Annotated in this window: 48 protein-coding genes and 1 tRNA gene (1 of these 49 running past the window's edge); 25 read left to right on the forward strand and 24 right to left on the reverse strand. The window is 40.2% G+C overall.

Annotated elements, in window-relative coordinates:
• The first annotated feature begins 76 nt into the window (after window positions 1-76).
• Both FNW02_RS18560 and ggt read left to right on the forward strand, forming a co-directional pair.
• Complete coding sequence (locus FNW02_RS18560) at window positions 77-2146, forward strand: bluetail domain-containing putative surface protein (protein WP_191758990.1); 2070 nt, start codon at window positions 77-79, stop codon at window positions 2144-2146.
• Between the two features lie 203 nt (window positions 2147-2349).
• Window positions 2350-3969, forward strand: coding sequence for a gamma-glutamyltransferase (gene ggt, locus FNW02_RS18565; protein ID WP_225225762.1), 1620 nt, complete (start codon window positions 2350-2352; stop codon window positions 3967-3969).
• 119 nt (window positions 3970-4088) lie between these two features.
• Here the strand turns inward: ggt and FNW02_RS18570 are convergent, their stop codons facing one another.
• Both FNW02_RS18570 and FNW02_RS18575 read right to left on the reverse strand, forming a co-directional pair.
• Window positions 4089-4349, reverse strand: coding sequence for a hypothetical protein (locus tag FNW02_RS18570; RefSeq protein ID WP_191758991.1), 261 nt, complete (start codon window positions 4347-4349; stop codon window positions 4089-4091).
• Window positions 4350-4721: 372 nt separating this feature from the next.
• Window positions 4722-5312 (reverse strand): DUF1802 family protein, encoded by a 591-nt coding sequence (locus FNW02_RS18575; RefSeq protein WP_191758992.1) that lies wholly within the window; start codon window positions 5310-5312, stop codon window positions 4722-4724.
• 469 nt (window positions 5313-5781) lie between these two features.
• On the opposite strand from FNW02_RS18575, the gene FNW02_RS18580 reads away from it, so the two are divergent.
• The 3 genes from FNW02_RS18580 (at window position 5782) to FNW02_RS18590 (ending at window position 8619) form a co-directional block, all read left to right on the forward strand.
• Window positions 5782-6348, forward strand: coding sequence for a L,D-transpeptidase (locus tag FNW02_RS18580; protein WP_225225755.1), 567 nt, complete (start codon window positions 5782-5784; stop codon window positions 6346-6348).
• A 79-nt stretch (window positions 6349-6427) separates the two neighbouring features.
• Window positions 6428-7411, forward strand: a complete 984-nt coding sequence (locus tag FNW02_RS18585; protein WP_191759083.1) for an aldo/keto reductase — start codon at window positions 6428-6430, stop codon at window positions 7409-7411.
• A 494-nt stretch (window positions 7412-7905) separates the two neighbouring features.
• Window positions 7906-8619, forward strand: a complete 714-nt coding sequence (locus tag FNW02_RS18590; RefSeq protein WP_191758993.1) for a hypothetical protein — start codon at window positions 7906-7908, stop codon at window positions 8617-8619.
• Window positions 8620-8737: 118 nt separating this feature from the next.
• On the opposite strand, the gene FNW02_RS18595 is transcribed toward FNW02_RS18590, so the two are convergent.
• Window positions 8738-8887, reverse strand: a complete 150-nt coding sequence (locus FNW02_RS18595; protein ID WP_191758994.1) for a hypothetical protein — start codon at window positions 8885-8887, stop codon at window positions 8738-8740.
• A gap of 313 nt (window positions 8888-9200) precedes the next feature.
• Between FNW02_RS18595 and FNW02_RS18600 the strand changes: the two genes are divergently transcribed.
• From FNW02_RS18600 to FNW02_RS18640, 9 genes are all read left to right on the forward strand, one after another.
• Window positions 9201-10466 carry a DUF4912 domain-containing protein gene (locus FNW02_RS18600; RefSeq protein ID WP_191758995.1) on the forward strand — a complete coding sequence of 422 codons (1266 nt, stop codon included), beginning with the start codon at window positions 9201-9203 and terminating at the stop codon, window positions 10464-10466.
• 77 nt (window positions 10467-10543) lie between these two features.
• Window positions 10544-11476: a phosphodiester glycosidase family protein gene (locus FNW02_RS18605; RefSeq protein ID WP_191758996.1), complete on the forward strand. Its 933-nt coding sequence runs from the start codon at window positions 10544-10546 to the stop codon at window positions 11474-11476.
• A gap of 99 nt (window positions 11477-11575) precedes the next feature.
• Window positions 11576-12139 (forward strand): hypothetical protein, encoded by a 564-nt coding sequence (locus tag FNW02_RS18610; protein ID WP_191758997.1) that lies wholly within the window; start codon window positions 11576-11578, stop codon window positions 12137-12139.
• Window positions 12140-12359: 220 nt separating this feature from the next.
• On the forward strand, window positions 12360-12749 hold the full coding sequence (locus FNW02_RS18615; RefSeq protein WP_191758998.1) for a DUF2358 domain-containing protein: 390 nt from the start codon (window positions 12360-12362) through the stop codon (window positions 12747-12749).
• Between the two features lie 49 nt (window positions 12750-12798).
• The gene (locus FNW02_RS18620; RefSeq protein ID WP_191758999.1) at window positions 12799-13986 is read left to right on the forward strand and encodes a TRC40/GET3/ArsA family transport-energizing ATPase; all 1188 of its coding nucleotides are present in this window, start codon (window positions 12799-12801) and stop codon (window positions 13984-13986) included.
• 710 nt (window positions 13987-14696) lie between these two features.
• On the forward strand, window positions 14697-18557 hold the full coding sequence (locus FNW02_RS18625; RefSeq protein ID WP_191759000.1) for a GAF domain-containing protein: 3861 nt from the start codon (window positions 14697-14699) through the stop codon (window positions 18555-18557).
• A gap of 208 nt (window positions 18558-18765) precedes the next feature.
• Window positions 18766-19674 (forward strand): helix-turn-helix domain-containing protein, encoded by a 909-nt coding sequence (locus FNW02_RS18630; RefSeq protein WP_191759001.1) that lies wholly within the window; start codon window positions 18766-18768, stop codon window positions 19672-19674.
• Between the two features lie 76 nt (window positions 19675-19750).
• On the forward strand, window positions 19751-20515 hold the full coding sequence (locus FNW02_RS18635) for an enoyl-CoA hydratase/isomerase family protein (protein WP_191759002.1): 765 nt from the start codon (window positions 19751-19753) through the stop codon (window positions 20513-20515).
• 10 nt (window positions 20516-20525) lie between these two features.
• On the forward strand, window positions 20526-21011 hold the full coding sequence (locus FNW02_RS18640) for a VOC family protein (protein WP_191759003.1): 486 nt from the start codon (window positions 20526-20528) through the stop codon (window positions 21009-21011).
• A 25-nt stretch (window positions 21012-21036) separates the two neighbouring features.
• Here FNW02_RS18640 and dnaN read toward each other — a convergent pair whose 3' ends face one another.
• From dnaN to ruvB, 7 genes are all read right to left on the reverse strand, one after another.
• Window positions 21037-22197 (reverse strand): DNA polymerase III subunit beta, encoded by a 1161-nt coding sequence (dnaN, locus tag FNW02_RS18645; RefSeq protein WP_191759004.1) that lies wholly within the window; start codon window positions 22195-22197, stop codon window positions 21037-21039.
• 371 nt (window positions 22198-22568) lie between these two features.
• Window positions 22569-23447 (reverse strand): NAD(P)-dependent oxidoreductase, encoded by an 879-nt coding sequence (locus FNW02_RS18650; protein WP_191759005.1) that lies wholly within the window; start codon window positions 23445-23447, stop codon window positions 22569-22571.
• 346 nt (window positions 23448-23793) lie between these two features.
• Entirely contained in the window at window positions 23794-24999 is a 1206-nt protein-coding gene (locus FNW02_RS18655) for a class I SAM-dependent methyltransferase (protein WP_191759006.1), read from the reverse strand.
• Window positions 25000-25195: 196 nt separating this feature from the next.
• Entirely contained in the window at window positions 25196-25585 is a 390-nt protein-coding gene (locus FNW02_RS18660; protein WP_191759007.1) for a VOC family protein, read from the reverse strand.
• A gap of 213 nt (window positions 25586-25798) precedes the next feature.
• On the reverse strand, window positions 25799-26338 hold the full coding sequence (locus tag FNW02_RS18665) for a GAF domain-containing protein (RefSeq protein ID WP_191759008.1): 540 nt from the start codon (window positions 26336-26338) through the stop codon (window positions 25799-25801).
• Window positions 26339-26754: 416 nt separating this feature from the next.
• A complete protein-coding gene (locus FNW02_RS18670) occupies window positions 26755-27561 on the reverse strand; it encodes a tetratricopeptide repeat protein (protein ID WP_191759009.1) in 807 nt (268 codons plus the stop codon).
• Window positions 27562-27740: 179 nt separating this feature from the next.
• Window positions 27741-28841, reverse strand: coding sequence for a Holliday junction branch migration DNA helicase RuvB (gene ruvB, locus FNW02_RS18675; RefSeq protein ID WP_191759010.1), 1101 nt, complete (start codon window positions 28839-28841; stop codon window positions 27741-27743).
• A 155-nt stretch (window positions 28842-28996) separates the two neighbouring features.
• On the opposite strand from ruvB, the gene hisF reads away from it, so the two are divergent.
• From hisF to FNW02_RS18690, 3 genes are all read left to right on the forward strand, one after another.
• Window positions 28997-29770: an imidazole glycerol phosphate synthase subunit HisF gene (hisF, locus tag FNW02_RS18680; RefSeq protein ID WP_191759011.1), complete on the forward strand. Its 774-nt coding sequence runs from the start codon at window positions 28997-28999 to the stop codon at window positions 29768-29770.
• Window positions 29771-29869: 99 nt separating this feature from the next.
• Window positions 29870-30061, forward strand: a complete 192-nt coding sequence (locus tag FNW02_RS18685) for a hypothetical protein (RefSeq protein ID WP_162394079.1) — start codon at window positions 29870-29872, stop codon at window positions 30059-30061.
• Between the two features lie 98 nt (window positions 30062-30159).
• Window positions 30160-30232 (forward strand) — tRNA-Ala (locus tag FNW02_RS18690).
• A 41-nt stretch (window positions 30233-30273) separates the two neighbouring features.
• On the opposite strand, the gene FNW02_RS18695 is transcribed toward FNW02_RS18690, so the two are convergent.
• The 4 genes from FNW02_RS18695 to FNW02_RS18710 form a co-directional block, all read right to left on the reverse strand.
• Window positions 30274-31464: a hybrid sensor histidine kinase/response regulator gene (locus FNW02_RS18695; protein ID WP_191759012.1), complete on the reverse strand. Its 1191-nt coding sequence runs from the start codon at window positions 31462-31464 to the stop codon at window positions 30274-30276.
• 100 nt (window positions 31465-31564) lie between these two features.
• Window positions 31565-32011, reverse strand: coding sequence for a response regulator (locus FNW02_RS18700; protein ID WP_191759013.1), 447 nt, complete (start codon window positions 32009-32011; stop codon window positions 31565-31567).
• A 28-nt stretch (window positions 32012-32039) separates the two neighbouring features.
• Window positions 32040-34292, reverse strand: coding sequence for a CHASE3 domain-containing protein (locus FNW02_RS18705; RefSeq protein ID WP_191759014.1), 2253 nt, complete (start codon window positions 34290-34292; stop codon window positions 32040-32042).
• Window positions 34293-34755: 463 nt separating this feature from the next.
• Window positions 34756-34950, reverse strand: coding sequence for a hypothetical protein (locus tag FNW02_RS18710; protein WP_191759015.1), 195 nt, complete (start codon window positions 34948-34950; stop codon window positions 34756-34758).
• 402 nt (window positions 34951-35352) lie between these two features.
• Between FNW02_RS18710 and FNW02_RS18715 the strand changes: the two genes are divergently transcribed.
• The 6 genes from FNW02_RS18715 to arsS all read left to right on the forward strand — a co-directional run bounded on the left by FNW02_RS18715 (window position 35353) and on the right by arsS (window position 40338).
• Entirely contained in the window at window positions 35353-35820 is a 468-nt protein-coding gene (locus tag FNW02_RS18715; RefSeq protein WP_191759016.1) for a GNAT family N-acetyltransferase, read from the forward strand.
• Window positions 35821-36017: 197 nt separating this feature from the next.
• On the forward strand, window positions 36018-36305 hold the full coding sequence (locus FNW02_RS18720) for a Mo-dependent nitrogenase C-terminal domain-containing protein (protein ID WP_191759017.1): 288 nt from the start codon (window positions 36018-36020) through the stop codon (window positions 36303-36305).
• A gap of 190 nt (window positions 36306-36495) precedes the next feature.
• Entirely contained in the window at window positions 36496-37170 is a 675-nt protein-coding gene (locus tag FNW02_RS18725) for a response regulator transcription factor (protein ID WP_191759018.1), read from the forward strand.
• A gap of 183 nt (window positions 37171-37353) precedes the next feature.
• Window positions 37354-38322: an arsenosugar biosynthesis arsenite methyltransferase ArsM gene (arsM, locus tag FNW02_RS18730; RefSeq protein WP_191759019.1), complete on the forward strand. Its 969-nt coding sequence runs from the start codon at window positions 37354-37356 to the stop codon at window positions 38320-38322.
• Window positions 38323-38337: 15 nt separating this feature from the next.
• The gene (locus tag FNW02_RS18735) at window positions 38338-39303 is read left to right on the forward strand and encodes an inorganic phosphate transporter (protein WP_191759020.1); all 966 of its coding nucleotides are present in this window, start codon (window positions 38338-38340) and stop codon (window positions 39301-39303) included.
• Window positions 39304-39330: 27 nt separating this feature from the next.
• Entirely contained in the window at window positions 39331-40338 is a 1008-nt protein-coding gene (arsS, locus tag FNW02_RS18740; protein WP_191759021.1) for an arsenosugar biosynthesis radical SAM (seleno)protein ArsS, read from the forward strand.
• Window positions 40339-41068: 730 nt separating this feature from the next.
• On the opposite strand, the gene FNW02_RS18745 is transcribed toward arsS, so the two are convergent.
• The 9 genes from FNW02_RS18745 to FNW02_RS18785 all read right to left on the reverse strand — a co-directional run bounded on the left by FNW02_RS18745 (window position 41069) and on the right by FNW02_RS18785 (window position 53540).
• Window positions 41069-42061, reverse strand: coding sequence for a sucrase ferredoxin (locus FNW02_RS18745; RefSeq protein ID WP_191759022.1), 993 nt, complete (start codon window positions 42059-42061; stop codon window positions 41069-41071).
• 8 nt (window positions 42062-42069) lie between these two features.
• Entirely contained in the window at window positions 42070-42996 is a 927-nt protein-coding gene (locus FNW02_RS18750; RefSeq protein WP_225225757.1) for an iron-siderophore ABC transporter substrate-binding protein, read from the reverse strand.
• A gap of 79 nt (window positions 42997-43075) precedes the next feature.
• On the reverse strand, window positions 43076-45700 hold the full coding sequence (locus tag FNW02_RS18755; protein ID WP_191759023.1) for a TonB-dependent receptor domain-containing protein: 2625 nt from the start codon (window positions 45698-45700) through the stop codon (window positions 43076-43078).
• A 206-nt stretch (window positions 45701-45906) separates the two neighbouring features.
• Window positions 45907-46908, reverse strand: a complete 1002-nt coding sequence (locus FNW02_RS18760) for a helix-turn-helix transcriptional regulator (protein WP_191759024.1) — start codon at window positions 46906-46908, stop codon at window positions 45907-45909.
• Between the two features lie 64 nt (window positions 46909-46972).
• A complete protein-coding gene (locus FNW02_RS18765; protein ID WP_191759025.1) occupies window positions 46973-47377 on the reverse strand; it encodes a DUF1636 domain-containing protein in 405 nt (134 codons plus the stop codon).
• A 79-nt stretch (window positions 47378-47456) separates the two neighbouring features.
• Complete coding sequence (locus FNW02_RS18770) at window positions 47457-48458, reverse strand: iron-siderophore ABC transporter substrate-binding protein (RefSeq protein WP_191759026.1); 1002 nt, start codon at window positions 48456-48458, stop codon at window positions 47457-47459.
• A gap of 64 nt (window positions 48459-48522) precedes the next feature.
• On the reverse strand, window positions 48523-49503 hold the full coding sequence (locus FNW02_RS18775) for an iron-siderophore ABC transporter substrate-binding protein (protein ID WP_348535418.1): 981 nt from the start codon (window positions 49501-49503) through the stop codon (window positions 48523-48525).
• A 93-nt stretch (window positions 49504-49596) separates the two neighbouring features.
• Window positions 49597-52176 (reverse strand): TonB-dependent siderophore receptor, encoded by a 2580-nt coding sequence (locus FNW02_RS18780; RefSeq protein WP_191759027.1) that lies wholly within the window; start codon window positions 52174-52176, stop codon window positions 49597-49599.
• 320 nt (window positions 52177-52496) lie between these two features.
• A complete protein-coding gene (locus FNW02_RS18785; RefSeq protein ID WP_191759028.1) occupies window positions 52497-53540 on the reverse strand; it encodes a helix-turn-helix transcriptional regulator in 1044 nt (347 codons plus the stop codon).
• A gap of 269 nt (window positions 53541-53809) precedes the next feature.
• Between FNW02_RS18785 and FNW02_RS18790 the strand changes: the two genes are divergently transcribed.
• Both FNW02_RS18790 and FNW02_RS18795 read left to right on the forward strand, forming a co-directional pair.
• A complete protein-coding gene (locus FNW02_RS18790) occupies window positions 53810-55567 on the forward strand; it encodes an ABC transporter ATP-binding protein (protein ID WP_191759029.1) in 1758 nt (585 codons plus the stop codon).
• Between the two features lie 144 nt (window positions 55568-55711).
• Complete coding sequence (locus FNW02_RS18795) at window positions 55712-57544, forward strand: ATP-binding cassette domain-containing protein (RefSeq protein WP_191759030.1); 1833 nt, start codon at window positions 55712-55714, stop codon at window positions 57542-57544.
• A 116-nt stretch (window positions 57545-57660) separates the two neighbouring features.
• On the opposite strand, the gene FNW02_RS18800 is transcribed toward FNW02_RS18795, so the two are convergent.
• A protein-coding gene (locus FNW02_RS18800) for an RNA-guided endonuclease InsQ/TnpB family protein (protein ID WP_225225758.1) crosses the window boundary here: on the reverse strand, window positions 57661-57671 show its 3' end. It continues 1225 nt past the right edge of the window; 11 of the gene's 1236 nt are visible here — the last part of the coding sequence; its start codon lies off the right edge, out of view; its stop codon occupies window positions 57661-57663.

The following is a 57671-nucleotide window of genomic DNA, read 5'->3' on the forward strand; positions in this document are numbered from 1 at the left end:
ATTTCACAGCACCTATATTCACGACACCTACAAAAAATCGCGATCGCTGCTACTCCTTGACTCATTAATCGCATAAATGCCTGTAATCATTATGGAGCATAGCTTAGAGCTTTTCTTAGTGCCATTCGTAACTGACTATACTTACGATGCTAACAGTCGACTACTCAATGGCTCTAACTCTCTTTTTTCCCCTATTACCTATACCTACGATGCTAACGGTAGTCTAACATCTAACTCCTTTTTTGACGGTGTGTTTTATGCTTTCATCTATACCTACGATGGTAACGGCAGACTGGCAACTGTAAGAACCGAAGAAACTTACAGATATGGCTTCCAAGTAACTGTGTCTACCTATAACTATGATCCCGAAGGTAATCTAACATCTATCAACTCCACAGTCGATGTAGACAATGGCAGCTTCACAGCTGAGACCGTCTCTAGTTATAGTTATGATGCTGACGGTAATTTGATATATCAAAGCAGTGAAGATGTTCCACTTGACTCCTTTGCTATTTCTAAAAGTGTTACAACCTACACCTATGATGCAGAAGGCAACCGCACATCTGTAAGCTCTGGGCCAGACGATGATGGTGACGGCAAAGCTGACTATACCTCCTATACTACTACCTACGATGCTAACGGCAATGTCACATCAGAAATCTCTGACAACAATGGCGACGGTAAATTTGAGTCTGTAAACACCTATACTTATGATGCCAATGGCAACCTGATATCCAGAAGCTATGACGGAGATGGTTCCTTTATAGCTGATTCTGCATTTAAATATACTTACGATGCCAACGGCAACCGATTATCCGAAAGCTATGACAATAATGGTGACGGCAAATTTGACTTTGTAAGCACCTATACTTACGATGCTAACGGTAATCTCACATCCGACAGTAGAGACGAAAATGGTGATGGCAAAATTGACTACATTGTTACCACTATCTACGATCGCATAACTACAACTGAAGACACTGACGGTGATGGTAAGCCTGATGCAGTCACTACCTACAATTACAACACCAGCAGCAAGCTAATATCTGAGCAGACTGACAACAATCAAGATGGGATAATTGATGCAGTCACTACCTACAGCTACGATACTAGCGACAAACTGGCAACCAAGAACTTTGACGCAGGTAATGACGGCATCATTGACGCACTTACTATATATAGCTACGATGCCAGTGGCAAGCTGATATCTGAGGAGTTCGACAGTAGAATTGATGGACTCAGTGACACCCTCACCACTTACAGCTACAATGCCTTGGGTAATCTGACAACTAAGACTGTTGATGCTGGAATTGTAGATGGTATTCTTGTCTCAGTTACTAGCTACAACTATGATGCAAGCGGCAAGCTGATATCTGAGCAGATTGATGACAACAATGATGGTGTCACTGACCAGCGTATCAGTTACATCTATGGTGATAAGGGTAAACTCGTATCCAAGACCATTAATGATGATCCAGTACAGAATTTAACCCTCAACGGTGGCAATGGTGACGATGAGTTAATTGGTGATGCTGGCAATGACACAATTTATGGTAACGACGGGAACGATGAACTGTTGGGGTTAGCTGGCAATGACACAGTTTATGGTGGCGACGGTAACGATGATTTAGTGGGATTTGATGGCTATGATCAACTCTTCGGTGGTAAAGGTAATGATCAACTATCAGGATTTGACGGCAATGACCAACTTAATGGTGGTTACGGTAGTGATACACTCATTGGTGGTGCTGGTGGAGATATCCTAACTGGCGGTAATCGTAGTGATATCTTTGTGTTTGGGTCTTTGAGTGATTCGTTGCTGTCTAATTTTGATGTGATTAAAGATCTGAAGATTGGTGTAGATATCATTGATGCACCTCGTGCCGTGAATGCCTTAAATGTTGGCCAATTTGGTGCTATTAGTAGCCTGACCGAGGCTAGAATCCAGGACTTATTGGACACAACTGCTTTTGTAGCAAATCAAGCGGCTACGTTTAGTCTAGGTCTGGCTACAAATGTAGTAGATGGTAATGTGCGGACGTTCTTAGCTATTAATGATTCTACTAATGGATTTGACGCCAAAACTGATAGCATCATTGAAATTACTGGTTACAGCGGTAATTTAGGTGCGCTGTCGATTGTTTAACTAAGTGAGTTAAGTTTGGCTGAAGGTAATTGGACTTGTCTAAAAATTTTACATCCGCTCAAATTAAACGTTTACACCCATTTGCGATCGCCTTAGTTACTAACTCCATACAAGGGGCTATCGCTTTTTTTTCTTTTAGCGTTCTCCTTTACAGTCAAGTCGCATCAGCAGGCTTGACTTTACCCCTACGCACCAAAAAGGGAATGGTGGTTTCGGCTCATCCCTTAGCTAGTGAAGCAGGAATTTTGATGTTACGCAAGGGTGGTAATGCAGTTGATGCAGCCGTAGCCACAACATTTGCTATTTCTGTAGTCGAACCTTTTTCAGCGGGAATCGGCGGCGGCGGCTTTTTGTTGATGCATTCAGAGAAAACTGGGGAGATAAAAGCGTTAGATTTCCGCGAACGCGCACCCCTCAAAGCTACAAGAAATATGTATTTGGATGCACAACGGAAGGTGCGTCCGAATGTAAGTGTAAACGGTTATTTAGCGGTGGCGACACCGGGAACCGTAGCCGGACTTTATGAAGTTCATCGTCGCTATGGTAAGCTGTCTTGGCAAGAGGTAGTGAAACCTGCGATCGCTCTTGCTAAAGATGGCTTTGTTTTAAGTCCTCAAGTTACTTGGCGTTCGATCCCAGAGTACAAAAACCGCAAGCAAGCAATTCTCGACAATCCGGCGGCGCGGGAAATTTTCATTCGTAACGGCGAACTGTATCAACCAAGAGAAAAGCTGGTGCAGCGTGATTTAGGACGCACATTAGCAGCAATTGCCCAGAATCCCCAAAGTTTTTACACCGGAAATATTGCCCAGGCGATCGCTTCCGATATGGTAAAAAACGGTGGTTTAATTACTCTAGAAGACCTTAAAGCCTACAAACCAATTTGGCGGACTCCCGTGTGTGGAAATTTTCGCAAAGCTAAAATTTGCTCAATGCCACCACCTTCATCAGGAGGCATTCACCTATTGCAGATATTAAATATTATTGGTGACACTGATTTAAAATCTTTAGGTTGGCATCATCCCGATGCTTTACATTTGATGGTAGAGGCGATGAAGATTGCTTATAGCGATCGCTCGCAATATTTAGGCGATCCAGATTTTGTCAAAGTTCCTTCACAAGAACTGCTCAGCCCAGCATACGCCAAAAAACGCCGTCAAGAAATTAATATGAAGATGGCTCGACCCTCAACCGAGATCAAGCCAGGACTCAATACAATTCCCAATTCAAAATCTTCTGAATCCACTCAAACCAGTCATCTTACTGTTGTGGACGAACAACGTAATGCCGTGAGTTTGACTTTCACGATTAACTTAGGGTTTGGTGCTGGTGTGGTGACACCAGGAACCGGGATTGTTCTCAACAACGAGATGGATGATTTTGCAGCTGCGCCAGGAGTGCCTAATGCTTTTGGTTTGATTGGCAACGATGCCAATAGCATTGCACCTCGCAAAACTCCTTTATCCAGCATGACTCCCACAATTGTTACAGAAAATGGACGCCTCCGCATGGCAGTGGGTACACCTGGAGGTAGCACCATCATCACCCAAGTATTGCAAGTTATCCTGAATGTGCTGGAATACAACATGGATGTCGGTGCGGCGATTTCTGTTCCACGCATACATCATCAATGGCTTCCAGATGAGTTACGCTCAGAAGCCTGGAGTTTGGATGCTCTCACTCTGCGAGACTTACGCCGTCGAGGACACAATATCAAGGAAGCGACTCCTTGGGGTAATGCTAATGCGATCGCCGTCACAAAGGATGGAACTTTAGAAGGAGCGGCCGATCCCCGTGGTGAAGGCTCCCCTAGAGGGTGGTGAGGGGGAGTGGGGGAGTGAGAGCAGGGGGAGCAGAGGGGCGGAGGAGCAGAGGGAGAATAATAACTCTTGACCCTTGACTCTTGACTCTTGACCCTTGACTCTTGACCCTTAACTCCTAACTACTGATTTTGAATTGTTGACTCTGCGAAACTGCTACCAAATTCATTTGCCCGTGCGCTATGTACTAATGTCCAGCCAGCTTTGAGAAGTTTTTGGTAAGTTGCCCAGCCTTTAGAACCGCCTGGTATTTGATAATCTGGTACTGCAAATTGCCCAAAAGCTGTGTAGGGACGCCAAGGTTGATTGGGTGCTATCTGCAAATGCAAGATTTTCTCTCCATCGCTGCCAAACTTAGATAACCAGCACATTTGTCGATGCATTGCAAACTCCTTTGCTTTTCTCTGATAAAGCATAATGGCAGACTTTTGTCAAGGCTAACCTCACCCTTGTGGGGGACTTTTTTACCTAACGGGTTAGGTAAGCAAGATTAAGCACTATCTAATCAAGGATAATTACTTAACATTTCAACCCCATAAGGGCAGTTGATAGTAGGACACAAAGATAAACAGCCTTTACCTTTACCCTAGGTCAAGATTCCTCTAATGTTATCCGCGCTTTTTGCAATTGTATGTATCAACAACTACTATTTAAGCTGAGGTTTGCAATCAAACTATTTGTTGTTCTGGTTACATTAGTGCAGATTTTAGAAGTTATTTATGCAGTTGCGTCAAATCCAAAATCTGCACTTGGCGTTAGAGGGATGGAGCATACAACTTGTCGCCGACAATCCCGCGAATTGTCTCTACTAACTGGGTGTATGCAAAGTCAGACAAAACAGGTTTTGCATCTTCTATCTGAATCGATTGCTCTAAATCAATCCACGATTTGCAGCCACCGTACTCCGAGCGATAAGGAATTTCTTGCTCTTGGGGTAGTTTGTAAGTCCGCAGGAGGAGAATATATAGAGGTTGACGTGGTTTCCATTTGAGGCGATCGCTAATAAAATGCTCGTTCCAAATATGGAAAGGGAGTAAGGCGTCAACAATAGACTCGTTACTTACTGGCAAAATATCAGTAATTTCAGCCCAACTGCCGATGCGAATTGTTTCTGGATGCCAACCTGATGTTACTGGATAGACATGATTGGCATACTCAGCTTTGAGCATGAAAGCTTGTTGATGTTCATAAGTAGGGTAAAGCAAAATCTGCTCATGAGCAACTTGGAAACGTCCACTCCGTTCATGGATACCACCTTTACGGAGCAACATAATTGTTTTGCCACTTTCTAGGGCATTTATGGCAACTGCCCATTCTTTGAGAGCGTGGATAGTGGTTGCTTGCATAGGTATTCACTTAGCAGTGTTTTAATCATAGGTTAACACCTGGTGTGTTGAGCATTGCCCACACTATTGCTACTTAATGATAAGAAATTAGCAATATTCTTAGTTTAATTATATCTAGAAACAATTCTGCTAATTCTCTATTCTTTAATCAAAACCAAAATGATTAAATTCCTACTATAGCAATTTGATTTAAAAATATGTAAGTAGTTTAAAAAATAAATTTCTTCTAAATAATTGCTGTATTAAAAATTACCAATTATTGAAATTAACTATACTATAGACAGACGAAATGAGAAATTAACAAAGTTAAATTTTAAAATAAATGCCTACATGCAAGTTGTAAACTTCTGATTTACATCGTTAATTGTATTCAGAAGTAAACAAGAGTTGTGCTTACAGTAAATTGCTTATCAATTTAAAAGTCTTTTAGCTTTTAACTCAGGAAATATCGATGAGGAGAAACTCACAAATGTTTCTACCACTGAAATACAGCCATATCCAAATGTTAAAGCAATCATTCAAATTAGTTATTTTAACTTGTACATTTGTATTAAACTCTGCTCCAGCGATACCATTAGCTTCTGAGCTATCAGTTACTTCTCACACTTCATCCCAAAATTTAGTTGTTAATAATTCAAATAATTTACCTCTTCATCTCAAGATAAGTCTTAGCGATCGCCAAGTAACTCTCTATCGAGGAAAAACCCAAATTAAAAGTTATCCAATAGCAGTAGGACGCCAAGGTTGGGAAACTCCAATAGGCAATTTTCAAGTACTTAATATGTTGAAAAAACCTGCTTGGATAAACCCTTTCACCGAAAAAGCCATACCTGGAGGACATGCTGCAAACCCTCTTGGTAACTACTGGATTGGATTTTGGACAGACGGTAACAATTGGGTTGGCTTTCATGGTACTCCTAATCCTGATTCAGTGGGCAAAGCTGTCTCACATGGTTGTATTCGGATGTACAACCAGGATATTCAGGAATTATTCCATCAGGTGGATTTAGGAACACCCGTGACTGTAGAACCATAGCTGAGGTAGTGTCTTCATTTACAGCTGTCTACTTCAGCTGCGTAAGATGAAGAAGGAATTATCAACTCAGAATTTAAGCATGGAAAAGCGATCGCTAGGTAAATCGGATGTGCAAATCACACCCATTCTGATGGGAACTTGGCAAGCTGGTAAAAAAATGTGGGTGGGAATTGAGGATGCTGACTCAATTAAAACTATCCGAGCAGCATTTGAGGCTGGGATCACCACAATTGATACTGCTGAAGTTTATGGTGAAGGGCATTCTGAGCGCATTGTAGCCGAAGCTCTATCTGATGTGCGCGATCGCGTAGAATATGCCACAAAAGTTTTCGCTAACCATCTAAAGCATGATCAAGTAATTGAAGCTTGTGAGCGTTCCCTAACAAACCTCAAAACCGATTACATCGACCTTTATCAAATTCATTGGCCATCCGGTGCTTTCAGTAGTGAAATAGTGCCAATTGAGGAAACTATGAACGCTCTGACTTCACTCAAAGAGCAAGGTAAAATTCGAGCAATCGGTGTTTCCAATTTTTCTCGCGTTCAATTGGCAGAAGCCTCAAAGTATGGACGTATTGATAGTTTACAACCACCCTATTCTTTGTTTTGGAGACAGATAGAAAAGGATGCAGTGCCTTATTGTGTAGAAAACAATATTTCTATCCTGGCTTATTCGCCTTTAGCACAGGGATTGTTGACAGGTAAATTTAAGCCTGGTCACAAATTTGACCCAGCAGACAACCGTGCGAAGAATAAGCTATTTCAAGGCGAAAACTTTGAACGTGCCCAACAAGCTTTAGAAAAACTGCGTCCCATAGCTGACCGTCATAATTGTACCTTGGCACAGTTGGCTTTAGCGTGGTTAATTGCCCAACCCCAAACAAATGCGTTCACCAAAGGTGTTGGCAACGCCATCGCTGGAGCTCGTTATCCCGAACAAGCAGCAGCAAACGCACTAGCTGCTGAGGTTAAACTTTCTGCTGCTGAACTGACAGAAATTGATGCCATTGGACGCATCGTTACAGACCATTTTGATGATAGTCCAATCATGTGGAATTGGTAAATTGACTTGTGGTTTTGCACAGTAGCTAACATCTATATTGCAAAATCCAACAAAACATCAACTTTAGTAAACTCAGGGTTGCAACTCAATAACTAAGTGATAACTTAAATAGTAGGACACCAAATAAGGAAAAACCAAACTAAATGGGTAAATGACCTGGTGTCTCCTGTCAGTAACCCAAGCAAATCTCAGCATATCAATAATATGTAAGTGGCCAAAAGCCTGATTTCAAAGGCAAAGCCAAATCCCAAAGCGGAAAAACGCAAGAATGCTGGATTTGTTAGTTTTATGTCCACCTTAGTTGTTAACTCTCGATTGCTTACAAAGTTTAATCACTTGAAAATCCTAAATCCGAGAAAACCTGGTCAATCCTGACTAGGTTTTTGGATTTTTAGGGTGTTTTTTATTATCAAACTAATAAAATTATTTATTCGCGGGTAATTTTCCAGCAGGGAATACAATAGGACAGCAACATTTCCTGGTGGGAGAGTTAAATGAAAATTTATAGCTTTTTCAAGAATATTACTACAGCCACTATCATAGCTAGCCTTTCTTTTGCCTGTGAACCAACTGTTAGCACAAAAACAGAGCCAGCAAAGACCACTGAAAAATCTAAATCACAACCAAATATTGTCTATGGCGAATTAATTATTAAAGAACAATCAGATTATTTGATGATTCCAGTTAGTCGAAAAGATATAAATAAAGAAAGGGATAATTATTTAAACTCTTCAGGTTACTCTGGAAGAAATAGCAATTTTTCTAATATTATATTTTATCATAAACAAAATACTGAAACTCATCTTCTATTAAATAAAAAAGCAATCATAACTTCCTTCGATTTATTGGAAGTAAAAACAACAGGCAGACCACCCACTAGATTTTGGTTGTATAAAATCCTAGACCAAGATACAAATGCAGACAACAAACTAAATAATGAAGATGCCGTTATTGGCTATCTTTCTGATTTATCAGGTAAGAATCTCCAGCAGATTACTCCAAATAACACCCAAATTATCAATTGGGTTGTTATTCCTAGCCAAAACGCAATTTTTCTTAAATTTCTTAAAGATTCTGATAACAATAAAAAATTTACAGAGGCAGACAAGACAAATTTTATTAGAGTTAACTTGGATAAACCTGGTATGGGGACTGAGATTATCAGTAATCAAATAGAACAAGAAATTGAATCGTATTTTCTTAAATAAACCTTTTACAAAAATCTAACCACTGTCTGAGAAAGTTCTGATGTTTGGCAACCGATCCTCCGACTTTCCGTAGACGAACATCATTACAGTAATAAAAAAACCTTACTAAGCTAATTGGCTAATTGCGATCGCCATGCCTCACAACTGCCATCATGGGGCATTGTAATTCTTCTCCATGCCTAGAAACTCTCAATAATGTTATGAAAGCTTGACATATATCTGAGGACTCAACAGCTTCTATGGCTGTAATGTTATGATTACATGACATTTTGATCCCGAAAGGACTGATAAATTCGTGAAACAAGCAAAAAAACGTCTTGAGACCCCTTGATCCCAACAGAAGGTTACTGGTTATATATACTTATAGAAACAACTCCTCCGATCCCAAAGAAATGCTGACTATGGCATAAATAGGAATTGAAAGTGAGTCACTCTCAATTTAAAAACAGACTAAAAAACTTAAAAACTGGGCAAAACCAGGAGTCAGGAATAAGAAATTCATCTGGAGTGGATGACATTTTATACAGCATTCTTTAACCAGGGGAAATCATTTACCGCTTAAACTACTGGAGGCCAAACAAATGGCAAAAGAACGCCCACCGTTAGAAGAAATGACATTACGGCAACTACGCAGAGTTGCCAGCGAATATAGCATCTCTCGCTATAGCCGAATGCGGAAATCGCAACTGCTGGCATCAATTCAAGAAGTCCAGCGCAGCAAAACTTCGCTTACCCCATCTCGCTCACTGGAGGCACAGGAAACCGTGGAAGCAGCAAAATTTGAATTAGGTCAGGAAGATCGTACTGGTGGTTCCCTCGCTGATGTTGACGAAGGAATTGCGGATCTGCCAGCAGGTTACGGTGATAGCCGCATTGTACTTTTACCACGAGATCCTCAGTGGGCTTACACTTACTGGGATGTTCCTAATGAACATAAAGAGGAGCTGCGCCGCCAAGGAGGACAACAACTGGCACTGCGGATTTATGATGTCACCGACATCAATATCGAGTACCAAAGCCCTCACAGCATTCAAGAATATCCTGCTGATGAACTAGCAAGAGAATGGTATCTGCCAGTTCCAGTGAGCGATCGCGATTATGTAATTGATGTTGGCTACCGTGCTGCCGATGGTCGCTGGTTAGTATTAGCCCGTTCTACAAAAGTACACATTCCTCCCGTCTATCCTTCCGATTGGATTGAGGATGTCTTTATCACTGTGAACTTTGAAGAGGATTTGCGTGGACAGACTCAGTACGAACTAGTTCCCCCTGCCAAGAAGATAGCGACTGTGAATGGCAATGCCAATGCCTATGGCAATGACAATAGTAACCCCTTATACGACCAAATCTTTGGCTTGGCTGAGTCCGCCGAAGCCCAACGAGTTGCTGGTTCTATCTTCGGTTCCATGCAGCAAGTACCAAGTTCTGCGCGTCCCGAACAAGCTATCAGTTCCTACGTTTTCCCATCTGGTGTGGGTATGTGGGCAGTTCCTACCGTGTCTGGTTTAACCATGTCTGGCGTAGGAATGTCGGGTGTTGGCTTCTCAGCTTCCGCTGTACCAGTACGTCCACGCCAGTTCTGGTTAATTGCTGATGCTGAACTGATTGTCTATGGTGCAACTGAACCCGATGCTACCGTAACGATTGGTGGTCGTCCAATTAAGCTGAATCCAGATGGTACATTCCGCTTCCAGATGTCCTTCCAGGATGGTTTAATTGACTATCCAATTTTGGCTGTGGCTGCTGATGGTGAACAAACCCGATCAATTCACATGAAGTTTAATCGTGAGACACCATCCCGGAATACCAACACCAAAGAAGAAGCTGTTCTAGAATGGCTCCCTTAATTAGTTCTTAGATGAACTCAAAGCTGAAATTTTAAACTTTCCCCGCTATAGTTATCCTATAGCGGGTTTTACATTACATGTCTACAAAAAAAATAATTCTATTACTTATCTCGATCATTGCAGTAAGCTTATTCTCAGGTTGTACAGAGATTGCAGCAAATTCAATACCCAAAGCATCTAAAACTTGTTTTGGTAAAGATAGCAAATTCAGTATTGAATTTTTCAAAACCAATAATCGAGGTGAAAAATATGAAAGAGGCATCAACCATGTAATTATTTTTAATCCCAAATCAGATAAATTAGATTTCAAAGTTAATGTTGGTCTCTCTCATCAAATATATGCTAAGGATTCTAGGGGAAAACTGCGTCAAGAATATATACAAAAGCAATTTCGCGAACTCATAGCTGATGGAAATGCAAAATTAAACAGACAACTACCCATTGCTGCAATTAATGCTGACTATATAGGTACTGATGATCGACCACAAGGCTTAAATATTTCTCGTGGCATTGAGTATTCGGGAGCTTTTAAAAATAAGCGTTCTTCTTTTGGTATATCAGGAGGTACACCCAAGCAGCGACAAGCTACCATCCAGGCTGGCAGAAGAAAAAATAATATTCTTAATTATAATTTGGTGGGAGGTAATGGCAGATTCTACCGTCAAGGTAAGTTTAAAGATATTTGTCAAGACTTAGGAGAATTTGCTTGTAAAAATGCGACTAATCGCTCTATGGCAGCTATCACCAATCAAGGGTATGTAATTCTGTTGGTGAATGACGCAAAAGCTAATTCAGCTATTGAAATCTCTCAAGTTAATCAAGAATTACTACCAGATATATTTGACGAAGTCTTGGAAGGAATTGCCAGCAATAACTGTTTAGGTAAGATTCAAGAGGGGATATTATTTGATGGAGGTATGTCTCCAGGATTGTATTACAATCAGAAAATATATGTAGAAAACTCTGGGCCAATTGGGTCAGTTTTTTTGATTTATAAAAAAACACAATAATTAAAGGATTAAGTGCAATCAGGTTTTATCTAATGGATAAACTGATGCACCCGATGAACCTCAGAGCAGTACGCTAGAGGCTAGAGCCAAGAAAAAACTATGACACATGAAGAAATTGCGGCTACCTTAACAGAATTATTTAGCACAGAAGCTATTGCTGCGATCGCACCAGGCTCATGGCAAGTAGACACTCCTAATTTTCGGCTGTTGGTACTGCTTTCCGAAGATAATACTTGGCTGCGAGTTTTACTACCTATTGTACCCGCACAAGAAGCCCAACCTTTTTTAGCACAGTTACTAGAAGCTAACTTTGATGACACTCAGGAAGTACGCTACGCTTTGTATGAAGGGGTAGTTTGGGGAGTATTTCATCACAACAGTGAAACTTTGGTAAGTGCAGATTTATTCAACGCAATTAACAGACTTGTGTCTTTGCATCAGACTGGATTAAATAACGTCTTTAATCAACTTGTTGAAAGCCGCATTCGGCAAATTGTCCAAGCAGCAAAACAGCAAGGACAATCTCTTCAAGCTACTATGCAAAACCTAGAACGCTTTTACGCAGAAGGTTTACTGGGTGAAATAGAGCAAACCCCAGAGGCCCAAGCAGAAGTGTTAGGTGCTTGGCGGCGTCAGTTAGAACGCTTATGGAATGAAGGTTGATTTTAATTCATAATATAAATTTATATCCTACTCTGTCTACAAAAAGGCATCGGGAAAACCTATTCCTTGTCGCTAGGTGATGAAAGACGCCCCAACGCCGTTGACAGTTGACGTTTGACGGTTAACAGTCAACACGAAATCCCATCACCTTTTAGGAGTGGGATGAGCTTAAAGAATTTGTTTACAGAATTTACATCAATTTGAAAATAAGTTATTCATTATGGATATCATTGAAATCCTCAAACAAGACTATCAAAGATTTCCAGTTAATCAAACTTACAATATTTACGCTCAAGACGTTTATTTCCAAGACCCGCTGAATAAATTTCATGGTGTTAAACGTTACAAATGGATGATTAAATTCATTGAGACTTTTTTTTTAAATCCCAAAATGGACTTACACGATATTAAAAAAGATGGAGACACAATTAAAACTGATTGGACACTCAGCTGGAATACTCCCCTCCCTTGGAAACCACGAATCTCTATCCCTGGCTGGAGTGAATTAAGTCTTAATTCTGCTGGTTTGATTGTTTCTCATATTGATTATTGGAATTGTTCGCGCTTCGACGTGGTAAAACAGCATTTCTTTTCCTTAAACAGTCGATAATGTAAATGTAAATAAATGTAAAAAATTCTTAGTCAGGACAGAATCATCCATGCGTGTAATTTTGATGACTGGCAAAGGCGGCGTGGGGAAAACCTCCGTTGCTGCTGCGACTGGCCTCCGTTGCGCGGAACTAGGTTATCGCACACTAGTTTTGAGTACAGACCCCGCTCACTCTTTGGCAGACAGTTTTGATCTGGAACTGGGCCATGCGCCGCGAGAGATTCGCCCAAAATTGTGGGGTGCGGAATTGGATGCGTTGCTAGAACTAGAGGGAAACTGGGGTTCTGTGAAGCGTTATATTACCCAAGTTTTGCAGGCAAGAGGTTTAGAAGGGGTGCAGGCGGAAGAATTGGCAATTTTACCAGGCATGGATGAAATTTTTGGCTTGGTAAGGATGAAACGTCATTACGATGAAGGCGAGTTTGATGTCTTGATTATTGACTCAGCCCCTACTGGTACAGCATTGCGACTACTAAGTTTACCGGAAATCGGTGGCTGGTATATGCGTCGTTTTTACAAACCATTTCAAAACATTTCGGTAGCACTTAGACCTCTTGTCGAACCTCTTTTTAGACCAATCGCTGGTTTTTCCCTCCCAGACAAAGAGGTGATGGATGCACCTTACGAGTTTTATGAACAAATTGAAGCTCTGGAAAAAGTATTAACAGACAATACTCAAACCTCAGTGCGTCTGATCACGAATCCAGAAAAGATGGTGATTAAAGAATCTCTCCGTGCTCATGCCTATCTAAGTTTGTACAACGTTGCCACAGATTTAGTAGTAGCTAATCGCATCATTCCTAGCGAAGTACAAGACCCATTTTTCCAACGTTGGAAAGAGAATCAACAACAATACCGTCAGGAAATTCATGATAATTTTCACCCTTTGCCTGTAAAGGAAGTTCCGCTTTTCTCTGAGGAATTATGTGGATTGCCAGCATTAGAACGGCTAAAGGAAACTCTGTATAAGGATGAAGATCCGACTCAGGTTTATTACAAAGAAACGACTATTAGAGTCGTGCAAGAGCAAAACCAATACAGCTTGGAACTTTATTTACCTGGTATTCCTAAAGATCAAATTCAACTGAATAAAACTGGAGATGAATTAAACATTACTATTGGCAACCATCGGCGTAACTTAGTATTACCGCAAGCCTTAGCAGCACTCCAACCATCAGGAGCAAAGATGGAAGAAGACTATCTGAAAATTCGCTTTAGCGACAATGTAAGAGTTTAATTTTGCTTAAACGGTAAGATCTAGACAAAAAGCCAGCACTAAAAAGCAAAAAGTTTTTATTTTAGCTTGTACAGACGTAAAGAATATTATGTCTGTACTCTTTGCTTTCAATAATTCGGATTGTATATTTTTAACACTAGACCTGCCGTAAAAATAAACGCTAAAACAATGCAAATCGTTCCAATATCATTTTCATTGTTCCTTGTGAACGTCGCTTATGTAGCCTCTTGCATAAGTCGAACCACTGACAAGCACTTTGAAAAATTTTGCGCTCCTCTTACCCGGATGCGTAAACTTTTTGCTGTGTTTACCGATGTTTATCTGTGGTTTATTTTGATCTTCTTCCGATTTTTATAAGAAGTCTACTGATGACCTAAAGTATATATTATAGAATTTTTTAAATTGCTTGCTCGAAGTTATCTTATTTTTATAGCAATTCTTTAGTTATACTGTACGTAAAAATGTAGTAAACATATTAATTAAAATATAATCAATATTAACGCATAATTTGAATGTAAATAATAAATTTAATTTGCTATAAGCCGATGTAATTTACTAATCAAGTTCCTGTTGTTATGAATTTTTAGTAAATAAATTGATAGTGTCTTGCCAGTAGTTTTACTGAAGACAAGTTGATTGATTAAATTTAAAAATGTCTTTAGATTTAATTATGTTTATTGGCAAATTGTTAATTTATTTTACTATAAACAATGACATTAAACGATGAAAAAGACTTACAAGTAAGTCGTTATGAAGAAAGTTTACTAAACCGCATTACAAACCGTATCCGCCGAACCCTAGAGTTGGAAGAGATTATTACAGTGACAACAGCTGAGGTGCGATCGCTGCTTGGAACTGATCGAGTGATGATTTACAAGTTTCATGCTGACGGTAGTGGTCAAGTCATTGCTGAGTCAATTTACAATAATCGATTACCGTCGCTGCTAGGGCTAAATTTTCCAGTTGATGACATTCCCCTCCACGTGCGTGAAATGTTTATCAAGTCACGGGTACGTTCTGTTGTGAATGTGGATACTGGGGAGATTGGTCAAAGTCACCTGCGTGACTTGGAAAATGGAGAAACTATATTAGAGGAGATACGTTACCGCCCTGTAGATTCTTGTCATATTGAATATTTGACAGCTATGGGGGTAAAGTCCACTATAGTAGCGCCTATTCTTGATCAAAATGAACTCTGGGGGCTGCTGGTATCTCATAACTCTGAAACTCGGTTTATTTCAGAATATGAATTAGAAGCGGTACAGATGGTAGTTGATCAATTGTCAGTAGCGATCGCCCAAAGTACCCTCTTGACCCAAGCTCGCCAGAAAGCTGAACGGGAAGCTATCATTAACCGCATTGCTACCCTACTGCATTCACTACCCACGATTATATTACAACCAGCTCTAGAAGCGGCTGTAGCTGCTTTTGATGGTATTGGTGGCAGGCTTTGCATTAGAAATGAAGCCTTGAATTTCCAAAATGGCAGCGTTCAGAGTTTAGCAGAATGTTTGATCCCAGGAAATAATTGTGCCAAACTTTATACTTCTGGACAACAGCCTATAATGTCAGAACAAAATATTTATCCATTGATAGAACAGTATAGCGTCTGGCAGGAACATTACAAGTCTGGTAAATATGACATTTGGGCAATTTCAGACATATATCAAACTCCCAGCTTGCGAAGTTTACAAACTAGTTTTCAACTAACTAAAATTCGCAGCATGTTGATGATTCCGCTCCAGTATCGTCAGCAATTGCTGGGCTATTTAAGCATTTTTCGCAACGAAATAGATACAGAAACTCTGTGGGCGGGTCAATTTGACCTTGATCAAAGGCAACTTTATCCCCGTCAATCGTTTGAAGTTTGGCGGGAATCTAAAAAAGCTCAAGCACGCAAATGGACGGATGAAGAGATTGAACTAGCTAGAGAACTTGGCAAACATTTTGCTTCAGCAATTCAGCAGTATGAACTATACCAACAGGTACAAGCCTTCAATGAGAATTTAGAAAAACAAGTTAAAAGACGCACATTTGAACTGCAACGGACAGCTGAACAACAACAAGCTGTGTTTGGAGTTATTGCCAAGATTCGTGAGTCTCTTGACACTAATACAATTTTTCAAACAACTACTAAAGAAGTTTGTCAATTAATCAAAGCTGATCGTGTTTCTGTATATCGCTTTACTTCTGATTGGGGTGGAGAATTTGTCGGTGATTTTGAGGCTGCTAGTCCATACTGGTCAAATGAGTACAAACTTGGTATTAATACAGTTTGGAATGACACCTACTTACAAGACACCCAAGGAGGACGTTACCGCAACAATGAAACATTTGCGGTAGATAACATTTATCAGATGGGGTTTGATCCTTGTCATATCGACAATCTGGAGCAGTTTCAAATTCACGCTTTTGTGCTGGCTCCAATCTTTGTTGGACAAAAACTTTGGGGTTTGCTTGCAACTTATCAACACTCTGGGCCCCGTCAATGGAAAGGTATTGAGATTAATTTTCTGAGTCAGATTGCTGCCCAAATTGGAGTAGCACTACAGCAAGCGGAGTTACTCACGCAAACGCAACAGCAGGCGTTAAGTTTGCGACAAGCAGCAGAACAGCAACAGGTATTGTTTGAAGTTGTTGCGAAAATTCGGGAATCTCTTGACTTGGAGACAGTTTTTGCTGCAACTGTACGTGAAGTGCGTTGCTCTCTGAATGCTGATCGAGTGGTAGTATACCACTTTGACCCTAGTTCTGAATTTGATGAAGGTGAAATTGTTTCAGAAAATGTTCTGCCAGAGTTTACTTCTGCTTTAACCTTAAAAATTCAAGATAACTGTTTTAAGAAGAAGTATGAGGTTCTGTATCGTCAGGGACGCATTCAGGCGATCGCTGATATTCATAACTCTGGACTGAACCCTTGTTACGTTCAAATGCTGGAGCAACTTCAGGTTCAAGCTAATTTAGTTTTACCACTAGCTAAAAGTAATGAGCTTTGGGGTTTGTTGTGTATTCAACAATGTAACCAGCCCCGCGAATGGCAAACTTCAGAAATTCAATTTGCTACCCAAGTCGCAGCTCAGTTAAGTGTAGCACTAGAGCAAGCTGACTTACTCGTTCAGACACGACAGCAAGCAGCTGATTTGCATGAGGCAGCAGAACAACAGCGAGTCTTATTTGAAGTAGTTGCTAAAATACGGGAATCACTTGATTTAGATGCAATTTTTCAGACAACCACTCAAGAAGTCTGTAAATCACTGCAAGCTGATCGAGTTGCAGTCTATCGCTTCGGGCCTGATTGGAGTGGTGAATATATTGCTGAGTTTGCAGTTAATGGCTGGGTTAAGTTAGTCAGTTCTGATATCAAGACCGATTGGAAAGATAGCTATTTACAAGAAACTCAAGGTGGACGATATCGCCACAATCAAACCTTTGCAGTTGATGACATTTATAAAGCTGGTCATGCTGACTGTCACATTAAGGTTTTGGAGCAATTTCAAACAAAAGCGTATGCGATCGCGCCAATTTTTATTGGGCAACAGCTATGGGGCTTATTAGCAGCATACCAAAACTCTGCACCCCGTCACTGGGAAGCCTCGGAAGTCCAGTTTATCGCTCAGATTGCCAATCAGCTTGGGGTTGCACTCCAACAAACCCAATTACTTAATCAGACCAAAGAGCAGACAGAAAAGCTAGCTCAAGCTTTGCATGATTTACAACAAACTCAAACCCAACTCATCCAGAGTGAGAAAATGTCTTCACTAGGTCAACTGGTCGCTGGTGTTGCTCACGAAATAAACAACCCCGTCAACTTCATTTATGGCAACATCAACCACGTTAGTGAATACGCAGAAGATTTACTTAGTATACTGGAGCTTTATCAACAGCACTGCCCTAACCCCAGCCCCGAAATTCGCGATCGCGCATTCGAGATCGACTTAGAATTTGCCACAGAGGATTTACCCAAAACCTTATCTTCTATGAAGATTGGGGTTGAGCGCATTCGTCAAATTGTCTTGGGTTTGCGGAATTTCTCGCGCCTTGACCAGGCTGAAATGAAGCCAGTTGATATTCATGAAGGTATTGATAGCACCTTGCTGATTTTGCAGCATCGCTTGAGAGCAAAACCGGAAAGTCCAGCTATTGAGTTAGTCAAAGAGTACGGTGACTTGCCCTTGGTAGAGTGCTATGCTGGGCCACTCAATCAGGTATTTATGAATGTTTTGAGCAATGCGATCGATGCCTTAGAAGATGTTAAAGAATCTAAATCAGAACCTCACAGTAGTCAAATCATCATCCGTACTGCGATTAAAGAGATGGAAGGCAATGTTAAGAGCGTGGTAATTCGCATTGCGGATAATGGTTTAGGAATACCCGAAACTGTTAGGACAAGAATCTGTGACCCATTTTTCACTACTAAGCCAGTGGGAAAAGGTACTGGCTTGGGGTTATCAATTAGTTATCAGATTATCGTTGAGAAACATGGTGGTGTCTTTAAATGTGATTCACAACCAGGGTTAGGCACAGAATTTTGGATTGAAATTCCGATGAAACAAACTACTGTTATTGTTTAGTTTCAAGTTATAAGATTATGTGTAACAAAATCTCTTTGCAAAAAGTACTTTTGCAATGGACTCCATTCATAGATCTCACAATGTGGGATGAAAACCTCTCAAAACTAAAATTTTTGAAGCGATAATTTTCATTGTCCACAAGAGTTTATGATTATGAGTGATCAATAACTCATCAACATTAGCGATTGCTGAGCATAGTTTCTAACTTATGGATGCCATTTTTGACAAGCTTCCTGATGCACCTGCACTCTCAAGTCAATCAAGAGCTTGGAGTGGCATTCTGGTTGAATATTACCACCACATTGCTAATGAATTGATTGCGCCGCGATTGGCACAACATCTTATTACCCTAAATTGTGGGAAGCCTTATCACCTCATACAAAGATTTGATGGACATATTTTTGAGAAACAGGTTCAGCCAGGCAATCTGATCCTAACTCCAGCAGGTCAACCAACTGAGTGGATTTGGGATAGCGAAGTTGACGTTTTGCATTTGTTGCTTGAGCCTGAGTTTATTAACAAGGTTGTAACAGAGGTATTTGAAGGAAACTCGGCTCAAATTGAAATTCTTAATAGTTTCGCAACTCCTGACCCTAGAATTCAGCAAATTGGGCAGTTGTTATTAGCAGAATTGGAATCTGAGCAATTAGGGAATCGATTTTATGGCGAATCTTTAGCAAATGCGTTAACGGTTCACCTGATTAGAAGTTATTGCACTGTTAAGCCAGTAGTTCGACACAATTCGAGTGGTCTGTCTAAATCTAAGTTAAAGCGAGTGGTTGAATACATTCAAGATCACTTAGATCAAGATTTAAGTTTGAATGAAATTGCTTTTGAGATAAATCTGAGCGTATATCACTTTACTCGACTGTTTAAGCAGTCTATGGGTTTAGCTCCACACCAGTATCAAATTCGCTGTCGAGTTGAGCGTGCTAAGGAACTGCTGCAACAAGGTGAAATGGCGATCGCCGACATTGCCACCCGGGTCGGTTTTTACGACCAGAGTCACCTAAATCGTCATTTCAAGCGCATTGTGGGTGTCTCTCCCAAGGTCGTTCAGCAGAACAGCAAGAATTTCCTATATATTAGCAATAGCGTCCAAGACCGCACTGCCTGAGTCCTCCTACAGTTGAAGTAAATAACGAAAAGCGTCTAGTGCTTACTCCAACTACAATTACAAAGCAGCGATACTCATGGCTAGTTTTGATACTTACAAAGACAGATATGAAAATCTCCGCATGGAGCGTACTGACTCCGGCATCTTGACAGTTACGATGCACACCAATGGTGAGTCGCATATCATGACTGGCAAGTCTCATCGTGAATTTCCAGAAGCGTTTGGAGAAATTGCCCACGATCAAGAAAACGAAATCGTCATTCTCACAGGAGCAGGTGAGAATTGGATTACCAAGATTGATTTTGAGACAGTAGGCGATATTACTAAGCCGGAAGGCTGGTACAACATCCTAACTGAGACCCGTGAAATCTTAGATAATCTTTGTAATATTAGCGTACCCATGATTGCCGCCGTGAATGGCTCAGCCCCGATTCATGGAGAATACGCGTTACTGGCTGATATCATTTTGGCATCTGAAACAGCTTATTTTCAGGACAGTCAGCATTTGCCAGTTGGTGGCGGTGTTGTTCCAGCCGATGGAGTTCAAGTAATTTATCCAGAGGTTTTAGGACGCATCCGTGGGCATTATTTCCTACTAACGATGCAAAAGATTTCGGCTCAAGAAGCGTTGAGTATCGGTATGGTAAACGAAGTTTTACCGTCTAACAAATTGCTAGAACGTGCTCACGAATTAGCTGAACAACTCCTAAAAATTGCACCGATGACTAGACGCTACACCCGCATGATGATGACCAAGAAAATGAAGCGGCTCATCAACGAAAATGTGCCGTATGACATGGGTCTTGAAGGTCTTTCGATCATTGCCAGCATGAAAAAATGAGGAAAAAGCAATGACTCAGATGCAACAGCAAAGTAAAGGTATTGAGAGTTTACAACTAATTAATGTGGCATTATCAGTGATGAACCTCAACCAGGCGATCGCTTGGTACACCGATAAACTAGGTTTCAATCTTAAATACCGCACGTCTGCTATTGAAGGGATTGAACTTGCCCTGATGGAGAAAAACGGACTTTACATAGACTTGATTCACTATCCTGAACCAATCAACTTGGAGCTTGAGTGGAAAGATCCGCCCTTCCACCTACAAATCACTGGCTTACGTAACCTGGTTTTTTTCGTGGATGATATCGAAGCTGCGAACGCTGAATTAAAGGCAAAAGGAGTGTATTTGATGTGGGAAAGCAATTTCCTACCTCACCTGGAAACAAAGGTTACAGCGTTCCACGATATGGATAGAAACTTGATCGCTTTTTGGGAAAAAAACGAGCAAATCCTCAACTATTTACAAACTGGAAACATGAAGAATTCACTATGAAACCAGTGCATTATAAAGGTTATTGTCAGGATCTTATTTGTACAGGCATAGCTAAATAGGTCATTTTCAACCCTCCCAGTGGCGTAAAAATCACTGGAGTCAGACTTTGATTTAGATGCATTTGAATTTCGGAAGATGGTAACTCTTTCAAGCCTTCCATCAGATACTTGATGTTAAAAGCAATTTCTATATTCTCCCCAGAAATCTGTGCCGGCATTGACTCTCTACCACTACCCACATCTTGAGCTTCACAAGATAAAGTAATTTCCTGAGCGTCACTATCAATGCTGAGTTTGACAATATTATTCTTCTGATCAGCTAGCACAGCAATTCGCTCCAAAGTGCTGATGAATTGTCGCCGCTCAATAGTCACTTCTCGCTCAAATTGACGTGGAATTAGTTGCCGATAAGCAGGATATTGCCCTTCCAATGTGCGACTAGTCAAGCGTTGATTTTGCCATGAAAACACAACTTGACCTTGATCGAAATGTAAAGCTATAGGCTCATCTGTTGAGGAGATGTGAGCTAGCATCCGTTGTAGTTCACGTAATGCTCTAGCTGGTACTGTGACTTCTAGTTGAGTATTTCCGTCTATAGGACGCTCGTTAGTAGTTTCTACTACTGCTAAGCGATGTCCATCAGTAGCAGCAAATTCCAGAGTATCTTGTTTAACTGTTAAATGGACTCCAGTAAGTACTTGTTTTGTCTCATCTGCACTCGTAGAAAATAATGAACCCCGCAATCCCTCAATTAATGCAGCAGCAGGGATATGTAATGCTTCAGTATTTTCAATTACAGGTAGTTCAGGAAATTCTTCAGCCCCCATTGCTCGCACTTGATAATGCCCACTCTTGGGTGTGAGTGTGACAATTAAACCTTCACCACCTGTTGCACCTGTGAGGGCTGATTCATCGTCTAGAGTGATTTCTCCTTCTGGAAGACGAGAGGTGATGTCTACAAGCAATTTAGCAGGGAGTGCGATCGCTCCACTTTGCCATACCTCAGCGTTAAAGCTGGTGCGGATACCCAAGCTGAGATCAAAGGCTGTTAAGCTTACCTGGTTAGTTTGAGCATCTGCTTGAAGCAGCACATTGGCAAGTACCGGATGAGTAGGTCGTGACGGTACAGCACGGCTGACGAGTGAGAGGTTTGTACTGAGATCGCTTTGGGCGCAAACTAATTTCATAGTCAGATTCAGCTAGTGAAGGATATCCTAGCACCCTTGTTGTTTATACGCGAGTGTTGACAGTCCAGTTTACCAGCAGTATTTTTACTGCCTACTGAACTACTACTAAAATGATATTTTCTATTTACATAGTAGTAACTGTGGAATTTGTGGAAAACTTGCCACAAGTCTGTTTAACAGATAGTTAAATAAATGACTATCTGTGGAAAACTTGTGGAAAAACCCCCGATGTTTTCCACAGGGTAATTATACTTAATGAAGTTTTTCCCGAAAACCCTAAAGTTTTCCACAGATTTTTCCACAATCTACGTTAAACTTAATCAATTTTTATACTTTACTTAAAGATTCCAAAAAATAGGGCAGAACAAACCTTATTCCTCACTCGATTCTCCCCATTCCTTAATAATAGAAAATAGTGATGAGTAATCAGCATCAGCAAATGACATTTTCACTGCTGTTTGCAAGATTTGTCGGACACCTTTAATACTGCTGAGATCCAATCCACGTGATTTTGCTTCCGAGATAAACAACTCTGTATCTTTTAGCAAATGTTTTGTCGGAAAATTAGGATTGGCATAATCACCAGCCAACATCCGTTGCAGCTTTTTGTCAAATGTAGGCGCATAAAGTGAACTGTCGCGCAATATCTGCATAAACACATCCACATCGACACCTTGACGCTGAACGAAAGCGAGACTTAAAGCAAAGCTAGTTGTTAAGGAAGCTATTAGTTGATTTAGCGCTAATTTGAGCGCCGCCGCAGTTCCCACTGGCCCTATAAGTAAAGGTTCTGCTCCGAAATGTTGCAGTAATTTCAAGTGGCTTTGATATTGTTCTGGCTCAGCACCAACCATTACCATCAGTTTGCCAGCTTGTGCCTCTGGGATGCTTCCTAGTACAGGCGCTTCTAAATATTCACCACCACCTGCAACCACTGCATCTCTGATTTCTTGGCTTTCTGTGGGCGTAATTGTTCCCATTTGGATGATAGTACGCCCTTCTAGAGTGCGCCAAGCAGTATCGGAAAGCAAGACATGATAAATTGCTGGGGCATTAGTAAGCATGAGAATGATGCAGTCAGCCCCACTAATGGCATGGCGGGGGTGTGTCACCACTTCAGCGCCAGCTGCTTGTAGTGGTGCTAATTTTTCTGGGGTGCGGTTGTAGGCAACTAGCTGTATATCTGCGGCTAACAATCTTTGAGCCATTGGTAGTCCCATCAGTCCAGTTCCCAGAAATGCCACCTTCATTTTTCACGTTCCTTTGATACAGTGTCACCGATAGCGAAGCGTTAGCGAGTATTTGAGCGTCGCAGCCCGTCGTAAACATCAATTTTCTATTAATTCAGTCATCAGTTATCAGTGAACAGTGAACATTAATAACTAATGACTGACTACTTCAACCACCAGCAGCAAAAGTAAGCATAATTAAAACTGAAAGTAAGATACCTGGGGTAAGTAGTGTTACTAACAAAAACAATTCATGAGTAGACATAATTAATACTTTTGTCTATGTTTGACTTCACAGTAATCACTGTTATCCTAGTCTAAATAAGACTGATACAGCATTCTTAAATAGAGTTTTAACTTTTCATATTTATGTTGGCTCTGGGAAAGTCAATCCTTTGAGTGGTCGAGAAGTTTCTATCTCTCCTAAACCTTTGCTCTGAACTAGGACTCCAAAGCCACCCAGTCCTGTGGAATCTAGAAGCTGGTGTAGTGCATCCCGCCGTTGTAATAACTCTGAAAGAGGTTGGTTTTGGTAGGAGATGGCAGCAATCCGATCGCCTAAACCCAACGCCATCAAAAACAAAGCCTGCTGGGTAAAGCCAACTTTATCTAAACCACACCGCTCACCCCAGCGTTCCAAAGCTGTAAAATCAACATGGCATGTAATGTCTTGTCGCCCGATATTAATATAAGGGTTGTCATGAAAACGATGGTGATAGTAGCACTGTAACGTACCTTGCGATCGCCTAGGATTATAGTAACGACTGGCAGGATAGCCATAATCAATTGTTAACACATAGCCACGTTGCAAGCGGTCGGCTACTATACTCAACCAATCTAGAGCAGCTAAATTAATTTCGCTACGGTAGCTATCTAGATAAATACTTTGAGCAAAGTTAATTCCTACAAAATCTAAATATTCAGCCAGTTGGGGCGTAGAAGGTTCTCCTGTAACTTCCACAAATGATGGCATGGTAGGAGAAGAAAATACTTCCTCATCTCCCTTATCTGCCTGTGTTGTCACATAAATCTCTCGCAGTTTCCCAGCCTCTAAGCTGAATTGATGCACTGGTAAAGCATCAACTAACTCATTAGAAAAAAAGCAGCCAGTAATCGAGTTAGGTAATATTTCTTCTAGATTGCACCAACGCACTGAGAACTCTTGCAAGCGTTGCTGCTGTTCTTGCCTTAAAGCTGGGGATTTTTCGACAATGACGTATTCCAACGCGTTCAAAAAAGCTGGGTAGTGTAGCTGATAGTACTTGAGAATATGTAATGCCAACACTCCTTGACCTGCTCCCATTTCTACCAGAGAAAACGGCACAGGTTGCCCTAAAATCTCCCACATCTGGAAAAATTGTTCTGCTAGTAACTCACCAAAGTCAGCGCCAAGGTTAGGAGAAGTAAAAAAATCACCACCTTGAAAGCCAATTTTGACTGCATCGCTGCAATAGTAGCCGTGTTCAGGGTGATATAGCGCCATGTCCATGAATTCAGCGAAAGTAATTCGCTGTTGGGGACTATCATTAATACGATAGGCGATCGCTGCACATAGAGCTAGATTGGAGTCCATAAAATTTGAGATTTGAGATTCAGGCATAGAAAATAGGTAAAAAACTATTAATAATTACCAATTCTTAAACCAAAATCCTCGAAGTTCTACACGCTGCAAGCCGACTCACAAACTTCTCTCAAAATTCCAAATTTACCTACTGGTATACAAACCACATAATTGATGGGTGGTTGATGCGGTAAGTGGTGAGAGGATATCAAGCACTCACTAGCGATACAAGCACGCCATTGAGATCGCGGACACGAGCAACTGTCTGTCCCCAAGGTTGTTTTTTCGGCGCGTTTAATCCTTTTGCTCCCGCTCCTATGGCTCTAATATAGGCGGTGGCGACATCAGGCGTGATGAATGATATCTGAATTAATGCTGGTGGTTGCGTGGGATCATTGGCATGGAAACCGCCAGGAAATAACATTTGTGCTTCGCTAATGGAGGAGAAAGCTAGTACAGTGTCTCCGGTTTCGATTTCAGCCCAGATAAACTGATCCATATCTCGGAGAGTGCGACGAAGGAAACCAAATGCTTTTTCGTAAAACTCAACAGTCTTAACTACATCGTCTACCCAGATGATTGTGTAACCAAATTTCACAATTTTTCCTCCTCTTGAATACTGCTGGCAGGTATGCCAATACCGTTGGGTTAAGGAATTTCTGCGTTGAGGTGAGCTGTTATTGAGCAGGGGGGAAGAACTAATTGTCTATCAACTCTTTCCTCCTCTGCTTTCCCTGCCTCCCCTTCTTTTCCGAACTGTATTGGCAGGTATCCTAGCTATTTAACTGTATGCGATTTAAATACACGTAAGTTAACTCTCTAGGATATTGGGATCTGTTGCCAGAGTTTTGGCCTGTGTTTGCATCATTTCTATATCTAATGAAGACCAAGAACGTGGCCCTTGACAGTGATGTGCTGCTAGCAATCCCCATAATCCTCTGGGGATCAAAATTGGTACTACGAGGTTGGCACGAACCTGCATATTGCTGAGAAAATCTCGGTGACAAGCTTGAATTGACTCTAATTCAATATCAGCGATCGCTCTGACTCGTCCTGCCAAATACAGAGCTGCATACTCGTTATTAAAACAATCATCTGGGCCAGTGGAACCAAGTATTGAGAATTCCTGAGAACTCAATGATTCAAATGTTACCTGCCCCTGCCACTGTCCGTAAAAGTAATACAAAACTACGCGATCAACCTGGAGTGATTCTCTCAGTTGATTCGTGGTTTGGCGGACTAACTCATCCCGCTGCATTGTTTTGATCAGACCGTCAAGCAATCTTTGCAAGCCCTCTTCTCTATGGCGATTTGGGCGATGTTCAAATTGTGAGTGAGGATGAATTTGCACAGTTCTCAAATTACGACTAGGTAAATACTGGCGGATTTATTATAGTAATTTATCAAACCTCTAACGAAAAATCACGCTGAATTTCAGTTGCTAATTTGATACTTGTAGAATAAATACCAATCACCAATTTCAGTAAATTGAAGAGTCAATCTTGAAAATAGAAAATTGCCCCAGCCCCTTTGTATAAATCTAAATAAAATCTGAAACTTTAATAATTTCTTTAAGTTTGTATTAGTTAGGAATAATGTTTTGCGATGAGCTATGCCCCGCCGTAGGCGATCGCAGACGGCTTTTTAGAGTCGCTCAGGTAAAACAAGCTGATTAATGGCTAAATTCACGCCAAGTCACAAAGATTTTCTTGACGTGAAATTAAAAAAAATTATTGCACAATTATGCTGTTTACTTAGCGATCGCCTTTACTGGAGTTTCAAGAACTTATCTAAAGCTGCTACCATGCTGGGAGGCCAACGGCGGATATTTGTCACCCAGTTGATGTCTTTATAGCGGGGATCTAGTCCATAAGCTGCTACCCAGTTACTTTCGGCTTCCCCTTGTTCTCCTTTGACCCAATAAGCAGCGGTGAGGGCCGCACGCATATCAGCAAACTTCGGATATTTGCGAACTATGTTCCGCATCTGGCGGATTGCTTGGTCTATTTGACCAGTTTCATAAAGGGCGAGGGCGTAGTTAGCACGAGCAAAAGCAAAATTTGGGGCTATATCATTAGATTTTTTATAATCAGCGATCGCATCTTCCCATTTTCCCAAACCTGCTTTGGCATTTCCTCGATTGTTGTATGCCATTGCATCATTAGGATCAAGTTCTAAAACATGATTATAATCGGCGATCGCATCTTCCCATTTTCCCAATCCCTCTAAAGCCGCACCTCTATTTAAATAAGGATCGGTGACATTTGGAGCAAGTTCTATAGCTTTGTCGTAATCTTTTAGTGCTGCTTGCAACTTATTTTGACTTACCCGCGAATTTCCTCGGTTACTCCAAGCCCCAGCATTAGTCGGAAATTGCTCAATAATCTGTGTCCAGTACATTTCAGCTGTAGCAAAATCGCCTGCATTTGTAGCTGCAAAAGCTTGATTTGCTAACTCATCCCCTTGTTTTAATTGCTCTTGAGTAATGCTGGGCTGTTGAGATTGTGCCATCACTGGTGTACCCCAGCCAAACACAAGCAACAGACTGAGAAAAATAGTAATCAACTTAATCATCTAGCTTTACCTGTGTCCATCTGTGGTCTGAATTCCACAATTTATCATCGCTGGAACTTATGCAATCAGCAAGCATTTATAGAGATGAGGTATGAGCACTAAAAATCACAGACAATTAATTCCCAATGCCCATTGCCCCTTATCCCCAGAGGGGGCCCCAAGTTCCCCAATTTCCATCATTACAACAACGACAACTGTTCATTAGGTGGCGTAAAATCCAAATGCTTGTATGCTGCCTTTGTGGCTATTCTGCCACGGGGAGTCCGGCTTAAATAGCCAATCTGCATTAGGTAAGGTTCGTACACTTCTTCTATTGTTTGAGTATCTTCACCTGTAGCAGCAGCAATTGTTTCTAGTCCAACTGGGCCACCATTAAATTGTTCAATGATTACACTCAGCATTCGACGGTCTGTCCAATCTAAACCGCATGGATCTACTTGAAATAGCTGCAATGCTTCGGCTGCTACGTTTTCAGTAACCTCACCAGATAATTTTACTTCCGCATAATCACGCACTCGCTTGAGTAACCTATTGGCAATACGCGGTGTTCCCCGCGAACGACGGGCAATTTCTATAGCACCATCCTCTGTAACTGGGGTTTTGAGTAATTGAGCACTTCGCAGGACAATTTTGCTCAGTTCCTCAACTTCGTAAAAGCGTAGTTTTTGTACTAAGCCAAAGCGATCGCGCAATGGTGAAGTTAGCGCACCTACACGGGTTGTGGCTCCCACTAAGGTAAACTTTGATAGTGGCACACTCCTAATCCGGGCGCTTGAACCCTTACCAATAGTGATATCTAAGCGATAATCCTCCATCGCTGGATAAAGTATTTCCTCTGTCATCCGTGAGAGACGATGGATTTCATCCACAAATAAAATATCCCCTGGTTTGAGGTTTACCAGTAACCCGACAATATCGCGTGGACGTTCCAATGCAGGCGCACTGGTAATTTTACAGCTGACGCCCATTTCTGATGCTAAAATCATTGCCATCGTTGTTTTGCCTAATCCCGGTGGCCCATATAGCAGTAAGTGATCTAGCACCTCATTCCGAGACTTGGCTGCTTTGATGGCAATATCTAGCACATCTTTCAAGTCTTTTTGACCAATGTAATCGGCAAATCGCTGTGGTCGAATACCCTCTTCTTGCTTATCTTGTTCATCAATAGCAGCTTGTGGTTGCAAAATGTTGTCTGTGGAGGCTGCTTTCGCCGACTCCCGGCGCTGCTTTGGTTCTCCGTTGGGTTCTGGAGGCTGTTTTTTCGAGGATATTATCGCCATAATTCAGCTATCAACGTCAACTTTAGGACTATGTGAGCGCCATTTCGGTCGCAATTTTTGCGAATAAACGCAGGTGCAAAAATTTTCGTTTGGGAATACCCGCGTCAATTTAAAATTTAAATTCCGGTTAATTACCCAGAAGTGCAAAAGTTACTATGTTATCTAAAAGAATCTTACCGTGCTTGGATGTGAAGGCGGGACGGGTTGTAAAAGGAGTTAACTTCGTCAATCTGCAAGATGCAGGCGATCCGGTAGAGTTGGCAAAGGTTTACAACCAAGCCGGTGCTGATGAGTTAGTGTTTCTGGATATTACAGCGACTCATGAAGATCGGGGAATTATTCTGGATGTGGTCTACCGCACTGCTGAACAAGTCTTTATTCCGTTAACTGTAGGTGGTGGCATTCAATCCTTAGAAAATGTTAAAGCTTTGTTACGAGCGGGAGCAGATAAAGTTAGTATTAATTCTGCGGCAGTGCGTGAACCAGACTTGATTAATCGGGCAAGCGATCGCTTTGGTAATCAGTGCATAGTTATTGCTATTGATGCTAGACGACGAGTCGAACCCAATAACCCTGGGTGGGATGTGTATGTACGCGGTGGCAGGGAAAACACAGGCTTAGATGCCTTACTGTGGGCACAAGAAGTTGAAAAACGGGGGGCCGGAGAACTGCTAATAACAAGTATGGATGCTGATGGAACTCAAGCTGGGTATGACCTAGAGTTAACCCGGTCAATCGCTGAAGCTGTAGAAATTCCAGTTATTGCCTCTGGTGGTGCAGGTAATTGTGAACACATTTATACGGCGCTGACCCAAGGTAAAGCTGAAGCAGCATTACTGGCATCTTTGTTACACTACGGCCAATTAAGCGTGGCAGAAATTAAAAATTATTTAAGCGATCGCAACGTACCAGTACGAACTGTTTACTGATCTGTAATTCCTCCATTAATCACATCTACCCTAGGTTAGACACACTTCCTGAAAAGGGTGTTAATATTATTTTACAAGTATTAACAAATATTAAGAAATATGTTGATTCCTATTTTAGTTTTTGATGTGGCACTGGTGGCGTGGTCGCTGCACCTAATGGAAAAAGCCTACGAGAATAAAGAATTTTCTTTAATGTTGGCTGGAACATTAGTTGCTCTTGCGGCTGCTGCCATGTTAGTAGTTTACTTCCTGATGGGCCACTGTATGACGTATTTGTTGCAAGTGTCTTAGCAAGTACTCATCGTCTTGCAGATGAGATTTACACTTAATTTTTAGAAACTACTTGACAAATTAGCAATAATTAATGCAGTATATATAACGCACCTTAAGGGGTTATAGCTCAGTTGGTAGAGCGCCTCAATGGCATTGAGGAAGTCAGCGGTTCGAATCCGCTTAGCTCCATTGATCACAATCTACTTTAAACCTGACCGATCTAATTGTTATTAACGGGATGCAAAAGAGCGTAATGGCAGCGTTATTATCACCGTTGTCCCAACATCCTGCTTACTTTCAAACTGAATATGACCGCCATGTAGATCCACACACTTTTTAACTATAGAAAGTCCTAATCCTGTTCCTTGAATTACACCGACATTACTAGCGCGATAGAAGGTTTGAAATAGACGTGCTTGGTCTTTCAGGGGGATACCCATTCCTTGGTCTTTTACCTGGAAAGTTGCAAGACCATCTTTACAAATCAAATCAAACCAGATAGTGCTATTTTGAGAGGAATACTTAATAGCGTTGGAGAGCAAATTAGTGAAGATACAATTTAGTAGATCTTCATCCATTTGAGCTTGGGTATGTTCTCCTTGAGAGCTAAAAATAATATTGCACTGATTACCTGCACTAAGTTGAAAAATATCTGTGAGTTCACTACAGAAATTTTCTAAATTTAAAGGTGCAGGTTTGTATTGAAGTTTGGCTGCTTCTGTTTTACTTAAGAATAATACCTCATCTAAGAGTTTAAGCATCTGGTTAATAGCATTTTGAATCCGATCAAAATATTTTGTTCTCCTCTCATCAGTCAGTTTATCACTGTTGTATTCAAGGATATCTATAGAGGTCTGAATAGTAGTCATTGGGGTGCGGAACTCGTGGGAAACCATTGCTACAAAGTTCGACTTTAGTTCATTGAGTTCCTGTTCCTTTGCCAGTGCTTGACGGGTAAGTTCTTCACTCTCCCGTAGTTGGTTAATGATTTCACTCCTTTCAATGGCATAACGAATAGCACGCACTAACCGTTGTATGGTTAATTGATCTTTAACAAGGTAGTCTTGTGCGCCTTCTGCTAATGCTTGCAGTGCTAAATCTTCATCATCAAGCCCTGTTAACACTACCACTGGGATATCAGGTATTGCTAACCGAAATTCTTTCAACGTGTCCAGTCCAATAGAATCTGGCAGGCTAAGGTCTAATAAAACTAGATCGAATCTGCGTTGCCTTCGACTCTCTATCTGATAATTATCAAGTGTGGGTAAAGAATCCCTACTAGCATCTATCGCCTCCGATAGCCGTTCAACATGTGACATCTGCCATTCTTGTTGAGAAGCATGTAAAAAGATCTGGTGTAGCAGATGGGCATCACTAGGACTATCTTCTACCAGTAGAATGTGAATTCTGATCTTTTCCATAGTGCAGGGTTATACCAATTTGCAAGATAATCACCTGATTTCCCATTTGTCAAAAGCGCTTAATCTTCTGGTTTGCAAGCAAAATTGGAAACTTTAAAACTTATGATCTTGGTAGTGTCACTGCTACCAGCCAGAAATCTTTGAGCAAATGTACAACTTGAAAAAACTGGTAGATATCAATGGGTTTTGTTACATAGCAATTAGCATTGAGATTATAGGAACGTAGTATGTCCTGCTCATCGGTTGAGGTAGTCATTATGACAACAGGAATGCATTTGAAATTTGGGTCTGATTTGATTTCTGTTAGTACTTCGCGCCCATCCATCCCTGGAAGATTCAGGTCGAGCAAGATTAAGTCAGGACGAGGGGCATCAGCAAACTCTCCTTGCTGTCGTACGTAGTTCATAGCAGTTTCACCATCTTCAACCCAGTGCAAGTTATTGGCAATTTTGGCATTTAAGAAGCCTTTGATGGTGAGATTAGCATCGCTAGGAGAGTCTTCAACTAACAAAATTTCAATGTGTTGGAATGCCTGATTGTTAATCATGCAGCTATTAAGCCTATATTAAGGTAATTTAATTTTCATTGAGGGTAAGATAAAAGGTTGTTCCTACACCTGGCTCGGACTCAGCCCAGATTCTACCACCATGCCGCTCAACGATTTTTTTGCAGATAGCTAGACCGATGCCCGTACCAGTAAATTCACGACGGGTGTGAAGTCGTCGGAAAACCTCAAAAATCCGCTCAAGATACTGAGACTTAATACCAATGCCATTATCCTGAACCCAGAAAAGCCAAACTGAGTCAGAAGTGCTGTTATCGTAGTGGGGCGTAGCCCGTGAGGAGTGCTGAGTGCTGAGAAAGTTCTCCCCCTGCTCCCCTTCTCCCCTTCTTCTGACTGCACCAATGTGAATCTGGGGTGTTTCCTGTCGGCGAAACTTGATCGCATTGCCGATCAGGTTTTGAAATAACTGCACCATTTGGGTTTTGTCGGCGATTAACTTTGGCAAAGAGTCATGAGTAATGATGGCTTTGCTTTCAGCGATCGCAACATGTAAATTACTTAAAGCTAGGCTGAGGGCAGTATTGCAGTCAACACAGACAAATTTCTGACCACGAGTTCCCACACGCGAATAAGCTAGCAAGTCCTGAATTAACTGCTGCATCCGCTTTGCCCCATCTACAATGTAAGCAAAGTATTCCTGAGCAGACTCGTCTAGAAGGTCTTGATATTCCTGTCCTAATAGTTGGCTATAGCCCGTCACGGCTCGCAATGGTTCTTGTAAATCGTGGGAAGCTACATAAGCAAATTGCTCTAACTCCTGGTTCGAGCGTTTGAGTTCCTCATTCAGTCTTTGTAATTCTGCCGTCCGCTGCTGAACTTTGTTTTCTAGTTCTTCATTTGCCTGTTGTAGTGCTGCTTCGGCAAGTTTGCGATCGCGCAGCGCAGCTTGCTGTTCGCTTATATCAGTGTGAGTGCCTACCCACTCTTGAATCTCTTCGTTAGCATTTAAGACAGGAACCGCACGTGCGGCAAAAAATCGATAGCTGCCATCAGCAACCCGTACGCGATGCTCTGTTTTATAAACACTTTTAGTTGCTAGTGCTTGAGTCCACAACAACTCTGTCAACTTCTGGTCTTCGGGATGAATTGCATTGAACCATCCCCGTCCATTGACTTCTGTATCACTTTGGCCGGTCAGATCTGCCCAAGATGAAAAGTCTTTTGACATCCCATCAGTATCAGCTATCCAGACGGCTTGAGAAGTGGCAATCACTAATGAGCGATAGCGTCTTTCATTCTCTTCCAGGGCAATTTCTACTAGTTTGCGGCGAGTGATATCTTGAAAGAAAATTGATAGTCCTTCTTGAGAGGGGTAGATGCGATTTTCAAACCAGCGCTCCCACGGTGGATAATATTCTTGCATCTGAATAACTCGCTGTTCTGCTACAGCCTGGTGATAGGCATGATAAAACTTGTGTTCAACAGCTTCAGGGAGTTCTTGCCAAATGTTTTTGCCAATCAAGTCTTCGGGGCGACGGTCAAGAATTTGACCTGCTCTTTGGTTGACGTAAGTAAAACACCAATTGTGATCAAGGGCAATAAAGGCATCCGTGACACTCTCTAAAATATTTGCTAATTCTGCTTTTGCGGCTTGCTGTTGCAAACAAATAGCTTCTTCAGATAAAGCCTTGTTAATGCGAATTTGCTTTTGTAGCAGTGAATACACAACAATGAGCAAGATAACACTCAAACCATACCCCAGGCTTACCACAATAATGATTTGAGACAAACGAGCATCTGTTACTGCTGTGCGCTCTTGCAATAAGCTTTTTTCTTCATTTTCCATAGCTTGGCTGATTGCTTGGAGTTGTTGGCGTACCTCTATGCCCCTATCGATAATAGCCATTTGAGTTAGCTTGTCTAAACTTTTTTGACTCAATAGCTTGATTGACTGTTCAAGCAAGGCAAATTTCTGTGCAATTAGGGGTTCAAATGTATCAAGTCGGCTTTGTTGATCAGGATTATCACTGCTTAATTGGCGTATGGCTGCGATCGCTTGGTAAACTTCCTGCTTCTCTCCCTGATAAGTTTCTCGATAAACTGCTTTTTCTGTGAGCATATAACTACTTTGTGCGCTCTCGGCATTGCTAAGACCAATACGCACACGATCTAAACTTTCTATAACTTGATATGTATGAATTACCCATCGCTTTTCTGCTGTCAATCTTTCGATACTCAGGTAGGAGATTGCGCCGACGCCACACAGTAGTATTAATGCTGAGCTAAAACCGCCTGCAACAAATTTTTCTGACAGTCTATTCATGGAATATTCGCAGAAGTATAGCTAATAACCAATTCAGTTTTAGCTTGTATAGCTAGCTACTGCCGACTCTGGAATCAGATATTACAGTATAATTACTTAAAAAATAGATAGTTATAGAGTGATATTTAAACTTAGTTGTGTTAATAACCGCTAATGTCTTAGTGGATTCAATTTTCCAAAAGAGCGCTTTCAAGTAGATTAAGCTATGACACATGTACAATAGGATTTCAGATTGCGATCGCCTCCGGCGGGGCGTAGCCCATCGCACCCAAGTAGATATAGTGTAGTTACTCTCCTCATCCTCTCCAACTCAGCCACTACTCTCTCTCAAAATGGTTCCAGCACCAACAAAAATGAGTGGATAATTGTAGTTTAAACTACAATTATCCACTCTAGATTTACTGAATATAGCTACGAAAAAACCCCAATTTAGATTATTTGCAATTGGGATAGTTCAAACCAATTAACGTGACTCAGTTCCTTGATTGGGGCTACCTGCTACAGAGTCTTCTCCTGGCGCTTCTGGTGTAGCAGTGGGTTTAGCATCACTCTTTTCAGCGTCGCCTGTTTTGCGGATATCTTCTTCGATGGGGGTTTGGTAGCCACCAGAAGCGCTGGGTGTAGTACCTTGATTATCAGATTTTTTTTCTTCAGCCATTAGTGTTCTCCTGGAAATCATTTAGTCATTTATTGTTGACATGATTCTAGGAAAATAGGAAAGGCGAGTTCATCTATCTAGAATCTAGTTATGGCTGATTTATCCCTCTATCGAAAGTATTGTTTAGTACTACTCATATCAGTTTTTGGGAATGCACGAAACAGAATTGTGAAAGTATGAACGCCTCCAGCGGTTGAAAGATAACTTGCAACTGATTGAAGTAGTTATACGCTCAATACAGTTTAGATAAGCACTCTTCACCTTAATTGTGGTCTGAGGAGAAGTGAAGGTGGGCCCCTTCTGGGGATAAGGGTAAGGAGGTCAAACCTTTTCTCTTTAATCGAACTGCTATCTGACAAATAATACTGTGTAATTTTTAATACTAAAATCAGAATAAAATTAATGAAACAGAATAATTTATCATTACCAACTGAGTGCGTTATACGCAAGGCAACATCTGCGGATAAGTGGCCAATTCGATTGTCAGTGTTTTCAGCTAAACTCGATCCAACTCAATTACGTTGGCAGCAATTCTGGGTAATTGAATGTAATGGAGATATAGTAGCTTGCGGACAGCTACGTAACTTCTCAAACGCACAAGAACTTGGTAGTTTGGTGGTTGTACCTGCATGGAGAGGCCGCGGTTTGGGTACTTTTCTGACGCAGCATTTGATCAACGTGGCGACTCAACCACTGTATCTTGAATGTCTGGGTGAACGACTAGCAGAGTTTTATAGTCGCTTTGGGTTTGTACCAATTTCTTTTGAGGACTTACCGCGATCGCTCCAGTCTAAATTTAGATGGCCTGAATTAGGTAAAAAGCTGATTAAAATTCCTGTAGTGTTTATGTATTATTCAAGTCATACCTAAAATAATAGGCGATTTATTCGGAATTCCGGTACTTAAATGTGTAGTTAAGCCTATTCAGAGAAACTCAAGATGCAGTTACAACTAAGAAAGAAGCAATAACTGCATAAAAATGCCGAACCCAACCGTATAGATTTATAGAGATACAAACTCAACAAACTTAAAAACTTTGTAATTTTTGAATGCTCAGGTGAGTAATTATGACAAGCTTTACTCAAGTTTACTTACACAATGACCTACTGCACCCTGTCCGTGAGTGGTTGGAAGCAATAGAAATTCATAATTCCAAACTCGCTCATTTCTTGTGCAAAGCCATTCCTGCTCAGTGTCCGTTTGAACGAGATATCACATTGTTTAGTCGGAAGCTATTTCATATTCCCCCAATGTGTAAATTGAATCCGCTTTATGAGCAAGTAGTTAGTCTGCGTTTTAAAGCTCTATGTTACCTTGCTGATGAATGCGGTGAAGATGTCACAGCTTACTGTTAATAACCAGTTGGAGTCCCTTGTGAACTAAGCAGCTATTAGTAATTGTGAATTTACGGTTGTTACTTACTCAGCTTTATACTAAGCTAACGTACACCTAATTAGATATCTGGCTATTTAGTAGTTAGGATTAATCTAAATTCTTAGACCGTATTTTTGCTTACCACACCCTGCTTAAATCATTAACATTATCATGACGCACATCTTACTGGTTGAAGATGAAGTCAAACTGGCTCGATTTGTCGAATTGGAGCTGACTTATGAGGGCTATCAAGTCAGCGTTGCCTACGATGGATTAACTGCACTTACCGCAGCACGGGAGTTAAATCTAGATCTAGTAATTTTAGACTGGATGTTGCCCGGTTTGTCGGGATTGGAAATATGCCGCCGCCTGCGAAGTACTGGTGATAAAGTACCGATCATCTTATTAACTGCTAAAGATGAAGTGAGCGATCGCGTTGCGGGTTTAGACGCTGGTGCTGATGATTATGTAGTTAAACCTTTCAGCGTTGAGGAATTATTAGCTAGAGTCCGTGCTCATCTGCGAAGAACCCAGGAAGCTGACGCCGCAGATATCTTAGAATTTGAAGACCTGAGCTTAAATCGTCGCACGCGGGAAGTGTATCGGTGTAATCGATTCATTGAGTTAACCGCCAAAGAATTTGACTTACTAGAATATTTACTTGCTCATCCTCGACAGGTTATTACACGCGATCGTATTTTAGAGCAAGTCTGGAATTACGACTTCATGGGCGATTCTAACATCATCGAAGTTTACATTCGCTACCTGCGCCTGAAACTCGAAACTAATAACGAAAAGCGCCTGATTCAAACTGTGCGTGGTGTCGGCTACGTACTGCGTGATTAACCTTTTCCCAATCCACAAGAGAGGTAAAGAGTACTTACCCAAAAAGTATTATCCCCAAACTCTGCTAAAAAATGGAGTTTGGGGATTTTGGCAATTTCAGCGAAAACTCATCTAACTCAGAGTTAACTATATTAGGATGCACAAAGCTAACTCTCTACTACAACACACAACGTTATAACTGCAATGACTTACTTAGAAACAGCAGCGCAATTCTATGGCGAAGTCGCCCAAACACCACAAGTTGGACTTTGTTGCGTCCAAAGCACACCCCTGCAACTACCGGGACTAAAAATTCCTGTGCCGATGCAGGAAATGAACTATGGTTGTGGTACTACCGTTCACCCCACCGAACTAGGAAATCAACCTACTGTGCTGTATGTGGGTGTTGGTGGTGGCTTAGAAGCATTGCAATTTGCTTATTTTTCCCGCTATCCAGGGGCAGTAATCGCTGTTGAACCAGTTGCAGCCATGCGAGAAGCTGCTACACGTAACTTGGAAATTGCAGCTCAAGAAAATCCTTCGTTTGATACCAGCTTTGTCAAAATTTGCGATGGTGATGCCTTTAATTTACCTGTTGCTGATACTACCGTCGATATCGTGGCACAGAATTGCCTGTTTAACATTTTTGAACCAGAAGATTTGACCCGTGCTTTAAAAGAAGCATATCGAGTATTAAAACCAGGCGGACGGTTGCAGATGAGTGATCCAATTGCTACTCGTCCAATTCCAGCACATTTACAACAAGATGAGCGGCTAAGAGCCATGTGTTTATCAGGCGCTCTTACCTATGAAAAGTACACTCAACTTATTATAAATGCTGGCTTTGGTCAGGTTGAAATTCGTGCTCGTCGCCCTTACCGTCTACTTGATTCCCAGACTTATAACCTAGAAGAAAATTTACTTTTAGAAAGTCTCGATTCTGTTTCTTTTAAAGTTGCCATCCCCGAAGACGGTGCTTGTATTTTCACTGGAAAAACAGCAATTTATGCTGGTACAGAACCCTTTTTCGACGACTCAGCAGGTCATCTGCTTCAGCGTGGTATCCCCGCAGCTGTGTGTGACAAAACTGCTGCTAAGCTTGGAGCTCTAAAGCCAGCAGAAATAATGGTTACGGATTCGACCTGGTACTATAGTGGCGGTGGCTGCTGTTAACTCCGAATATTTGAAATGCTGTTAATCAGTATCAGTCTATTTCTGGCTACGCTTTTTTTAGCTTACTCAAATGGCGCAAATGACAACTTTAAAGGTGTAGCAACGCTGTTTGGTAGTGGAACAACTAGCTACCAAACAGCGATTTTGTGGGCTACTTTCACAACTTCTGCGGGTGCGATCGCTTCGATTTTGTTGGTAAGTAAACTAATTAAAAACTTCTCTGGCAGAGGAATAGTACCAGATGCGATCACCAATACATCAGAGTTTCATCTTGCAGTAGCGATCGCTGCTGGTTTGACAGTACTCATTGCTAGCCTTACAGGATTTCCTATTTCTACAACTCACAGTTTAACAGGTGCGCTGATTGGCCCTGGATTAGTAGCGATCGGACTCAAAGTTAATTTTACAGCTTTAGGAAATTCATTTTTTTTGCCTCTATTACTTAGTCCGATAATCGCTATCTCATTGGCAGCAGGAGTTTACAGTTTATCTAACTATATCAATTCCAGATGGCGCTTACCAGCAAATCCGAGAATAGTTGATACTTGTCATTTTATTAGCGCTGGGGTAATCAGTTTTGCCAGAGGATTTAATGACACTCCCAAGATTGTTTCACTGATTCTAATTATTGAATATTTCTCAATTCAAGGAGGAATGATCACTATAGCGATCGCAATTGCACTTGGTGGTTTACTTAACTCCCAAAAAATTGCCGAAACTATGAGTACAAAAATTACTTCAATGAATAAAACTCAGGGCTTATCAGCTAATGTGGTAACTGGAGTTTTAGTCATTGCAGCTACTCAGTTTGGGCTGCCTGTTTCTACCACTTATGTTTCAATTGGTTCCATCTTTGGAGTAGGACTGATTGCTAAGAAAGCCAATAAACGTGTCTTTTATCAAATACTAGTTTCGTGGCTTTTAACTTTACCAATTGCTACAATTATTAGTGGAATAATCTACAGATTATTGCAAGGTTAGAAAAATATATTTAAGGAGTAATAATTAATGCAAACTAAACAAATAAATCAACTAGATAAATTTATTACACCATTCAAACATAAACTTAGTTCATCTTTGACAAAAAAGGAAATCACTGTTTTACAGATTAATCTGGGTAAGCGCTGTAATCTTGCCTGTACACATTGCCATGTCGAAGCCAGTCCTAGACGAACAGAAGAACTTTCCCCAGAAATTTGCCAACAGTTGATTAAGGTAATCCACAGATTTCCCGAAATCAAAATAGTTGATTTAACCGGTGGCGCACCAGAAATGAATTATGGATTTAAGCCATTAGTAGAAGCAGCAAAGTTAACAGGTAAACAGGTAATTGTCCGCTCTAACTTGACCATTTATTTTGAAGATCAGTTTGGTGATTTACCAGAATACTGTGCTAAACACCAAGTGAGAATAGTCGCATCTCTGCCTTGCTACCTAGCAGATAATGTTGATAAAATGCGCGGGACTGGTGTTTTTGATAGTTCAGTCAAAGCCTTACAATGGCTGAATCAGCTTGGCTATGGTAAAGAGCCAAATTTAATTTTAGATTTAGTATACAATCCCCAGTTGCCCACTGGTGAAAAATTTTCCTTGGCTCCTGAACAGACAAACCTAGAAAGAGATTACAAAATGTTCTTACAAGAACATTTTAATATTGTGTTTAACAACCTCTTCACCATTACCAACCTACCAGTTGGTAGAACTCAAATGTATTTAGAACGGAGAAAGCTGTACGCTAGCTATTTGCAATTTTTAGAGTCAAATTTTAATCACAGTACAGTTGAATATTTAATGTGTCGTGATGAACTTTCAATTGACTATCTGGGAAATGTATATGATTGTGACTTTAACCAGATGATGAATCTACCCGCGAAAACTCACAATGGTGAACCCTTGACAGTTACAAAATTGCTAGAAGCTGGCAGTTTAGATTTGATTAATGAGATACAAACAGCCGCTTATTGCTATGGTTGTACTGCTGGGTGTGGTTCTAGTTGTGGTGGTGCTTTGCTATAAAGTCATCAAAGGAAAATTTTGTTACAAATTCTGTTACGTATACATCACTAATAGTTAGATGGGTTTATGATGAGATGTAGTTAAGTCTCCTCACACCACACCAAAAAGCCGCGGAATCTTATAAGTTTCCACGGCTTTTACTTTTTATTGGATATAAATTCAGTAATTAGCATATCCCTATCAAAATATTTTAATCCGATATTAATAAGCATTCTTATGCGGATATAAGTTTGCTCAAGAGAATATATACTGTTTGTTTTTGTTATAGCAACTATAAGTTACTTTAAATCGAGGTCAGCCTTAAGGTTAATTGACATAAATTTGATACAAAAAATATAGTCTGCAATGTGGGAGTATGTTAATTCTCCTTGGGGATGATGGTAAGCTATTACGCTTTTAAATTGCACAGTCACTCATGAGGTTCGTTAACTGCTGACGGTTAACTGTCAACCGTCAACAGTCAATAGCCAACACGAAAAGATGTGCAGATTATATGCGCGACAGCTTATCATCACTAAGAAAATTCTGTTACCAAAATTGTTACGAGTGTATTGCTATGGGGTAGTTAGTTTATGATGATATTTAGTTAAGCTCCTCACACCACATAGAAAGCCGTGAAGCTCCGCGTTTCACGGTTTTTTCTTTTTTATTAACCGTGCAGGCGCGTGAAAGCAGAGTGGGTTTTCTTTACATATTGCTCCATCACGCATTTATGCAACGCCAATTGATGCTATTCTACTGCCGCTAGATAGCTGACATGATACTGTTTAATTTGTTTTAAAGATTCATTTTGTCTCGAAGAAAAAGCGGTCATTACATAACCGCTTACTTCTACTTTGGCTTGATAAGTCCCAGTTCTACTACAATCAATTGCAGTAAAATCAATCCGAATATTAGCCCATTCTTGATGAATTTTATCTTGAGTTAAAATTTGCCCTGATTTTGGATATTGCAGCCAATTCCAACCCTTCTGCATCCATATTTCTCGTTCCACAACTTGCTCAAGCTTTGATAAACCACCCCATCCCCGATAGTAGGGATAAAGTTCTTTGACAGAACCCTTACGCCATACCAATACATCTAGAATTTCTGGCTGTAAATGACCCCAGTAATGTCCTAGCGGTAAATCAACTAAGGTAGGTGCAAATTGGTGTCCACCAAAATGACTGCATCGCCAAACGCGCAGATTTGCATTAGTTGCAGCATATTCAAAACGCAATTTTTTGTAAATGGGATAACCAAATCTGCTACAAGCCGCATCAACATTACCATGTGTGCAGATAAGTAATTCTCTGATATGGCTACTTTTTTGTCGATACTGTTCAAAATCTGGTAAACTTGCTGGTTCTTTAATTAAAGCCAGTGCTAAAGCACCAACCTCACCATCGGGTACGAGAAATGCTTGTTTCTCATACTCAGCAAATAACTCGCCTGGGCGGCGATAGTAAAATACGTGTTTATGACCAGGGATAGAATACTCTTTATCTGGTGCGATCGCTAGCTGTCGAATTGTCCCGCCACCTTCCCACACAAAGTTTAAAGCGTCTATTACTTCCTGTGGCATGGGATTAGGTTCAATCCAAATGAGAATTGGCCAAGGTTGTGTAGCTTCAATAATTAAATATTGTTCCACAGCGATCGCTGATCCAATTGGGTCTTCTCCGTTGGCTTGGGAAATTTGTGAACAAAAACGGCAATGATTTTGAGTCTTGTTAATTGACATATTCAAATTCACTTTACTAAATATTTGAACAAATCATCAAGAATTTTATTGACTCCTAAAGGCCCACCCGCAAACCAATTACTTTGATTCACTACATATACTTGTTTCTTCTTAACCACTTGCAAATGTTGCCAAAGAGGATTTTGTAAATAATATGCAATGTTATTCTGAGATTCATTGATGATGAACAAAACATCTGCATCATATTTGTTTAAGTCTTCTATACTCACTTGTAAAGAATGTTCTTTTTGATTTTTTTGAATTGATGTACGTTTTATACCCACATCATTAATAACTTGGTTAAATACAGCATTACTATTAAAAGATTTGAGGTTTTGTTCAGAAAAGCTAATTACAGATACTTCTTCGTGTAGTCGATTGACCATCTTTCGTTGAAATTCTTTAATTCGTTCTTGATATTGATTTAACACCAATTTGGCTTGTTCTTCCTCACCTAATATTTGGGCAATGTAGCGAAAATTATCTTGAAAAGAATTAAAGCTCTCCCAATCAACTAATACTGTAGGAGCAAAATTGCTAAGTTGATTGTAAATATTTTTTTGATATTCACGTCCTAGTATTAGGTCAGGTTTGAGCATGAGTATTTTCTCAAGAGAAGGCTGAAATGCACTACCAACTTTTTGAATATTTGCCACTTGCTCCTCAGTTATGCCACGAAATAAAACTCCTTGTTCGGGGACATAGGTAGCTATACCAATTGGTTTTACACCCAAAGCCAAAACAGGATCTAGGATAGTTGAATCATGTAAAGTAATGATACGTCGGGGTTTAATCGGAATCGTTGTTTTTCCAAGAGCGTGTTTAACTATTCGTGTAGCTACTGGTAATGAAGAAGTAGGTAAGGCATTATCAAATTGATGAGGGTTATAGTCAGGAATATGCTGACTAACCCATAGTAAAATGATAGAAACCAATCCCCAAAAGAATATTTTGATATAACTTATAAATTGGATTTTTACCTCCTTGAAAAAGTGATAACTAGTAAATACATAATTACCAACTAATGCGGTAATTAACACTCAGGCTTCGACCTCGTTCTAAATTATTCAACAGTTCATCAAGTCCACCACCTGCTTGAGAAAAGACAGAGGAATATTTGTTGTTGAATAGATTTTGAATACCTACCTCTAAATTTCCCGAACCAATTTGAAAACTGCTGATGTAATCGACAACAAGATAATCCCTAATAGTCACAAAATCGCTACCAGCTTCAAAACCGCGATCGCGATTTCCTACATAGAGTAATTGCAATCGGTTACGCCAGCCAGGAGTAGTTTGATTTTCAATATAAGCTGTTAACTTCAATGGCTGAACTTCTAATGTCCGCAAAGCATTGAAATCACCATCTTCATTTTGGTCATCTTCACCCTCTGTCCAAGTCAAACTACTACCAAGTTTCCAGTTTCTTGATGCTTGCCAATCTAAAGTTGCCTCAACTCCGTAGTTTCTTTGAGGAGCGCGAATATATTGAATCGTACCGTCTGGTTGACCTCTAGAAGATAGACCCAGAGCAGAATAGTTAAAAAATCCGGCTAGAGTTGCTTGGACGTTGTTCCAATTACCACGGACACCAATTTCGTAGTTGTCTACTTTTTGCGGCTGGAGAAAGCGAACATCTCTATTAATGCTGAATCCTGGGGGTAAGAAGTTGAGGACGCGGAAAAGTTGCGGTACTGAATAACCTTGAGCAAAGTTAGCAAAAACACTGACTGTAGGAGTAATTTTATAGACAGTGCCAAGATTAAACACTGTGTCACTGAAATCTAGTTCGTCACCTGCAACACTTGGCCCAACATAGGGATCAAAATTATCATCCAGTAAAGGTGTAAATTCGCCCACACTAAAGTTAAAACGTTCGTGACGCACACCACCACTGAGAATTAGTTGCTCGTTTACATCCCATTGCGCCTGAGCAAACAATCCTAAGCCACTCAAATCGAAGGCTGGGTAATAGACTTGTTCACCAATTTTACGCAGAATCCGGCGATCGCTACTACTAGCATCAAAAGCGATGGGATTAAATATCTCTTGGCGAGTATCCCCTTGTTGTTGTTTCTCGTAATCAGCTCCCCATAATAAGGATACAGATGAAGCTAAGGGTGTTTGAATTTGCAACCTGCCGCCAAAAGCTTCTTCTTGCGAACCGAAGCGATTGATGGAATCCGCAAACCGACCCCGGTCATCTCTGCCTACTCCTAGTTCTTCAGAACTGCGATAATAGGCTTGGGCTTGCAGTTTGCTACCAAAAATGCTCTCGTTAGTGTAGTTGAGGTTAACAGATGTACTAGAGATGCGTGGTGCATCAGTTCCTTCGTAAACCTGATTTTCTTTTAAGGCGCTAGTTGTTTGCAATCCAGGGATTGTACGTGTAATTGGATCAGCAATAAAATTAATTTTACGAGAGTTATTGCCTCGATTGAATGTGAATTGTAAACGTTGCTGTTCACCAAGATCAATTCCTAATTTGCCCAATACATTTGTAGAGACAGTATTATCTGATGTAGCGTTGTTGCTGGGAATGCGTGAGCCATTGGCATCAAAGAAACCGCCTACACTATTACGTGAGATGGAAAATACATAGTCAAAAATCCCATCTTTACCAGAAAACCCATATTGCAGGTAATTGCCGAAGCTATTTTCTCCCAAGAAAGCATCAGCACCAGCCGCCGCACTAACTCCAACTTGAGCAGTGGAAGTAAATCCTTCTTCTGTGGGTTTTTTGGTGATAATATTGACCACCCCACCAGATGCACCTTGACCAAAGACGGCTGTGGGGCCGCGTACAACTTCAATCCGTTCAATCGCATCTGGAGAAATATACTCTAACTGAGTATTGACAAAGGAATTACCTTGTTGTGGTACGCCATCAATCAAAATTGATACTGGACGACCCCGCAAAGTTTGAGCATTACCAGCACGGTTGAGTGAGTTTGGCGGGCCCAAGCCTGGAACTGTCCGGCCTAAGATATCTCCTAAATCATTGGTGATGGTTGATTGTTTCTCAATTTCTTCACGGGTAATAACTGTCACGCTACGCGGTACGTTGGTGATTGCTTCCTCTGTCCGCGTCGCCGTCACTACCAATTCAATTGACTCATCAATTTCCGCCGATGGTTGTTCTGTCTGTGGCTGTTGAGTTTCTGGCTGGGGAGGTTGTGAAACAGATGATGTAGCAACTTCTACACCCAAAATTAAACCCTCATCGCCGTCAAACAACTCCACTTTTGGTAAGGTTGTTTCACCTGTAACTGTCACCCTGATAGTATTAGCATCTAAATTGTTGACAGCAATATCCGTAATACCACTAATAGGGTTTTCTTGGCGAAATTCCTTAATTAATTGAACATTAATAATTTCCACCACATAGATATTCCCTTCACTTTTATTTACAGGTTGTAGCTTTTCCCCTTGATTTGTCTCTAAAATTATCTCTAGTCCTTTGTCAGTTGTTTGTAACTTGACATCGGTAATCTGAATTTGTGCTTGAGACAGCAATTGTTTAAGACTGGCAAAAGGTTTTTCGATTTTATGTCCTTTATCTTCTGCCCGCCCAGGTAGGTTAATTAACACTAATGCTAATATCGTCATCAAAACAAGTCTTTGCAGTTGACTAGCCATAACTCCACACAACCGAATGCAAAAATTGAGAAATTTTCTAAATAAATAATCTTTTACACTGCAAAACTTGACTCCAAAACTTCCTCAATTGGGAAACTATGGACAGTATCTTAAGTGCAGCTTTTAGCAATTACTATCAAGAAGCTTACAGGAAAGCCTAAAAGTATGAAGCGTGGACTTGATGGCTAGGCGGAATTTCTTGATGACTAGGCGGAATTCTTTATCTGTTCTTGATGGCTTTTCAGATATAAGCTGGGATTAACCCCATACTTCCTACGAAATGCGGCTGCAAAATAACTGCGGTCTGCGAAACCAATTGCACGAGCAACTTCCCCTATACTCATTTCACCTACTGCTAAGAGTTGTCCTGCTTTTTCTAATCTCTGCTGATGCAAATAGCCAAAAGCAGTTGTATTAAACACTTGACGAAAACCTCGTTTGAGGGTGCAGTCATTCAAACCCACCATTCTGGCTAGTTCGATTAAGGAAGGAGGATTGTCTATATTCTGTAACAAAATATCTTTTGCACGGTGAATGCGGTCTATGTCATCTGGTTTGAGATAATAGGTATTTATTTTAGATTGTCCAAGTGCTAACTCTTCTGCAACTAGCAAGGTTATTAACTCTAAAGCTTTACTTTCTAGATATATGCGCTTAGTAATACCCTGGTAAGGAAATTGTAAAATTTGTTGCAAGACAACTGTAATCACGGACGTGGTATTACCAGAACGAACATAAAATTTTTGTTCTGGTATTCCTACTAAGTGAGCAAGTTGTGCCGATTTTTGCCCAGAGCCAAGGTCTAGACATGAGCAAAAAAACTCTGGTTCGATATGAAGATTAATTGCCAGAGTTCTCTGGTTTGCTAACCATTCATAAGATTCTTTTGGTGCAATACCGCTGCCACAAATAGCGTACTGTCCAGCAAAAGCAGAGCTAGATTGATTTTTGTGACCACCAGAGAGATAAAAGGTAAATTCTAAACTGTGTTTGCGTTCTGGAGATTTGAGAATCAAATAATCATTAAGTTGATAGTCAGCAATTGTTAAATCCAACCCTTCCCGCAAGTGAATATATCGGAGGTGTCCTTGACCTAACTCTTGTGGGTATTTGCAGATAGTCTCCAACTCATCTGCACACTGGTTTGAGATTTCTTCAGTTTCTGCAAAAAGTTCCCAAAAAGCTGGCTGTGAAATCGTGATGGACATTATTTCTATCTAGATATGTAAGATTGCAAATAATATTGATTATTGCAAAAAAATATCAATAAATCTAGTATAAAGTATTGGAGACGATCGCCTCCGGTGTAGGAAGGATGCGTACTAGCAAATGCGAGCGCAATGTCCCAGGTAATTTACCAGGTAAAACATACCCATCTTCACTTTCTTGATAAAGCTGGCTGAATTGCAACAAATCAGTTATATTTTCCTGTGTCAAATCAACAAAATGGTATGTATATTTTTGTGGACAAACAAAGCTGACAGCACAAGAATATTTACTAACGCAACTCCACAAACATCCCACAGACTGAATGTTGAGAGTGCTGTAAGTAGAATTATTTTTTTGCACTTCCAGCAGCTTCAGTAATAGTTGATTTCCTTCGGCGCGCTCGTCTGCTTCTTCATGAGAGAGAACAGCACTACATGATGTACAAACAAATAAGGTGTGAAGTTTCATAATCAGAGAGTTTATAAAAAGTATTTAAACAAATATTCAAGCAATAAATTGGCAGCAATCAGTCTATTTATCGAAAAATTTATGGTGTGTTAACTAGATACTTAAATAAATCATCAATAATCGCGTTTGCAGCTAAAATACCATTCCCAATCCAGTACTTTGGAACTAAATAAACTTTATTTTCTTTTACAGCCTTTAAATTTTTCCACAGGGGACTTAATTTAAGTTGCTCTAATTTCTTTTGGGCTGTTTGATTGCCTTTGGCGTTGTTTTCAGCCGTCCAAATAAATATAATATCACCATCTGCTTTTTCGATTAATTCATTACCGATAGACATTTGAATCGAATTACCAAACAATTTTTGTGCCTGTGATGCAGTAAAATTTTGTGATTTTGGACGAGATAATCCGGCATCTTGCAAAATAGTGCCGCAGAAAGAATCGAGTAGATAAAGGTTAATATTATTAGGATAAACTCGCACTACAGAAACTTTGAATTTTGACAATTTATTACCCATTTGCTGCTTAAATTCTTGGAGGCGAAGGTAATAATTTTCCATAACTTGTTTACCAACTTCTTTCTTACCTAAAGCCACACTAATATTGGTAAATACTTCTTTCCATTTACCACTATGTTCAAATTTAAATAAAACTGTTGGTGCTATTTTTGAAGTGATAGGATAAATATCTCGTTGATATTCAGATCCCGCTATCAAATCTGGTTTGAGTGCGAGAATACTTTCTAAGTTAGGTTCGCCAATTGTTCCGATGTTTTTTACTCCTATTAGTTTATCTTGCCAATATGATGAAAAATCCGAGATTACAGCACCAATAGGTTTAATCCCTAGTGCGATCGCATTTTCAGCATCATCTAGAGTCACAAGTCGCTCAAACTTTTCTGGAATACAGGCGATTCCCGCAGCATGTTCGACCTGACGACAAGCGGTATTTGTACTTTGATAATTAACAGGTATAGAACCATCATGATGACAAGCCACTGCAAGCAGTAGAGTAAAAAATATGACAATTCCCAATCGCCACCAGCGAGTAAAGTTTTTTATTTTGATATAACTGTCATTCATGATGGAATCTCATACCCGACACCTACTTTTCGTCAAAATTCAACCGCAAACGAACCAATCAAGTTCACGAAGGCTGTGACTGAATCAGATATTTAAACAAATCATCAAGTAGTTTATTTACACCTAAAAAACCAAATGTCCACCATCTATCTACTTGTACTTCATAAACCCGATTGTTTTTAGCAGCTTTGAGTCTAGACAAAAGTGGATTTTGGAGAAAAGATTTCGCCGCTTCCTTACTTTCACTCATGACAAACAAAATATCAGCGTCATACTTATTTAGTGCCTCGATACTCGATACCAAAGTATCTTCTTTTTGGTTTGCCAGTATAGGTATAAGTCTGATCCCAATGTCTTGAAAAACTTGATTATAAGTTTCATTGTTTGAATATGTACCGATGATACTGTCTGTAAAAAGATTGATTACTGATACTTCTCTCTGTTTTAAACGCTCACCCATTAGCATCTGCAATTGTTTAACTCGTTCGTTGTATTTAGCGATAACTTGTTCTGCCTTTTCAGGCTCACCTAGAACTTGAGCGATAACGCGAAGATTTTCTTTAAAAGAGTAATTCAGACTAGGTAAGTCAATGACAACTGTAGGTGCGATCGCTGATAATTCTTTATAGATACTTTTCTGGTATTCACGCATTAAAATTAAATCTGGTTTGAGCAAAATAACTTTTTCCAAATTAGGCTGATTTCCCACACCAACAAACTCAATACCTGCTGCTTCATCATTAGTCACACCACGAAATAAAAAGTCGTACTCTGGAAAATAAGTTACTGTGCCAATTGGTTTGATACCTAAAGACAATACCGGGTCTAAAAGACCAACATCGTTTAATACAATGATTCGCTGTGGCTTGACAGAAATTCTTGTTTTACCCAAAGCGTGTTTGACTACTTTTGTGGCTATCGGTAGAGGAGATGTAGGTAAGGTGCTGTTACCTTGAATTGCATTTTGTGAAATATTATTATGGCAAGCTAAAAGCAATATAATAGTAACAATTCCTAGAAAAATTAATTTCAGGTTATGATCCACTTTAATAGTTTTTCCTCTTTTTCCCTGGGCTAAAAATTAAACAAAATTGACCCGTTACTTATGAGAATTCTCATACTCCACATTCTATTTTTGTCAAAATTCAATTGCAAATGAGCCAATCAATGTTAAAGGTTCACCATAGTAGACACCTAAACGACCACCATCAGAACCAGTAAAATAAGTATTGTCAAATAGGTTGCGAATATTTAAAGCGGCTCTCCAATTATTGCGCTTGTAAAATACCGACGCATCGGTACGGACAAAACTAGGGAGAACATAACTGTTGTCTAAATCTCCAAAGCGATCGCCTACAAAAAATAATCCCAATCCAAATCCCAAGCCTTGCAGATTTCTTGTTTGAAATTCATAGGTTGTCCACAAACTTGCTGCGTGTTCTGGGATATTATCTCGACGACGACCTTCTAAACCACTAGTATCTTTACTAACAAATGCGTCAATATAAGCATAGGACGCAATCACTTTCCAACCAGGGGTAATTTCCCCAGCAATGTCAAATTCAATTCCTCGACTTGTCTGTTCTCCAGTTTGAATTTGTTCATTGGGGTCGGATGAATTGGGGTCATCAACGGTAACATTTTGCTTGCGGAGGTCATACAATGCTAAAGTTGCGCTCAAACTGGAGGTAATATCAGCTTTCACTCCTACCTCAAATTGTCTACCTGTTTCCGGTTTAAATGGTTCACTATTTCCATTGCGACTTGCACCAAAGCTAGGTTCAAAAGAGGTTGCATAAGATGCGTAAAGTGAAATATTTTGAGATGGTTGATAAACTATTCCTAAGCGGGGGCTAAAGTTACTATCCGATTGGGAAAGTTCTTGCTTTTCTTCACCTAAATTGCGTGTACTGCGAGTTTGGTCAAAAATATCAAATCGACCTCCTACAAGTAATTTGATTTGGGGAATAACTTCTATTTGATCTTGGATATAAAACCCATATTTATCGAGACTATCATCTCGGAAAAAATTTAATATTCCTTCTTTGGGATACTGTAAACGAGCATAGACAGGGTTAAATATATTAATAGATGGGTAGGGTTCAAAGTCTCCAAAAGTTCCATCTTCAGTGATTTTAGTATAATCAAATCCCAACAGAAGTTGATGTTTAATCGAACCTGTGGAAAATTTTCCTACCACATCCGTTTGAACTGAATAAGCATTATCTCGACGTTGAGAAAAATAGCTCAATCTACTTAATTCACCAGTTTCTTCATCCAGAGAATCCCTTAGAGGATAGTAACGTTCTAAATTGACGAATTGAGCGCGGAAAGCATTTCTGAACGACCATTGGTCACTGAACTTATGGTCAAGTAAATAGCTAAAATTAGTTACATTGATTTCCACATCCTGGAACGGCTCACCTAAAAAGCGGTTCCGTGATAAATCTGCTGGACGATTGCCTATCGCCACAGTACCATCATCTGCTGTCCGTTTTTCTTCAAGCCAAGAACCATCTATAGTTAAATTGGTGTTAGGACTAAGCGCAAACTTGAATTTAGGAGCCAGAAACACACGCTCTGAATTTACAAAATCACGAAAACTTCCAGCATTCTCATAAGAAGTATTGAAACGATAAAGAATGCTTCTATTTTCATTTAGCGGCCCCGATAAATCGATTGCACTTCTATAGGTGCTAAAACTGCCAACAGTTCCCTCAAAAGAATAAAATGGTTGAGTTAAAGGTTGTTTACTAACCAAATTAACCAAACCACCTGGAGGTGCATCTCCAAACAATACTGATGCTGGGCCTTTAAGAACTTCAATACGTTCAATATCAGCTGTTTCAATCAAGCCACCATAATTCTGATATAAACGAAGTCCATCCCGAAATAGATTTGCATTGAAACCACGTAAAGAAAGATACTCACTAAAGCCTTGATAATAACCAGCACTAGTAGAACCGCTTACATTTCGCAGTGCATCTTGGACGCGAATTGTTCCTTGATCTTTGAGGACTTCGCGGGGTATTACCTGAATTGATTGAGGTATATCACGGATAGGTGTATCAGTTCTAGTAGCACTTGATGCTTCTTGTGCACGATAACTATTTTGTTCACCCGTCACCACTAATTCAATTGGTTCTTCATTTTGTACTGATGGTTGTTCTGGCTGAGTTTCACTGCTGGGTTGTGGTTCTGGTTGTGTCTGCGGTGTTTGAGTAGTAGTCACACTTGGTACAACTCCAAAAACTAAACCTTCGTCACCATCAAACAACTCAATTTGTGGCACACCAGTTTCACCGATTACTGTCACGCGAATAGTATTTGCATCTAAATTGGTAACTGTAACTTTAGTTATTCCCGCAGTCGGTTTTTCTTGGCGGAATGTATCACTATTAGGTAGGCGTAATTGAGCATTAGGAATGTCAACAATATAGCTATTCCCTTCACTTTTATTTACCAGTTGCAGTTTGTCTGATTGATTGGTTTCTAAAGTTACTTCTATCCCTTTGTCTGTGGCTTGGGACTTGACACCTGTTACTTGAATTAACGACTGAGCAAGCCATTGCTGAATATTGGTAGCAGGCTTTTCTGCATCACGCAATTGAGAAAATTTAGAGATTTGTTTTTGGCTATCTTCAGCTAACACAGGGGCGTTAACCAGTATCAAAGCCACACTGATCATCCAAGTTATTTTTTGCAACTGATTTGACATGACTCTACTCACCACACATATCAATAAGTAACAAGGGGTTGGGGGTTGACAACAGAGGACTTGGAAAGAGACAAAAAATTCCTCTTGCCAACGCCCCATGCCCAATCAAGTTTACTTTTGTAATTAGTAATTAATATCAAAAAGCTTACAGGAAAGCTCTTGGATGTGGATAATTGCTTTGAACGCTAGACGGAATTTTTTGAATGCTAGACGGAATTTTTGAATTTTTAGGTTGTTAAATCAGGTTATGATTACTTTGGTTTTTAAATTACTACGTAACCTTTTGATACCCAAAATCAAGTCGTTTATTTGTACTATTCTTATCCTATCAACTCATCAATTTCCATTAATAAGCGCGAATTAGCTATCAAAAATTCTTTGGGATTAATGCCAAATTTTTTTCTAAAAGCTGTGGCAAAGTAACTGCGACTAGAAAACCCAACTTTTCGAGCGGCTTGAGCAATGCTTATTTCTCCTGCTATTAACAATTTGCGTGCTTGTTCTAATCTATGATGATGTAAATAGCCAAATACTGTTGTATCAAATACTAGACGAAAGCCGCGTTTAAGAGTGCAGTCATTTAAGCCGACTTGTCTGGATAAATCCATTAAAGAAGGAGGATTTTCTAAATCGCGGAGCAAAATTTCTTTGGCGTAGTGAATACGTTCTACATCATCAGGCTTTAGTGAAAAGGTATCATTTTTACCTTGACGTGCTGCTAAATCTTCTTCAACCAGCAATACTATTAGTTCCAAAACCTTGCTTTCTAAGTACATCCTTTTCATCATTCCCTGATAGGGACAATTTAACATTTGTTGTAATGCCACTTGCATTACTGGAGTCGTAGTACCAGAACGAGAATAGTATTCTTGATGAGGGTTTCTGACTAAATGAGTTAATTCTTGCGGAAGCTGATTTTTTTCTTTACCCATAAAAAGGCGAAATAGCTCCGGTTCTATGTGAACATTAATTTCAATGATTTTTTCTGATTTAAATGTTTTATTTCTTTCCTTTGGTGCTAGTCCACTACCCCACAATCTGTTTTGTCCAACACTAATAGAAAAATGTCTGTCTTGTTGACATCCTGCAAGATAAAAGCTGTATTCTAAAGGATGTTGTCGCTCAGGGAGTTTGATAATTAAATCGTCATATAATTGGTGTTCGGAAATGCCTAAATATAAACCATCCCGTAGTTCTATATCACCATAAAATCCTTGACCTAATTCTTTTGGGAAATAGGAAATGGTGTCAAATATATCCCAGCAAACGCCTACTGTGGGAGGAATGCCATCGCATCTTTTTTCTACTTCTGGTATCTCTACAAATAAATCCCAAAAAGCTTGTTGTGAAATTGTGACTGTCATGACTAGTAGCAATAAGTTATTATATCTGTCGCTAATAATTAGCAATATGTTTTGGTAAAATCTCAATGCAAAATCACTTTGAGTCGTATTTGTAATTAAATACAGCAAGTAACCACTTATTGAGATAAGTTGGCACTAATATGATTAGAGTAGCCTATTTTTATACCATTAAGTTGTTATCAAACATCCAAAATTTTTGCAACATTTTCTCAATTACTGGGAATTGCTTGGCAACCTCAAGAATACAACTTGCTGATAGCTAAAGCTTTATGAAAATCGGACTACAGCAGTACTGGAACTTACTTGTAGACTATCTCAAGCCGCAAAAGGGTAGGGTTGTTAAGTTTGCGATCGCTCTTTTCGCCAGTATCGGCTTACAAATTCTCAACCCCCAAATTCTGCGTTATTTCATCGATACGGCTGTTGCTGGTGGCAATAGTCAGAAATTATTCTTAGCAGCCCTATTATTTATTGGTGTAGCCTTAATTACCCAAGCAATGTCAATTACCGCCACATTCTATGGTGAAAATGTCGCTTGGACAGCTACTAATGCTTTGCGTGCAGATTTGGTAGAGCATTGTTTGAGACTAGATTTATCCTTTCACAAATACCGCACACCAGGCGAATTAGTTGAACGCATAGACGGTGATGTGCAGAATTTGTCAGAATTTTTCTCTAAATTTACTATTCACATCTTGGGCAATTTGCTCATGATGTTGGGTGTGATTGTGGTACTGTTTGCAGAAGATTGGCGAGCCGGTTTAGCTATTTTATTGTTTGCGCTGACAGCCTTATCTACGCTGATTAAGCTGCGTACCATTTCAGTTTTGCATTGGAGAGGCTATCGCCAATTTAGTGCAGAGTTTTTTGGCTTCTTAGGTGAACAATTAACAGGGATGGAAGATATCCGTGCCAATGGAGCGAAAAACTATGTGATGCACCGCTTCTATAAAATTATTCGTAACTGGCTACCTATCTTTCATAAAGCACGCTTTGCCGATACAATTCTCTGGGTGACAACCAACGGTATATTTACATTGGGTAGTGTAATTGCTTTAACGGTCGGCGCTTACCTATGGAATCAACAGGCTATTACTATTGGTACAGTTTACCTTCTGTATTATTACACCATCACTCTCACCGAACCAATTGAACAAATTCGCAACCAATTTGAAGACCTCCAGCAAGCAGATGCGAGTATCTATCGCATTACAGACTTATTGCAAGTTCAATCTCAATTGAGTGCAGACGGCGATAAATCAATTCCACCAGGCGCACTTTCTATAACTTTTGAGAATGTCTCATTTAGCTACAATGACCAGGGAATGGGGAGTGGGGATTTAGTATTGCAAGATATATCTTTTAATTTACCTGCTGGTAAGATACTAGGGTTATTAGGGCGTACAGGTAGTGGTAAGTCTTCTTTAGCGCGATTACTGTTGAGATTATATGATCCCCAATCAGGTTCAATTCGTTTAGGCGGTGTGCCTATTGACCAAATGTTAACAGAACTACCTGGAAAAATCGGGTTAGTAACTCAAGATGTCCAACTTTTTCAAACTACAGTCCGTAATAACCTCACCTTTTTCAACCAACATATTAGCAGCGATCGCATCTATGAAACCCTAGAAATGTTGGGAATGTCAGAATGGTTAAACTCTTTACCTCATGGTTTAGATACAACTTTGGGGCCAGATAGTAGCGGCTTATCGGCGGGACAGGCGCAGTTATTAGCCTTTACGCGTGTGTTTCTCAAAGACCCTGGTTTAGTAATTTTAGATGAAGCTTCCTCACGCCTCGACCCGATGACAGAAAAACTCATTGAAAAAGCTATAAATCAATTATTTTTAGGGCGTACTGGCATTATTATTGCTCATCGTTTAGCAACTGTAGTAAGAGCAGATCAAATCTTAATTTTAGAAAAAGGTAGAGTAAATGAATACGGTGAAAGAGAAGAATTAGCAAAAAATCCTCAATCACGTTTTGCTCAATTATTACAAGCTGGTTTAGCAGATTTATTAGTTTAACTTGATTAGCCCAATTGACATATAGCAGTTCCCAATTACATGAGGTATACTCTCACCTCTGAACTCAAAGAGATGTGTACTTCACTAAACCGAGAAATGTCATAACACTCTGCTCTAATTACGAACTACGAATTACGAATTATTATGGTGTCATCAACAAGAAAGTTTCCGGGTTGGCAATTATTATGGCAATTGATTTGCTATGACCCAAAACTATATTTAATTGATACTTGCTTCTGGATTTTTATTATGGGCTTGCCTGCCTTACCAGGGCTAATTATTCGAGAGTTTTTTAATAGCCTCACAGATAAAGCTCAATTAGGTTTATCTCCTTGGATATTTATTGCTTTCTTGTTGGCTTTGAATTTAGGACATATTGCGGTGATATTTGCTGGACGAATCACCAAAACTCAACACCGCTTTACCATGCGATCGCTACTAAGAAGAAACTTATTAGAACGTCTCTTAAATAATCCTCATGCTCAAATTATGATTGCTAACGGTGATACTGATAAGACTGTATCCCAGGGTGAGGTAATGAGCTTTTTTCGAGATGATACTGAACACATTGAAGATAATGTAGCATGGGTATCAGAAATTCTTGGCGAAGGTATATTTGCTATTTTTTCTTTAATGATTTTATTGAGTGTCAATGTCCCAATGACACTATTTGTTTTCCTTCCCTTGGTAGGGATGGTAGTAATTATTCAAAAAGCAGAAATCCGCATCAAACAGTATCGTAAATCTAGCCGTCAAGCAACTCAACAAGTCACGGGTATTTTAGGAGAAATATTTAGTTCTGTGCAAGCGATTAAAGTAGCTGGCGCAGAACAAGATGTACTCAATTATTTCCGCGCTTTAAATGATAACCGTCGTCAGATGATGGTTAAAGATAGCCTATTAAACGCCATTCTCAATTCACTGTTTCAAAATATGGTGAGTTTTGGAACAGGTTTGATTTTGGTTATGGCTTCTTTTTTGATGCAAAGCAGCGTTAATCAGCTAACAGTGGGTGACTTTGCTTTGTTTGTTTATAACCTTTCCTTTGTTACAGGCTTTTTTAGCTCTGTAGGCGGATTTATAGCATTGTATAAGCAAACAGAAGTTGCTTTTGAACGTATGACTGCTTTAATTGGTGGCGCATCAGCAGAGACTTTAGTAACACCAAATCAACTTTATCTACAAGACTTGGGTAAAAGTAAAAATACCTTACCTCGATTAGAACAACCTTTAGAGAATAATATTCATAATTTACAATCATTAAAACTATCAAATTTAACTTATATTTATCCTGGTACTAATCAAGGAATCGCAGATATCAACTTACAAATACAACGCGGTAATTTGACTGTAATTACTGGACGCATTGGTTCTGGAAAAACTACATTGCTACGAGTGTTGTTAGGCTTATTACCTAAGCAAGCAGGGGAAATTTACTGGAATGAACATACAGTTGCAAACCCTGCTAATTTTTTTGTACCCCCTCGTAGTGCTTATACCCCGCAAATTCCCCAACTTTTTAGCTATTCTTTACGAGAAAATATTTTGCTGGGATTGTCTAAGGATGATTCTGATATCGAAACAGCATTAAAAATGGCTGTGTTTGAGCAAGATTTAGCAGTCATGCATGAGAAGCTAGAAACTTTAGTGGGAACAAAAGGTGTACGGCTTTCTGGTGGACAGATGCAACGGGTAGCGGCGGCGCGGATGTTTGTACGTCAACCAGAGTTGCTGGTATTTGATGACCTTTCAAGTGCGTTGGATGTGGAAACAGAATTGACATTATGGGCGCGGATATTTGCTAATACAACTGAACAAGGAGAAAATTCTTGGACACCAACTTGTTTGATAGTGTCTCATCGCCATTCGGTTTTACGCCGCGCTGACCAGATTATTGTGATGAAAGCAGGTAGAGTTGCCGCACAGGGAAATTTTGAGGAAATTTTAGCAGATGAGCAAGCTGATTGGATTTTTTAGGTTGATATGACTCATTGACACTCCCCCGCTAATTGCTAACGCAATGTAGCAGGAGATTCTTGCTTCTCAGAAACACGCACGGCAGTTGCTCTACTTGGGGAGACACGCCAGTTCCTCTACTTGGGGA

The organism is Komarekiella delphini-convector SJRDD-AB1 (assembly GCF_014831675.1).
Lineage (GTDB): Bacteria > Cyanobacteriota > Cyanobacteriia > Cyanobacteriales > Nostocaceae > Komarekiella.

Excerpts from the sequence above, each read along its gene's own strand:
- FNW02_RS18560 (WP_191758990.1), top strand. The coding sequence starts at position 77 with ATGCCTGTAATCATTATGGAGCATAGCTTAGAGCTTTTCTTAGTGCCA.
- ggt (WP_225225762.1), top strand. The coding sequence starts at position 2,350 with ATGGTGGTTTCGGCTCATCCCTTAGCTAGTGAAGCAGGAATTTTGATG.
- FNW02_RS18570 (WP_191758991.1), bottom strand. The coding sequence starts at position 4,349 with ATGCATCGACAAATGTGCTGGTTATCTAAGTTTGGCAGCGATGGAGAG.
- FNW02_RS18575 (WP_191758992.1), bottom strand. The coding sequence starts at position 5,312 with ATGCAAGCAACCACTATCCACGCTCTCAAAGAATGGGCAGTTGCCATA.
- FNW02_RS18580 (WP_225225755.1), top strand. The coding sequence starts at position 5,782 with ATGTTTCTACCACTGAAATACAGCCATATCCAAATGTTAAAGCAATCA.
- FNW02_RS18585 (WP_191759083.1), top strand. The coding sequence starts at position 6,428 with ATGGAAAAGCGATCGCTAGGTAAATCGGATGTGCAAATCACACCCATT.
- FNW02_RS18590 (WP_191758993.1), top strand. The coding sequence starts at position 7,906 with ATGAAAATTTATAGCTTTTTCAAGAATATTACTACAGCCACTATCATA.
- FNW02_RS18595 (WP_191758994.1), bottom strand. The coding sequence starts at position 8,887 with ATGTCATGTAATCATAACATTACAGCCATAGAAGCTGTTGAGTCCTCA.
- FNW02_RS18600 (WP_191758995.1), top strand. The coding sequence starts at position 9,201 with ATGGCAAAAGAACGCCCACCGTTAGAAGAAATGACATTACGGCAACTA.
- FNW02_RS18605 (WP_191758996.1), top strand. The coding sequence starts at position 10,544 with ATGTCTACAAAAAAAATAATTCTATTACTTATCTCGATCATTGCAGTA.
- FNW02_RS18610 (WP_191758997.1), top strand. The coding sequence starts at position 11,576 with ATGACACATGAAGAAATTGCGGCTACCTTAACAGAATTATTTAGCACA.
- FNW02_RS18615 (WP_191758998.1), top strand. The coding sequence starts at position 12,360 with ATGGATATCATTGAAATCCTCAAACAAGACTATCAAAGATTTCCAGTT.
- FNW02_RS18620 (WP_191758999.1), top strand. The coding sequence starts at position 12,799 with ATGCGTGTAATTTTGATGACTGGCAAAGGCGGCGTGGGGAAAACCTCC.
- FNW02_RS18625 (WP_191759000.1), top strand. The coding sequence starts at position 14,697 with ATGACATTAAACGATGAAAAAGACTTACAAGTAAGTCGTTATGAAGAA.
- FNW02_RS18630 (WP_191759001.1), top strand. The coding sequence starts at position 18,766 with ATGGATGCCATTTTTGACAAGCTTCCTGATGCACCTGCACTCTCAAGT.
- FNW02_RS18635 (WP_191759002.1), top strand. The coding sequence starts at position 19,751 with ATGGCTAGTTTTGATACTTACAAAGACAGATATGAAAATCTCCGCATG.
- FNW02_RS18640 (WP_191759003.1), top strand. The coding sequence starts at position 20,526 with ATGACTCAGATGCAACAGCAAAGTAAAGGTATTGAGAGTTTACAACTA.
- dnaN (WP_191759004.1), bottom strand. The coding sequence starts at position 22,197 with ATGAAATTAGTTTGCGCCCAAAGCGATCTCAGTACAAACCTCTCACTC.
- FNW02_RS18650 (WP_191759005.1), bottom strand. The coding sequence starts at position 23,447 with ATGAAGGTGGCATTTCTGGGAACTGGACTGATGGGACTACCAATGGCT.
- FNW02_RS18655 (WP_191759006.1), bottom strand. The coding sequence starts at position 24,999 with ATGGACTCCAATCTAGCTCTATGTGCAGCGATCGCCTATCGTATTAAT.
- FNW02_RS18670 (WP_191759009.1), bottom strand. The coding sequence starts at position 27,561 with ATGATTAAGTTGATTACTATTTTTCTCAGTCTGTTGCTTGTGTTTGGC.
- ruvB (WP_191759010.1), bottom strand. The coding sequence starts at position 28,841 with ATGGCGATAATATCCTCGAAAAAACAGCCTCCAGAACCCAACGGAGAA.
- hisF (WP_191759011.1), top strand. The coding sequence starts at position 28,997 with ATGTTATCTAAAAGAATCTTACCGTGCTTGGATGTGAAGGCGGGACGG.
- FNW02_RS18685 (WP_162394079.1), top strand. The coding sequence starts at position 29,870 with ATGTTGATTCCTATTTTAGTTTTTGATGTGGCACTGGTGGCGTGGTCG.
- FNW02_RS18695 (WP_191759012.1), bottom strand. The coding sequence starts at position 31,464 with ATGGAAAAGATCAGAATTCACATTCTACTGGTAGAAGATAGTCCTAGT.
- FNW02_RS18700 (WP_191759013.1), bottom strand. The coding sequence starts at position 32,011 with ATGATTAACAATCAGGCATTCCAACACATTGAAATTTTGTTAGTTGAA.
- FNW02_RS18705 (WP_191759014.1), bottom strand. The coding sequence starts at position 34,292 with ATGAATAGACTGTCAGAAAAATTTGTTGCAGGCGGTTTTAGCTCAGCA.
- FNW02_RS18710 (WP_191759015.1), bottom strand. The coding sequence starts at position 34,950 with ATGGCTGAAGAAAAAAAATCTGATAATCAAGGTACTACACCCAGCGCT.
- FNW02_RS18715 (WP_191759016.1), top strand. The coding sequence starts at position 35,353 with ATGAAACAGAATAATTTATCATTACCAACTGAGTGCGTTATACGCAAG.
- FNW02_RS18720 (WP_191759017.1), top strand. The coding sequence starts at position 36,018 with ATGACAAGCTTTACTCAAGTTTACTTACACAATGACCTACTGCACCCT.
- FNW02_RS18725 (WP_191759018.1), top strand. The coding sequence starts at position 36,496 with ATGACGCACATCTTACTGGTTGAAGATGAAGTCAAACTGGCTCGATTT.
- arsM (WP_191759019.1), top strand. The coding sequence starts at position 37,354 with ATGACTTACTTAGAAACAGCAGCGCAATTCTATGGCGAAGTCGCCCAA.
- FNW02_RS18735 (WP_191759020.1), top strand. The coding sequence starts at position 38,338 with ATGCTGTTAATCAGTATCAGTCTATTTCTGGCTACGCTTTTTTTAGCT.
- arsS (WP_191759021.1), top strand. The coding sequence starts at position 39,331 with ATGCAAACTAAACAAATAAATCAACTAGATAAATTTATTACACCATTC.
- FNW02_RS18745 (WP_191759022.1), bottom strand. The coding sequence starts at position 42,061 with ATGTCAATTAACAAGACTCAAAATCATTGCCGTTTTTGTTCACAAATT.
- FNW02_RS18755 (WP_191759023.1), bottom strand. The coding sequence starts at position 45,700 with ATGGCTAGTCAACTGCAAAGACTTGTTTTGATGACGATATTAGCATTA.
- FNW02_RS18760 (WP_191759024.1), bottom strand. The coding sequence starts at position 46,908 with ATGTCCATCACGATTTCACAGCCAGCTTTTTGGGAACTTTTTGCAGAA.
- FNW02_RS18765 (WP_191759025.1), bottom strand. The coding sequence starts at position 47,377 with ATGAAACTTCACACCTTATTTGTTTGTACATCATGTAGTGCTGTTCTC.
- FNW02_RS18770 (WP_191759026.1), bottom strand. The coding sequence starts at position 48,458 with ATGAATGACAGTTATATCAAAATAAAAAACTTTACTCGCTGGTGGCGA.
- FNW02_RS18780 (WP_191759027.1), bottom strand. The coding sequence starts at position 52,176 with ATGTCAAATCAGTTGCAAAAAATAACTTGGATGATCAGTGTGGCTTTG.
- FNW02_RS18785 (WP_191759028.1), bottom strand. The coding sequence starts at position 53,540 with ATGACAGTCACAATTTCACAACAAGCTTTTTGGGATTTATTTGTAGAG.
- FNW02_RS18790 (WP_191759029.1), top strand. The coding sequence starts at position 53,810 with ATGAAAATCGGACTACAGCAGTACTGGAACTTACTTGTAGACTATCTC.
- FNW02_RS18795 (WP_191759030.1), top strand. The coding sequence starts at position 55,712 with ATGGTGTCATCAACAAGAAAGTTTCCGGGTTGGCAATTATTATGGCAA.